The following is a 56,543-nucleotide window of genomic DNA, read 5'->3' on the forward strand; positions in this document are numbered from 1 at the left end:
CCCGCCCCCCCCCCCCCCCCGGCCCACAGGCCCGGCCGACGGAGGCACCACGCCCCCGCCCCCCCCCGGCGGGGGGGGGGGGGTGGGCCGGCCACGGCCGCGGACGTGCTCAGACGGCGGCGGGCAGGACGGCGGGGAGGTCGACGCCGGTGAGCTCGGCCGAGGCCGCCCACAGCCGGGCGGCGAGGTCGGGGTCGCTGGCCGCGCGGGTGCGCCCGACCAGCGTCGGCTCGCCGCGGACCTCGAAGGCGCCGTCCGGGCCGGCGTAGCTGCCGCCGGGGAGGTCCGCGGTGGCCACGAACAGCGTGGGCAGCGCGCCCCGCGCGGCCGACTGCGCGATCACGCGGTTGCCCAGCGCCATCACCGCGTGCTTGACCCGGTTCCCGGTCCGGCCCTGCAGGTTGGTCGCCGACCAGCCCGGGTGGGCCGCCATCGCGCGCACCGGTGAGCCGGCCGCGGTCAGCCGGCGCTGCAGCTCCAGGGTGAACAGCAGGTTGGCCAGCTTCGACTGGCCGTAGGCCCGCTCCGGGGAGTACCCGCGGCGCTCCCAGTTCAGGTCCGTGAGGTCGATCGAGCCGACCCGGTGGGCCGTCGAGGAGACCGTGACCACCCGGTCGGTGACGTGCGGGAGCAGCTGCACGGTGAGCGCGAAGTGCCCCAGGTGGTTGGTGCCGAACTGCAGCTCGAAGCCGTCGGCGGTCCGGCCCTCGGGGACCATCATGATCCCCGCGTTGTTGACCAGGAGGTCGAGCGGGCCGCGCCACCCGGCGGCGAACTCCCGCACCGAGGCGAGGTCGGCGAGGTCCAGCCGCCGCGCCTCCACCTCGCCGGGCAGGCCGGCGGCGGCCGCCTCGCCGCGGGCGACGTCGCGGACGGCGAGCACCACGCGGGCGCCGGCGCCGGCGAGTGCGCGGGCGGTGGCCAGGCCCAGCCCGCTGGTGGCGCCGGTGACCACGGCGGTGCGGCCGGCCTGGGAGGGGATCGGGAACGAGGGGATCGTCATGCCGAGTGAATGTAGTCGTCGTCAACAATGTGGTCAACGTCTACTCCGAGTACGCTCCCGCGACGTGCGCACCGCCGAGCAGCCCTACCACCACGGGGACCTGCGGGCCGCCCTGCTGGACCGGGCGGCCCAGCAGCTGCGCACCGGCACGGTGGCCGACCTGTCGCTGCGGGCGCTGGCCCGCGACCTCGGCGTCAGCCACGCGGCCCCGAACCGGCACTTCCCCGACCGGCAGGCCTTCCTCGCCGCGCTCGCCCGCGCCGGGTGGGAGCGGCTCGACACCGCCCTGGCCACCGCCGACCCCGGCGCCGGCGCGGGGCTGCGCCCCCGGCTGCTCGCCCTGGGGCGCGCGTACGTGCACTTCGCCACCGGGGAGCCGGCGCTGCTCGAGCTGATGTTCGCGGGCAAGGCCGCCGGCGAGTCGCACGAGGGCCCGGGGCTGTCCGGGCCGGACGCGGTGGTCGCCGACGCGCAGGCCCGGGGCGAGGTGCGCGCCGGCGACCCGGCCGCGCTGGCCACGGCGCTGTGGGCCGCGCTGCACGGGGTGGCCGCGCTGTCGGTCAGCGGCGTGCTGCGCGGCGGCGACGTCGACGCGCTGCTCGTGCAGACCGTCGACGCCCTCCTCGAGGGCCTGCGGCCCCGCTGAGCGCGGGTCAGTCCGGGACGGCGGAGCTCGCGTTGCCCGGCAGCGGCGCGAACCGCCGCAGCCGCAGGCTGTTGGTGACGACGAACACCGAGCTCAGCGCCATCGCGGCACCGGCGATCATCGGGTTGAGCAGCCCGGCCATCGCCAGCGGGATCGCCGCGACGTTGTAGGCGAACGCCCAGAAGAGGTTGCCCTTGATCACCGCGAGCGTGCGGCGGGCCAGCCGGACGGCGTCGGCCGCGGCGCGCAGGTCGCCGCGCACCAGGGTGAGGTCGCTGGCCTGGATCGCCACGTCGGTGCCGGTGCCCATGGCCAGCCCGAGGTCGGCCTGGGCCAGCGCGGCCGCGTCGTTGACGCCGTCGCCGACCATCGCCACGGTGCGGCCCTGCGCCTGCAGCCGCCGGACGGCCTCGACCTTGTCCTGCGGCAGCACCTCGGCCACCACGTCGTCGACGCCGACCTCCGCGGCCACCGCGGCGGCCGCGGCGGCGGAGTCGCCGGTGAGCAGCACCGGGCGCAGCCCCAGGTCGCGGAACTGCCGCACGGCCGCGGCCGAGGTCGGCTTGACGGTGTCGGCGACGACCAGCACGCCGCGCGCCGCGCCGTCCCAGCCGACGGCGACCGCGGTGCGGCCGGCCGCGTCCGCGGCGGCCACGGCCTCGGCCAGCTCGGGGGCCAGCGGGCCGACCAGCGCGGGGCGCCCGACGACCACGGGCACGCCGTCGACGGCGCCGCGCACGCCGCGCCCGGCCTCGTTGCCGAACCCGGTGACGGCGGGCAGTGCACCGAGCCGCGCGCGGGCGGCGGCGGCGACGGCGGCGGCGATCGGGTGCTCGGAGGCGTCCTCGAGCGCGCCCGCCCGGCGCAGCACCTCGTCGGGGTCCTCGCCGTCGGCGGCGACGACGCCGGTCAGGCTCATCCGGCCGGTGGTGACGGTGCCGGTCTTGTCGAGGACGACGGTGTCGACCCGGCGCGTGGACTCCAGCACCTCCGGGCCGCGCACCAGGATGCCCAGCTGCGCGCCGCGGCCGGTGCCGACCATGAGCGCGGTCGGCGTGGCCAGCCCGAGCGCGCACGGGCAGGCGATGATCAGCACGGCGACGGCGGCGGGGAACGCCCCGGTCATTCCCGCGCCGGTGCCCAGCCAGAACCCGAGCGTGGCGGCGGCCAGCGCCAGCACCACGGGCACGAAGACGCCGGAGACGCGGTCGGCCAGGCGCTGCACCTGGGCCTTGCCGTTCTGCGCCTCCTCGACCAGCCGGGCCATCTGCGCGAGCTGGGTGTCCGAGCCCACCCGGGTGGCCCGCACGACCAGCTGGCCGCCGGCGTTGACCGTCGCGCCCACCACGGGGTCGCCGGGGCCGACCTCCACCGGCACCGACTCGCCGGTGAGCATCGAGGCGTCGACCGCCGAGGAACCCTCGACGACCGCGCCGTCGGTGGCCACCCGCTCGCCCGGCCGGACGACGAACAGGTCGCCGGCGTGCAGCTGCTCGACCGGGACGCGGGTCTCGGCGCCGCCGCGCAGCACCGACACCTCGCGGGCGCCGAGTTCGAGCAGGGCGCGCAGCGCCGAGCCGGCGCGGCGCTTGGCGCGGGCCTCGGCGTACCGGCCGGCCAGCAGGAAGGTGGTCACCCCGGCGGCGGCCTCGAGGTAGACGTCGCCGCTGCCGTCGGTGCGGGTGACGGCGAGGGAGAAGCCGTGGGTCATGCCGGGCTCGCCGGCGGTGCCGAGGAACAGCGCGTACAGCGACCACAGGAACGCCGCGCCGGTGCCCAGCGAGACGAGGGTGTCCATGGTGGCCGCGCCGTGGCGCAGGTTGGTCCACGCGGCGCGGTGGAAGGGCAGCCCGCCCCAGACGACCACCGGCGCGGCCAGCGCGAGCGACAGCCACTGCCAGTACTCGAACTGCAGCGCCGGGACCATGCCCAGCAGCACCACCGGCAGGCTGAGCAGCGCCGAGACGACGAGCCGCTGCCGCAACGCGGCGTCGGGGTCGGCCTCCGGGACGTCCTCCCGCGGCGGCGCGGGCAGCGCGGCGGTGTAGCCGGCCTTCTCCACGGTGGCGACGAGGTCCTCGGGGACGACGCTGCCGCCGAAGGTGACGCGGGCCTTCTCGGTGGCGTAGTTGACCGTCGCGGTGACGCCGTCGAGCCGGTTGAGCTTCTTCTCGATGCGGGCCGCGCAGGACGCGCAGGTCATGCCGCCGATCGACAGCTCGATCTGCGTGGGGGTGGTCACGGGGCGCTCCGGGCGGTCACGGGGAACACGGCGGTGCGGACGACGTCGCCGTGCCGGAAGTCGAGGAAGAGCCGGTGCTCGCCGGCCGCGGGCACCTCGACGGCGAAGCGCACCGCACCGCCGGCACCGCCGGTCGGGTGGACGTGCAGGTAGCCGAGGTCCCCGGCCCGCAGTGCCACCAGGTGGCCGCGCGCGCCGAGGTACGGCTGCAGGTCGGTCACCGGCGCGCCGTCGCGGGTCACGGTGAGGACGACCTCCGACTCGCGCCCGGCCACCAGCTCGCCGTCGAGGGTGACGGTGTAGCCGTCGACCTCGGCGGTCGCCGACGGGTCGGGCGGTGGCACCGGCTCCCACGGGCCGCCGACGGCGAGGTCGGCGCCCAGCACCAGCCCCGTGCCGCGCGCGGTCGGTGTGGCGTCGGCCAGCACCCGCCACGGGCCGGGGCTGAGTGCGACCGTCGCCGTCCAGGTGCCGTCGGGGGCGAGGACCGGGTGCAGGTGCTGGTAGCCGGTCAGGTCGCGGCGGACGACGACGAGGTGCAGGTCCTGCTCGTGCACGGTCTCGTACGCGGTGACCGGGGCGCCGCCGGGGCCGAGCAGGCGGAACGACAGCGGGACGGCGTCCCCGGCGGGCAGCGCGTCGGCGGCGAGGTCGAGGGTGTGGCCCTCGGCGGAGACGGCCAGGCCGGCGGGCTGGTCGTGCGGCTCCTCCGGGACCGCCCCGGCGTGCCCGCCCTCGGCGTGAGGGGCCTCCCCGGCGTGCTCCGCGGCGGCCGGCGCGGCGGCCACCGGTCCCACGAGCGCGCCGACGCCCCACCCGGCGCCGAGGACCGCGGTCAGGCCCAGGGTCGTGGCGGCGAGCCGGACGGGGGTGCGCACGGGGGTGCTCCTCGGGGGGATCGGCTCAGCGGGCGGCGAGCTCGTACCCGGCCTCCTCGACGGCGGCGCGCACGGCGTCGTCGTCCACCGGGGTCTCGCTGGTGACGGTCAGCCCGCCGCTGGACAGGTCGACTTCCACGCCGGTCACGCCGGGCAGGTCGCCGACCTCCTCGGTGACGGCGGCGACGCAGTGCTGGCAGGTCATGCCGGTGACGGTGTAGCTGGCGGTGCTCACGGGGGTCCTCCGGGAGGGTCGGGTCAGGAGCGGACGAGCCGGGCGATCGCGGCGGAGGCCTCGCGGACCTTCGCGTCGGCCTCCGGGCCGCCGGTGGCGACGGCCTCGGCGACGCAGTGCGCCAGGTGCTCCTCGAGCAGGCTCAGCGCCACCGACTGCAGCGCCGAGGTCATGGCCGAGACCTGGGTGAGGATGTCGATGCAGTACTTCTCGTCCTCGACCATCCGCTGCAACCCGCGCGCCTGGCCCTCGATGCGGCGCAGCCGCTTGAGGTGGTCGTCCTTGCGGTGGAGATAGCCGTGGACGTGGCCGGGGGTGGTCTCCGCGTCGCTCACACCACCACTGTACCCCTACCCCCCAGGGGTGTGCAGATCCCCGTCCGGAGCTGGGCTCTCCGGGCTGTCCGAGCGCAGCCGGTCGACGGTGTCGCGCAGCCGGTCGTTGGAGGCCCGCGCGTCGGCGAGCTCGTCCTGCAGGCCGACGATCACCTCGGCCGAGGCGAGCGGGTGCCCCTCGTCGAGCAGGCCGCGAAGACGGGCGGCGAGCACCAGCTGGTGGCGGGAGTAGCGGCGGTGCCCGCCGGGGGAGCGGTGCGGGTGCAGCACCCCGGACCCGTCGAGGCTGCGCAGGAAGGCCGCCTGCACGCCCAGCAGCGCGGCGGCCTGGCTCATGGTGAGCGCGGGGAAGTCGGGGTCGTCGAGCCGGCGGACGGCGTCGGTCGCGGTGTCGGTCGCGGTGTCGGTCGCGGTGTCCTGTGGCCGGGGAGTCCCGGGCGCGCCGTCGTCGGCACCGGGCCGTGCGTCGCTGCTCACGGGGGGCTCCTCGTCGGCCGGGGGTGTCGGGTGGGGGTGGGTGCCGGGGGTGTCCCGGGAACGGCGCGGGGCCGGGCCGTGCCGGCCCGGCCCCGCGTGCGGGTCGCCCGATCAGCGCACCCGTCAGCTCTCGACGGCGCGCTGCTCGCTGTCGTGCTCGATGGTCCGGCCCTCGACCTGGGTCGGCACGTCGGCGCGGGTGACGGTGATCTTGCGGGCCCGCGCCTTCTCGGCGACCGGGATGCTCACGGTCAGGACACCGTCGTGGTAGCTGGCCTCGAGCCGGTCGGTGTCGAGGCTGCGGCCCAGCACCAGCTGGCGGGTGTAGGCACCGTAGGGGCGCTCGGCGACGGCCCACTCGGCGTTCTCCAGCTGCGGTACGGAGCGCTCGGCGCTGACGGTGAGCGTGGTGCCCTCGATCGACAGGTCGATCGAGCCGGGGTCGACGCCGGGCAGGTCGAAGTGGGCGACGAACTTGTCGCCGACCCGGTAGGCGTCCATGGGCATGCCCGACAGGGCACGGGCGGTGCCGGTACGGCCGGCGAGCTGGTCCAGTGCGCGGAAGGCGGCGGACGTGGCGGCGAACGGGTCGTACGCGGTCAGCATCTCGGGAACCTCCTGGGAGATCCGGTGTGTGTGCGCCGCTCGAAATGAACCTCAAGCGGTGACTGGAGATTACCTCCCTCGGACACCTATGTAAACATCCTCTCCTCCGTGGTGTTCCGCCTCCGGACCGGACCGGCCCCCCTCGCGGCCGCCGGTCCCCGGCCCGGCATCATGGCCCCGTCGCGGATCCGGAACGGGTCCGGTCGCAGAGCGGAGGGACCCCGTGACCGACAGCCTGCCGCCGGTGGTCGAGCGCATCCACGAGGAGGTGCTGCGCCGCAACCCCGCGGAGCCGGAGTTCCACCAGGCGGTCCGCGAGGTCCTCGAGTCGCTGGCCGTCGTGCTGCGCCGGCACAGCGAGTACACCGAGATGAAGACCGTGGAGCGGATCTGCGAGCCCGAGCGGCAGGTCATCTTCCGGGTGCCGTGGCAGGACGACTCCGGGGAGGTGCAGATCAACCGCGGCTTCCGCGTCGAGTTCAACTCGGCGCTGGGGCCCTACAAGGGCGGGCTGCGCTTCCACCCCTCGGTCAACCTCGGCATCGTCAAGTTCCTCGGGTTCGAGCAGGTGTTCAAGAACGCGCTGACCGGGATGCCCATCGGCGGCGGCAAGGGCGGTTCGGACTTCGACCCCAAGGGCCGCTCCGACGCCGAGGTCATGCGCTTCTGCCAGTCCTTCATGACCGAGCTCTACCGGCACCTCGGCGAGTACACCGACGTGCCCGCCGGTGACATCGGCGTGGGCGCCCGCGAGATCGGCTACCTGTTCGGCCAGTACAAGCGGATCACCAACCGCTACGAGTCGGGGGTCATCACCGGCAAGGGCCTGGGCTGGGGCGGGGCGCTGGTCCGCACCGAGGCCACCGGGTACGGCGCGGCCTTCTTCGCCGAGGCGATGATGGAGGCCGCCGGGGAGTCCTTCGACGGCAAGCGGGTCACCGTCAGCGGCTCGGGCAACGTCGCCGTCTACGGCATCGAGAAGGTGCACCAGCTCGGCGGCACCGTGGTCGCCTGCTCGGACTCGAGCGGCTACGTCGTCGACGAGAAGGGCATCGACCTCGAGGTCCTCAAGCAGGTCAAGGAGGTCGAGCGGGCCCGCATCGGCGCCTACGCCGAGCGCGTCCCGTCGGCGTCGTTCGTCGCCGGCGGCAGCATCTGGGACGTGCCCTGCGACGTCGCGATCCCCAGCGCGACGCAGAACGAGCTCGACGGGGACGCCGCGGTGGTGCTGGCCCGCAACGGCTGCCGCCACGTCGTCGAGGGCGCCAACATGCCGGCCACTCCCGACGCGGTGCGGGTCCTCCGCGAGAGCGGGGTGGCGTTCGCGCCGGGCAAGGCCGCCAACGCCGGGGGAGTGGCCACCTCCGCGCTGGAGATGCAGCAGAACGCCTCGCGGGACCGCTGGACCTTCGAGCACACCGAGGCGCGGCTGGAGGAGATCATGCGCGGCATCCACGAGCGGTGTGCCGCTACCGCCGAGGAGTACGGCTCCCCGGGCGACCTCGTCCTCGGCGCCAACGTCGCCGGCTTCCTGCAGGTCGCCGAGGCCGTGCACGCCCACGGGCTCGTGTGAGGCGCTCCGGGACGCGGGCCCGGGCATGGGATCCGCGGGCAGCGGGCAGTGCGCGTACATGAGCGAGTCCGTACCGCCCCAGGAGGAAGAGGCTGCCGAGCCGCCCGACGGGACCGCCCCGGAGGTCACCGCCGAGCTCGACGGCGACGTCAGCCGCGTGACGGTCACCGGGGAGCTCACCGAGGCCGCCCGGCGCCCCCTGGTCCGCGCGGTCACCGACCAGCTGCTGTCGGTGCCCACGCTGTCCCGGCTGGAGCTGCTGCTCGGCGGGGTGACGTTCATGAACTCCGCCGGCATGGCGGTGCTGGTGCAGCTGCAGCGCATGACGCAGCCGCGCGCGGTCACCGTCGCCCTGGTCTCCCCGCCGGCCGCGGTCGCCCGGCCGCTGCAGCTGACCGGCCTGTGGCGGCGCTTCGAGGTCGTCGACCCCGAGGCCGGGCCGGCCGACGCCGGCGGCTCCCCGCCGTCGGGCGCGCAGACCCGGCGGCCGGACGGGCCCGACGGGCGCAGCGCCTGACCCGGTGTCGGACCGGGTCCGCAGCGGCGCGGCTCCTAGCCTGACCGGGTGCCACCTCCCTCCCACGGTCACTCCCACGGTGCCGACCCCGACGCGCCGCCGCCGACCCCGGAGACGCTGACCCGCCGTCGCCGGGCGGTGTGGCTGATGCTGCTGCTCCTGGTCCCGGCGGGGCTGGCCACCGTCGTCGGCCTGGTCGTGCTCTGGCCCGCCGACGAGCCCACCCGCGCCCAGCAGGTGGCCGAGACCTTCCTGCCGCCGGGCACCACCTACCCCGACGGCCGGATCGTGTCGCTGCAGACCTTCCCCTGCGGGGACCCCGGCACCGCGCAGGCCACCTGCGCGACCGCCGTCGTCGAGGTGCTCGAGGGGCCCGGCGCCGGGGAGTACCAGCAGGTCGACCTCGCCGCCGACGTCGTCGCCAACGGGGTCGCCGAGGGCGACACGGTCGTGCTCACCCGCGATCCCGGTGCCGAGGGCGGCGCGAGCTACCAGTTCTACGACCTCGCGCGGGCGACGCCGATGCTGGTGCTCGCCGTCGCCTTCGCGCTCGTCACCGTCGCCGTCGCCCGGCTGCGCGGGCTGGCCGCGCTCGTGGGCCTGGCGTTCGCCTTCTTCGTGCTCCTGCAGTTCGTGCTGCCCGCCCTGCTGGCGGGGTCCTCGCCGACGCTGGTCAGCCTCGTCGGCTCCGCGGCGATCATGTTCGTCGTCCTCTACCTCGCCCACGGCTTCTCGGCCCGGACGACGACGGCGCTGGTGGGCACGCTGTTCGGGCTGGCGCTGGTGACCGTGCTAGGTTCGGTGTCGGTCGGCGTCGCGCGGCTGACCGGGCTGACCAACGAGGAGACCATCCAGCTGGCCACCTTCGACCCGACGCTCGACTTCTCCGGGCTGGTCATCGCCGGGGTCGTCGTCGCCGGGCTCGGGGTGCTCAACGACGTGACGATCACCCAGGCCTCGGCGCTGTGGCAGCTCAAGGAGGTCGACCCGGCGATGGGGTGGCGCGACCTCTACCGCCGCGGCATGGCGGTGGGCCGCGACCACATCGCCTCGACGGTCTACACGATCGTGTTCGCCTACGCCGGGGCCGCGCTGCCGTTGCTCCTGCTGTTCGAGCTCTACGCGCAGCCGGCCGGGGTCGTGCTGACCAGCTCGGCGCTGGCCGAGGAGGTCATCCGGACGCTGGTGGGCGCCATCGCGCTGGTGCTGGCGGTGCCGGTGACGACGGCGGCCGGCGCGTTCTTCGCCACCGCGGCCGGGACGGCGGCCGGCGCCGCCCCGGAGAAGCGGATGTCGGCGCTGCGTGCGAGGTTCGCCCGGTGAGCTCAGACCTGCTGGCCGCCGCCCGCGCCGCCCCCGGCTTCATGCCCGACGACGAGGGCCGCGCCCTGTACGAGGCCGCCCGCGCCGTCGCCGTCCCCGGGCCGCTGCTGGAGGTCGGCTCGTGGATGGGGAAGTCGGCGCTCTACCTCGCCGCCGCCGCGCGCGAGACCGGACGGCAGGTGGTCACCGTCGACCACCACCGCGGGTCCGAGGAGCACCAGCCCGGCTGGGAGTACCACGACCCGTCGCTGGTCGACCCCGCCGTCGGGCTCGTCGACACCCTGCCGCGGTTCCGCCGCACCGTCGCCGACGCCGGGGCCGAGGACGTCGTCGTCGCCGTCGTCACCCGGTCGGAGGTGCTCGCGCCGCTGTGGTCGACGCCGCTGGCGCTGCTGTTCCTCGACGGCAGCCACACCGAGGAGTCCGCCCGCCGCGACCAGGACGCCTGGGTGGCCAAGCTGGCCGTGGGCGGCACGCTGGCCATCCACGACGTCTTCCCCGACCCCGCCGACGGCGGCCGGGCGCCCTTCGGCGTCTACACGCGGGTGCTGGCCGGCGGCGACTTCACCGAGCTGCCCGGCACCGGGTCGCTGCGGCTGCTGCGCCGTGAGCGCTGACCGGCTCGGGGCGGAGCGCGCCGCCGCCCTGGCACAGATCGCGGCGCTGACCCGCGAGTTCGACGCCGTGGTCGCCGCCTCGCAGGCGTCCAACGCCGACGACGAGCACGACCCGGAGGGCGCGACCATCGCCTTCGAGCGCCAGCAGCTGGCGGCGCTGCTGGAGCAGGCGCGGCGGCGGCTGGCCGAGGTCGACGCCGCGGTCACCGCCGTCGAGGCGGGCACCTACGGGCGCTGCGAGACCTGCGGCGCGCCGATCGCGCCCGAGCGCCTCGAGGCCCGTCCCACGACCCGGACCTGCATCGCCTGCGCGACCTGACCCCCTGAGGCATAGGAAGCTCTCCCCACGTATCCGGGCCCCGGACGTGGGGAGAGCTTCCTATGCCTCGGCGGCGCACACGCTCCCCGGCGCGGGCGGACTCACTCCCCGGTGACGCCGTCGACCGCCTCGCGGAGGAGATCGGCGTGGCCGTTGTACCGCGCGTACTCCTCGACCAGGTGCACCAGGATCCAGCGCAGCGAGAACGCGTCGTCGCGCCCCCAGGGCCGCTCGGTGGTGTCGAGGGGCAGCTGCCGCGCCACCGAGCCCACCGCGTCGGCGACCGCCCGCCAGGTGGCCCAGGCCGCCTCGACGTCGTCCGCGGTCACCGTGGCGGGGTCCACGCGGAACTGCTCGTCGCGGTCGCGGACGACGTCGGGCCACATCGTGTACGGCAGCCCGCCGAAGCCGACCAGCCACCCGGTCTCGACGGCGGCGAGGTGACGCACCAGCCCCAGCAACGTGACCTCGGACGTCGGCACGGCCCGGGTGGCGAGCTGCTGCGGGGTCAGGCCGGCGCACTTCCACTCCAGCGTCTGCCGCTGGTACCGCAGGAAGGCCGTCAGGGTCGTAGCCTCGTCGCCTCGTCCGCGGTGGTCGGCGGCTGGTCGCGGCGGTCCGGTGGTGTCACGGGCGTCCCTCCCCGGGCTCAGCTGACGTAGCGGCGCGCCGAGCTGCGGCGCTGGACGGCGTCGAGGGCGGCGAAGCGCGCCTCCGCGGAGGCGGGCAGCACCCGCCGCTCGCGCAGCACCCACGGCACGCCGCGGGCGGCGGCCAGCAGCCCCTGCGCGGTGACCCGGTCGTGGGGCAGGGTGGCCAGCAGGTGCAGCGTGCGGCGCAGCGCCGGGCGCAGGGGACGGCGCAGCCACGTCGTCCACAGGGTGTTGCGGATGCCGTCGCGGCGACGGCGGTGGGAGTCGCGGGCCCGGGAGGCCTGGTGGTGCACGGTCAGGGCGGGCAGGTAGCACAGCTCCCAGCCGGCGGCGGCGAGGTCGCCGGCCATGAGCTCCTCCTCGCCGCCCAGCCACAGCCGCTCGCAGAAGCCGCCGACCTCGCCGAACGCCTCCCGGCGCACCACGCTGGCGCCCGCGAGGAACGAGCCCAGCGCCGGGCCGGGCAGCCAGGCGGCGCCGGGGACGGGGGAGTCGCGCAGCTCCGGCACGATCGGGTCCTCCCGGCCGCCGGGCTCGACGAGGATCCGCGCGGTCACCACGGCCAGCCGCGGGTGGGCGTCGAGGACGTCCGCCGCCGTCCGCAGCGACCCCGGCTCCCACCACGTGTCGTCGTCGCAGAAGGCGACGTAGGGCGTCGAGAGCCGCGCGACGCCGACGTTGCGGCCGACCGCCCCGAGGTTGACCGGGCTGGCGACCAGCTCCACCGCGGGGAACCGCGCGCGGACCGCCTCCGCCGTGCCGTCGGTGGAGCCGTTGTCGACGACCACCACGTGTGGCCGCTCCGGCAGCTCCACCAGCCGCGACAGCGCAACCAGCAGCTCCTCGCGCCGCTCGTGGGTGATGACGACGACGGCGACCCGCGCGTCAGGCCCCGCCTCCACGTCCACCGGCCGGCCGGCGGTCGCCGTCACGAGCCGGCCTCCAGCAGCCGCAGGTCGGCCAGCACGTGCGCCGGCACCCGGCGACGGCGGCGCAGCGCGGCCGGCAGGTCCGGCACCGCCCGCCACAGGCCGCGCCGCTCGGGGGCACCGGCCCGCGCCCCGGCGGCGAGGGTGCGCGCCACGTCGCGCCACGGCAGCCGCATCACCGCGGTGAGCAGCCGCGACCGCCAGATCGCCGTGCGGCGGGCCGCGGGGTCGTGCCGCCGGGTCGAGGGGTGGTGATGCACCGTCACCGCGTCGACGTAGGCGATGTCCCACCCGGCGGCGGCCAGGTCGAGGGCGAGCCGCTCCTCCTCGCCCGGGAAGCGCACCACGGGGTCGAACCCGCCGGCGGCGAGGAACGCCTCGGTGCGCACTATCGCCGCGCAGCCGATGAACCCGAGCAGCCGCGGGCCGGGCAGGTGCGGCGGCGCGCCGAGCGGGCTGGCCGCCAGCTCCGGGCACAGCGGGTCCAGCCGCTCCTCCGGGCCGACCAGCACCCGGGCGTTGAGCACCGCCAGCCGCGGGTGGGCGCGCATGAGCGCCGCGGCGCGGGCCAGGTCGCCCGGCGCCCACCACGAGTCGTCGTCGGCGAACGCGACGAACTCCGTGCCGGCGTGCCCGGCGCCGATGGTGCGCGCCCGGGCGCCGACGTTCTCCCGCAGCGCCAGCACGGTCACCCCCGGCAGCGCGGCGCGGACGGCGTCGACCGTGCCGTCGGTGGAGCCGTTGTCGACGAGCACCACCGGCGCCTCGTGCCGGGGGAGCGTCGCGAGCAGGTCCTCGCGGCGGTCGCGGCTCATGACGACGACGGTGACGCCGTCGGCGGTCGGGGACGGGGTCGCGCCGGGGTGCTCGGTGGTGCTGGTCACGGACGTCGACTGCCCGGCAACGGCGCCGCCGAACCGGGGGTGTCGACGGTGCCGGGCGCCGGCAGCGCGGCCGGGTCGGCGAACAGCCCCGACGCCGGCGTGGCCCCGGAGAGCGCGTCGACGGCGAGCACCACCGCCGCCGCCGTCCAGGTGGTGCGCTCCACCGGCCACCGGGCGTCGTCGGCGTAGACCAGCCCGGTCCAGTAGGAGCCGTCGCCGTGGCGCAGGTGCTGCATCGCGGCGACCTGCTCGCGCGCGGCCTCCGGCTGTCCGGCGACCACCAGCGCCAGCGCCAGCTCGCAGGTCTCCGCGCCGGTCACCCACGGGCGGTCGGCGACGCAGCGGGCGCCCAGGCCCGGGACGACGAAGCGGTCCCAGTCGGCGGCCAGCCGGGCGCGGGCGGCCTCGCCGGTGACCGCACCGGCGAGCACCGGGTAGTACCAGTCCATCGAGTACCGCGACCGGTCGGCGAAGGCGGCGGGGTCGCTGCGCAGCGCCGTCCCGAGGTCGGTGACGGCCAGCTCCCAGTCCGGCTGCGGCGACCCGACCAGCCCGGCCAGCGCGATGCCGCAGCGCAGCGCCTGGAACAGGCTGGCGTTGCCGGTCAGCAGCGCGGTGCCGTCGGGGGTGCCGTCGGGCCGCAGCGCCCAGCCGACCGCGCCGCTGGCCAGCTGCATGCGCACCACGAGGTCCAGGCCGCGGCGCACGACCGGCCACAGCTCGCCGACAAGCACCTCGTCGCGGGTGGCCAGCCAGGAGTGCCAGGCGCCGACGGCGAGGTAGCCGGCGTGGTTGCTCTCGACGGCGGGGGAGGTCTCGGCGCCGCCGCGGTACTCAGCGGCCCAGGAGCCGTCCGGGCGCTGCCGGCCGGCCAGCCAGCGGTAGGCGGCCACCGCGCGGGCGTGCTCGCCGCCCACGTCCAGGGCCATCGCCGCCTCGATCGAGTCCCACGGGTCCAGCTGCCCGCCGCGGAACCACGGCAGCGCGCCGTCGGCGGCCTGCTCCGCGGCGATCGCGGCCACCGTCTGCCGCACCGCGGCGCCGTCGAGGACGCCGGGCAGCTCGGGCAGCGCGGGGGGCTCAGCGGGCGGCAGCGGTCTTCTCCCGCTCCGGCAGGGCGCCGACGGGGACCACCGGCTTGTCCGCGTAGACGACCAGGCTCTTGCCGATCAGCGGGTCGAGCACCCGCTCGGCCAGCCGGGTGACCAGCGGCCGCTGGGTGAGGTCCCAGACCAGCAGCCGGTGGTAGGCCCGCACGACGGCGGCGTCGCGCTCCACGCCGACCGCGCACTTGAGCCACCAGTAGGGCGCGTGCAGCGCGTGCGCGTGGTGGCTGCGCCCGGGCACGAGGCCGGCGACCCGCAGCCGGGCCCGCAGCGCGTCGCCGCGATAGATGCGCACGTGCCCGCCCTCGTTGGCGTGGTAGGCGTCCGACAGCGCCCAGCAGACCCGCTCGGGGCCGTACCGGGGCACGGTGACGGCGACCCGCCCGCCGGGCTTGAGCACCCGCACGATCTCGGCCATGGCGCGGGCGTCGTCGGGGATGTGCTCGAGCACCTCCGAGGCGATGACCCGGTCGACGCTGGCGTCGGGGAAGGGCAGGTGCAGCAGGTCGCCGCGGACCACCTCGTAGCGGGCGCCCGCCGGCGCCTCGCCGGCCTCGGCGATCGCGCCCAGCCACTGTCTCGTCGTCGCCACCTCGGACGCGCCGTGGTCGACGGCGACCACGTGCGCGCCGCGGCGGTAGGCCTCGAAGGCGTGCCGGCCCTCGCCGCAGCCGAGGTCGAGGACGGTGGCGCCGGGCCGCAGGTCGAGCAGGTCGTAGTCGACCGTCAGCACGGGCGCCCCTTCTCCTCCAGCACGCGGGTGTACCAGTCGGCGGTGCGCTCGGCGGTCGACCGCCAGGTGTAGGAGGCCAGCACCCGGCGACGGCCGGCGCGGCCGAGCTGGTCCTGCAGCGAGGGCTGCTCGAGCACCATCCGCAGCGCGGCGGTGAGCTCGTCGACGTCGCCGGCCCGCACCCGGAGGCCCGCCTGGGTGCCCACGACCTCGGGCAGCGCGCCGGCGTCGGTGGTCACCAGCGGGGTGCCGCAGGCCATGGCCTCCACCGCCGGCAGCGAGAAGCCCTCGTAGAGGGAGGGGATGGCGGCCACGGCCGCCGACTGCAGCAGCCGCACGAGGTCGGCCTCGGGCAGCGGGCCGGTGAACCGGACGGCGTCGCGCAGGCCGAGGCGGTCCAGCGCCGACTGGGCCGGCCCGCCGGGACGGGCGGTGCCGACGACGGTCAGCCGCACCGGCCGCTCGGTGCGCAGCTTGGCCACCGCCTCGAGCAGGTGCACCAGGCCCTTGAGCGGCACGTCGGCGCTGGTGGTGACCACGATCGAGTCGGCCTCGCGCGGGCGGCCGGCCGGCGGCGGGGTGAACACGTCGGGGTCGATGCCGACCGGGACGACCTCGACGCCGGCGGCGGGCACCCGCAGGTGGGTCTCGATGTCGCGCCGCGAGCTCTCCGACACGGTGGTGACCGCGTCCAGGCGCGGGGCGACGCGGGCCTGCATCGCGGTGAACCCGTACCAGCGGTGCAGCGTCAGCCGGCGGCGCAGGGTGGGCGCGGCGGCGAGGTCGAGCTGCCGGTCGATGGCGACCGGGTGGTGCACGGTGGCCACGGTGGGGATCCCCGCGCGGACCAGCCGCAGCAGCCCGTAGCCCAGGCTCTGGTTGTCGTGCACGACGTCGAACTCCGCGGCGCGGGGCAGCAGCAGCCGGGCCGCGCGCAGCGTGAAGGTGAGCGGCTCGGGGAAGCCGGCGGTGCACATCGCGGCCCACTCCGCGACGTCGATCCAGTCGCGGAACTCCGCGGGCCGCGGCATGCGGAACGGGTCGGGCTCCCGGTACAGATCGAGGCTGGGCACCCGGGTGAGCGGGACGCCGTCGTCGAGCTCGGGGTAGGGCTGGCCGCTGAACACCTCGACGGCGTGGCCGAGGGCGGTCAGCTCCCGCGACAGCGCCCGCACGTAGACGCCCTGCCCGCCGCTGTGCGGCTTGCTCCGGTACGACAGCAGTGCGATCCGCAGCCGTCGTCCCATGCGCCGGACACTACCGACCCCCCGCGGTCCGCCCGCCTGACAGGGTGACCGGCGTGATCCGACACGTCGTGCACTTCACCTGGTCCGACGACGCCGACGAGGCCCGCCGGGCCGAGACCGTCGCCGCGCTGCGCCGGCTGCCCGAGCAGGTCCCGGGGACGCTGGCCTTCACCGTCGCCCCCGACGCCGGCCTCGTCGAGGGCAACGCGCACACGGTCCTGGTCGCCGACTTCGCCGACGCCGAGGCGTTCCGCCGCTACGCCACCGACCCGGTGCACCTCGCGGTGATCGCCGAGCACGTCCGCCCGTACCTCGCCGCGCGCAGCGCCGTGCAGTACGAGCCGTGACCCGATCGGGGTGACCGGCCCGCGCCGGCGTCGCGCCGCGGTTACCGTCCGGGCATGAGCGCCCGCCGTCGTCTGCGCACCGCCGCCGGCCTGGCGGCCGCCCTCCTGCTCGCCGGGTGCGGCGGTGGCGACGTCGAGGGCACGGCCTCGCCCGCGTCGTCGTCCTCGTCCTCGTCGTCGCCCGCCTCCGGCACCGACCTCGCGCCGGGGCTGCTGCCCGCCGACGCCTTCGGGGCGGGCGCGCAGGTCACCCCGCTGACCGAGGCCCAGCTGGCGCAGGGCGCGGCGGCCGCCGGCAGCGCCGCGGAGGGCGTCGAGGTGACCCCGCCGGAGTGCGGGCCCGCGGTGCAGGGGACCCAGCCGTCGTTCGACGAGTACGACGACGTCGCCGCCCAGGTCGCCGTCCTCGGGACGGTCACCACCGTGCAGGCGCTGGCCTCCGGCGGCCCCGCCGAGGACGCGCTGGCCGGTTTCGGGCAGCAGCTCGACGCGTGCCGCTCGGTGCAGGTGACCTCCCCGCAGGCCGGCACGGTGACCATCGCCTTCGACGAGCTCGCCGTGCCCGAGCTCGGCGACGGCTCGGCCGGCGTCACGTTCAGCACCACCGCGACCGGGCCCGACGGGCAGCAGGTGACCGTGCCGGCGCTGGTGGGGATGGTGCAGGACGGCGAGCGGGTCCTCGTGCTGCTCACCACCGACACCTCCGGCGGGCGGCTGGACCCCACGGCCTTCACCGACCTGCTCGCGCGGGCCCACGAGACCCAGGCCGCCGCCCTCGACTGAGCCGGTCGGGCGGGTCCGGCCACGATCAGGTGACCTGATCGTGGGGCGTCCTCCCCGACGGCCCACCGTGAGGGAGGACGCCCTGCGGTGAGGGAGGACGCGGTCCGGTGGTCGTCCGGTGGCCGACGCGCCCCGGTGACCGTCACCGGCCCGGGGAGCGGACCAGGGCTCATGACGGGCGCGACCCCCGGCGGGGGCGGGCACGCTCCGGGGCGCCAGGACCGGTGTCCGCTCCTCCCCGGAGGTCCCGATGACGACACGGACCACTGACCTCTTCCTCCTCGAGGACCTCGCCACCGACGGGCGGACCGGCGGCCTGACCGACCGCGACCGCGACGCGCTGCGCGCCGTCGCCGACTGGATCAGGACCTTCGTCGTCGAGCCGCACGAGGAGCTCGGCCGCCCCGGGCCCGTCTGCCCCTTCGTGCCCACGTCCGTGGCACGGCAGCGGCTGTGGCTCGCCGCCGAGCAGGTCGGCGACGGGGGCGCGCCGCGCGTCGTCGAGGTGGTGGAGGACCACAAGCGCCGGCTGCTCGAGGCCGCGGCGGACGACGACACGTACGACGTGGTGGTCGTCGTCTTCCCGGACCTGCCCGCGGAGCGTGCGGAGGGCGTCTTCGGTGAGGTCCTGCAGCAGATCGCCGTGCCGTCCTACGTCGAGGACGGGATCGTCTTCGGGCCGTTCTACGAGGGCAACCGTTCGACGGCGATCTACAACGACGGCTTCCGCCCGTTCCAGTCACCCGTGCCCTTCCTGTTCGTGCGGCACGGGGTGGTCGGCGACTGGAAGTTCTTCCTCGACCAGGAGGACTGGCTGACCCACTGGGCCCGTCGCTTCGGCGAGTCGGGGGTCCGCGCGCTCGCCGAGGAGCTCCGCCGGCTGCCGTGGAACGCGCGGCGCGACCGGGTGCCCCCGGCGGAGGCCGCGGCCCACTGACACTCCGCGACCCGGCCGTCCACAGGGGCGGCCCGGTCCACAGGCCGTCGCCGGGGAGCCTCCCGCACCGTGCGCGACCGCAGGGTCGACGGCGTGGACAGACCCCCGATCCCCGTCATCCGGCTCGGCGACACCGGCGAGGTCGCCGCCGCCCTGCCGCACCTGCTCGGCTTCCGGCCGGCCGAGTCGGTGGTGCTGGTCAGCCTGCGCGGACCCGGCGGCAGCCGGGTCGGCCTGACCGTGCGCGCCGACCTCCCGCCGCCGGGCTCGGCCGCCGCGCTGGCTCGCGCCCTCGCCGCCCGGGTCGTCACCGACGAGCCGGACGCCGTGCTCCTCGCGGTGGTCTCCGAGACCCCCGACCGCGAGCTCCCGCCGGTGCTCCCGGTCGGGTCCGGCGCCGTCGAGGCGTGGCCGGAGCTGCCGCACCGCGACGTCGTGCACGAGGTGGTGCTGGCCCTGGACGCGCACGACGTGCCCGTCCGCGAGGCGCTGCTGGTCCGCGGGGGCCGGTGGTGGGACTACGACTGCCCGTACGCCTGCTGCGAGCCCGGCGCCGGCACGCCCGTCCCCGAGGGGGCCAGCCCGCTGGCCGCGGCGGCGGCGGCCGGCGGTGCGGTGCTCGCGCCCGACCGCGCGGCGCTGGCCGCCCGCATCGCGCCGCCGGACGGGCCGGCCGCGGCGGCGATGGCCGAGGCGTGCCTGTCCGCCGGGCGGGTGCACGCCGGCCGGCTGCGCGCCCGCGGGCGGGCCGCCGTCGCCGCCGAGGCGACCACCCTGGTCGTCGACGCCGCGGCCGCCTGCCGGCCGGGACCGGCCACCGCCGGGGCGCGGCTGCCCGACACCCGGGTCGCCGAGGTGCTGTGGGCGCTGACCCTCTCCGAGGTGCGCGACCGGGCGCTGGGCCTGGCGCTCGGCGACGACGCCCCGGCCGCGGAGGTGCTGTGGACCGAGTGCACCCGCCGCGCGCCCGTACCGCTCGACGGGCCACCCGCGACGCTGCTGGCGGTCAGCGCGTGGCTGCGCGGGGACGGCGCCACGGCCAACGTCGCGCTCGACCGGGCGCTGGCCGCCGACCCCGACGCGCCGCTGCCGCAGCTGCTGGCCGACGGCCTGGCCGCCTGCCTGCCGCCCGCGCGGCTGCGCGCCCTGATCAGCGAGACCCTCGCGCCCGACCCGCGCTCGGCCGCCGGGTGAGGCAGGCGCCGGCGCCACGTGAGGTGCTGCAACGGCCTCCTCGCAGGGCCCCGCCGCGAGCTCGCGAGCGGTGGGGGCGAGGAGGTCCTTCCTCAGACCAGGGCGGGGCGCTGCCACTCCTGGCCGAGCACGTGCTCGGCCAGGAAGGCGAGCACCGTCTCGTACCAGACCGTCGAGTTGCCGGGGGTGAGCACCCAGTGGTTCTCGTCCGGGAAGTAGAGGAACCGCGAGGGCACGCCCCGCTTCTGCAGGTCGTAGAAGAGCCGCAGCCCCTCGCCGATCGGCACGCGGTAGTCCTTGTCGCCGTGGATGACCAGCACCGGCGTGCGGATGGCGTCGGCGAAGCGGTGCGGCGAGTTCTGCTCGTAGCGCTTCGGGGTGGCGAGCGGGTCGCCCCACTCCTTCTCCCAGTAGTAGGCCGCGTCCGTGGTGCCCACGAAGCTGTCGAGGTCCCACAGGCTGGCGTGGGTGACGATCGCCTTGAAGCGGTCGGTCTGGGTGGCCACCCAGTTTGCCATGTAGCCGCCGAACGAGCCGCCCATCGCGGCGGTGCGCTCCGGGTCGAGGTCGGGCCGCTCCAGGGCGGCGTCCACCGCGGCCATCAGGTCGGTGTAGGGCGCTCCGCCCCACTCGCCCCAGCCGCGCCGCACGAAGTCCTGGCCGAAGCCCTGCGACAGCGCCGGGTTGGGCAGGAGCACGGCGTACCCCCGGGCGGCCAGCACCCACGGGCACCAGCGCCACGACCAGGAGTTCCAGCTCATCAGGGGGCCGCCGTGGATCCACAGCACCAGCGGCGCCGGGTTCTCCGCGGAGGCGCCCTCGGGCAGCACCAGCCAGGACTGCACCTGCGCGCCGTCGGCGGCGGTGGCGCGGACCTCCGTCAACGTCCCGGGCAGCCGGCCGACCGCCCCCGGTGCGGGCAGCGGCTCGGGGTGCTGGCCGGTCGCCCGCGGGTCCAGCCGCACCGGGACGGGCGGCTCGTCGTAGGCCGAGCGCAGGGCGTAGAGGGCGCTGCCGTCGCGGGCCACCTGCAGGTCGCTGTGGGCGCCGTCGGCGGTCAGCCGCACCGGCTCGCCGCCGGCCACCTCCACCCGGAACAGCGCGTGCCGGCCGTCGTCGTCGGCGAGGAAGTACACCGCCGTGCCGTCCGCGGCGAACTGCGGGGCGCTGGGCCAGCGGTCGAAGCCGGCGGTCAGCTCCCGGGCCTCGGCGGAGTCGACGTCGACCAGCAGCAGCGTGTAGTCCGGCGGCTCGGCGTAGGTGGTCATGGTCTCGCGCACGCAGACGACCGCGGCGCCGTCGGGGGAGAAGGCGGCGGAGTGGACGTCGGCCAGCGGGTCGTCGACCAGCACCCGGCTGTCCCCGGTCGCCGTCTCCACCAGCAGCAGCCGGGTGCGCCGGCCGGCCGGCCCGTCGGGCACCTGCTCCTCCCGCAGCGCGAGGCGGCCGTCGGGGGAGAGGGTCACCGACTCGCCGGCCCCGATGGGGGGGCCGGCGTCGGGGGTCAGGTCACGCAGCTCGACCGGCTCGGGCACCCCGCCCGCCGCGTCCTCGGCCGGGAGGGCTCCGGCCCAGAACAGGTGCGGCACGGCGGGGCCGAGGTCGGCGTCCCAGTACCGCACCGGATAGGCCTCGTGCAGGATCGCCGACACCCCCGCGTCGCTGCGCGCCTTGCGCCGGGCCTCGTCGTCGGCGGCATCGCCTGCGCCGGGGTGGGTGGCGGCCACCACGACGACGTCGCCGCTGTCGGCGGCCACCGCGAAGCCGGCCACGCCGCCGGGGCGGGTGACGACCGGGCGCGCCTCCCCGCCGCCGGGGGGCAGTGCCCACAGCGCCGGTTTCGGGTCACCGGCGTCCTTGCCGGCCGCGGGGTCGGGGCGGGCGGAGACGAACAGCAGGGTCCCGTCGGGGCCGAAGGCCGGCGCGGACTCGCCGGGGGCGCTGCGGGTCAGCCGCCGCGGCGGTCGCTGCCCAGCGGGGTCGACCTCCCACAGCGCCGACTGCCACTTCGTGCCCTCGCCGTTCAGCGTCTGCACCGCGACCGCCAGCCGGGTGCCGTCTGCCGACAGGGCCAGACCGCTCACCCGCGGGATCGCGGCGACGTCGGCCGGCCGCTCGAACGGCGACGCCGGGGGAGCGTCCGCAGGGCTGTCGGTGGGGTGGTCGGGCTGGCTCACCGGGACTCCTCGCGGGTGGGCGCGGACGCTGGGTCGTGGCGCAGACGCCGCCCACCGTAACGAGCGGCGCCCGGCACCCGCGGGAGCGGGCACCGGGCGCCGGTGACGTGCGAGGAGGGCCTGCCGCAGGCCCCGCCGTCAGAGCTGGGCGGCGGCCTCCGCCGGGGTCAGCTCCTCGTCGACCGCGGCGACGAACAGGTGCTGGGCCACGCCGGCCGGCAGCGGGTGGTCGTCGACGGTCACGGTGCCGTTCGTCGACCGGGCCACCACGGTCGCGCCCGGGCGCACCCCCTGCTCGGCGAGCTGGCGCAGCAGCTCACCGTTCTCCTGCAGCTGCTCGCTGATCCGCCGGATCGTCACCCGGCGGCCCTCGGCGGTGGCCGTGGTGGACAGCAGGGTGAGGGAGTCGAGCACCGCCGAGGTCTCCCCGCCGAGGGCGTCCAGGCCGGGGATCGGGTTGCCGAACGGGGAGACCGTCGGGTTGCCGAGCAGCGTCAGCAGCTTGCGCTCCACCGCCTCGCTCATGACGTGTTCCCAGCGGCAGGCCTCCTCGTGGACGTCGGCGTACTCCAGGCCGATGACGTCGACGAGCAGGCACTCGGCGAGCCGGTGCTTGCGCATGACCGCGGTGGCCAGCGCACGGCCGGACTCCGACAGTTGCAGGTGCCGGTCGCCCTCGACGGTCAGCAGCCCGTCGCGCTCCATGCGGGCGACGGTCTGGCTGACGGTGGGACCGCTCTGGTGCAGCCGCTCGGCGATCCGGGCCCGGAGCGGGACGATGCCCTCCTCCTCCAGCTCGAAGATCGTGCGGAGGTACATCTCCGTGGTGTCGATGAGGTCGTTCACTGGCACTCCTCCGTGTCGCCCCCGATCCTACGGGCCACCAGCGACCGGGCCCGGCCGCCGCGGGGGACCGCGCGGGGTGGCGGCGCAGGTCCGGGCCGGGACCGGGAGCCGGGGGGAGGGCGCCCGCCGGGCACCGGCGGTAGCGTCCCGGCCAGGGACGACCCCGGGACGACGACGGCCCGGCGGGAGGGTCCCGACGCGGACAGGAGGGCCCCGTGAGCGACTCGGTGGCCGTCGTCTGGGACGACGCGCTGCTCGGCTACACGCTGGGCGGTGACCACCCGCTGCACCCCGTGCGGCTGGACCTGACCATGCGCCTGGCCGACGCCCTCGGCGTCCTGGCGTCGGACCGGGTCGACGTCGTGCGGCCCGCGCCCGCCGGCACCGACCTGCTGACGCTGGTGCACGACGAGGCCTACCTGGAGGCGGTGCGGCGCGCCCCCACCGACCCCGACGAGCGCTACGGCCTGGGCACCGCCGACAACCCGGTGTTCGAGGGCATGTACGAGGCCGCCGCGCTCATCACCGGCGGCAGCGTGCAGGCCGCCGAGCTGGTGCACTCCGGCCGCGCGCAGCACGCGGTGAACATCTCCGGCGGGCTGCACCACGCCATGCGCGACCGGGCGTCGGGCTTCTGCGTGTTCAACGACGCCGCGATCGCGATCGCCTGGCTGCTCGGTCAGGGCCTGGAGCGGATCGCCTACGTCGACCTCGACGTCCACCACGGCGACGGCGTGCAGGCCGCCTTCTACGACGACCCGCGGGTGCTCACCGTGAGCATCCACCAGACCCCGCTGACCCTCTTCCCCGGGACCGGCTACCCGGAGGAGACCGGCGACCCGGAGAAGGCGCACGGCAGCGCCGTCAACGTGGCCCTGCCCAACGGCACCGACGACCCCGGCTGGCTGCGCGCCTTCCACGCCGTCGTCCCCGGCGTGCTGCGGGCCTTCGCGCCGCAGGTGCTGGTCACCCAGTGCGGCTGCGACGCCCACCACGAGGACCCCCTCGCCGACCTCGCGCTCACCATCGACGGCCAGCGGGCCAGCTACCGCGCGGTGCACGAGCTGGCGCACGAGCTGTGCGACGGCCGATGGATCGCCCTCGGCGGCGGCGGCTACGGCCTGGTGCGCTGCGTGCCGCGGGCCTGGACGCACCTGCTGGCGGAGGCGGCGGGCGCGCCGCTGGACCCGGTGACGGCGATCCCGCAGTCCTGGCGCGACGACGTCGTCGCCCGCGGGCTGCGCGCCCGGCCGCCGACGCACATGACCGAGGGCGGCTACACCGGCTTCGCCGCGTGGGACCCGTTCACCGAGTCCCGCGTCGACCGGGCCGTCGCCCGCACCCGGCGGGCGTCCTACCCGCTGTTCGGCCTCGACCCGGACGACCCACGTGACTGAGCAGCGGACCGCGCCGCCTGCGCCCGAGGAGCAGGCGCCGCGGCCTCCCGCGCACTGGGAGGCCGACATCGTCGCCGCCGACGGCGGCACGGTGCACCTGCGCCCGATCTGCCCCGAGGACGCCGACGGGCTGGTCGGCCTGATGGAGCGCAGCTCCGACCAGACCCGCTACTACCGCTTCTTCGGGCCGATGAAGCGGCTCAGCGACAAGGACCTGCACCGCTTCACCCACGTCGACCACTCCGACCGAGTGGCCTTCGTGGTCCTGCTCGGCGACCAGCTCATCGCCGTCGGCCGCTACGACCGCCTGCCGGGCACCACCGACGCCGAGATCGCCTTCCTGGTCGAGGACGCCCACCAGGGCCGCGGCCTCGGGTCGGTGCTGCTCGAGCACCTGGCCGCCGCCGCCCGCGAGCGCGGCATCACCAACTTCGTCGCCGAGGTGCTGACGCAGAACGCCCGGATGGTCCGGGTCTTCCTCGACGCCGGGTACCAGGCCACGCGCACCTACGACGAGGGCGTCGTCCACCTGACCTTCCCGATCGCGCCCACCCAGACGTCCCTGGCGGTCGCCTACGAGCGCGAGCAGCGCAGCGAGTCCCGGTCCATCGCGCGGCTGCTCACGCCGTCGTCGGTCGCGGTCGTCGGCGCCAGCAACGACGAGGGCAAGATCGGCAACCTCGTCCTGCGCAACCTGCTCGACCACGGCTTCGAGGGCCCGGTGTACCCGGTCAACCCCGGCGCCCGGCACGTGCGCGGTGTGCCCGCCTACGCCTCGATCGAGGCCATCCCCGGCGACGTCGACCTCGCGGTGGTCGCCGTCCCGGCCGACGAGGTCGCCGGGGTGGTCGAGGCCTGCCGGCGCAAGCGGGTCCGCGGCCTGGTGGTCATCTCCGGTGGGTTCGGCGAGACCGGGCCGGAGGGGCGGGAGGCCGAGCGGCGGCTGGTCGCCGCGGCGCGGGCCTCGGGCATGCGGGTGGTCGGCCCCAACTGCCTGGGCGTGGTCAACACCGACCCGGCGATCCGGCTCGACGCCAGCCTCGCGCCGCACGTGCCCGGCCGCGGGCGGGTGGGCTTCTTCGCCCAGTCCGGCGCGCTGGGCGTGGCGCTGCTGGAGCGCGCCCGCTCGCGGGACATCGGGCTGTCGAGCTTCGTCTCGGCGGGCAACCGGGCCGACGTCAGCGGCAACGACCTGCTGCAGTACTGGGCCACCGACCCCGGCACCGAGGTCGTGCTGCTGCACCTGGAGAGCTTCGGCAACCCGCGCAAGTTCGCCCGGCTGGCCCGCACGGTCGGCCGCACCAAGCCGGTGGTGGCGGTCAAGAGCGGCCGGCACGGCGGGCTCACGCCGGGCCTGGCCGGCACGTCGGTGTCGGTGCCCGAGCAGTCGGTGGCCGCGCTGTTCGCCTCGGCGGGCGTGATCCGGGTGGAGACCGTCGCGCAGCTGTTCGAGGTCGGCATGCTGCTGGCCCACCAGCCGCTGCCGGCCGGCGACCGGGTCGCCGTCGTCGGCAACTCCACCGCGCTCGGTGTGCTCGTCGCCGACGCCGTCCTCGACCAGGGACTGGCGCTGGCCCACGAGGCCCCGGTCGACATCGGCACCACCGGCAGCCCGGAGGCCTTCCGCGCGGCGCTGCAGGAGGCCGTCGACGACGACGGTGCCGACGCCGTCGTCGCGGTGTTCCTCCCGCCGCTGGTGCACACGCCGCCCGACGAGTACGGCCGGGCGCTGGTGGAGGTGTCGCGCGGGTCGGCCAAGCCCGTGCTGGCCACCTTCCTCTCCGCCGAGGGCTTCCCGCCCGAGCTCACGGTGACCGACGCGAACGGCATGCCCGCCCGCGGCTCGGTGCCGTCGTACTCCTCGCCGGAGCGGGCGGTCATCGCGCTGGCCCGGGTGGCCGAGTACGCCCGCTGGCGGCGGCGGCCCGTGGGCACGGTGCCCGACCTGCCCGACGTCGACGCCGAGCGCGCCCGGTCGGTGGTGCGCGGGGCGCTGCTGGAGTCGCCCGGCGGCCGGCAGCTCACCGACGACGAGACGCTGGCGCTGCTGGCCGCCTACGGCGTGCCGCTGCTCGGCACCCGGCTGGCCACCACGGCCGAGGAGGCCGTCGCCGCCGCCGACGCCGTCGGCTACCCGGTGGTGCTCAAGTCCACCGCGCCGTGGCTGCGGCACCGCACCGACCTCGGCGGGGTGCGGCTGGACCTCCCCGACGCCGACGCCGTCCGCGCCGCCTTCGAGGCGATCCCCGCCGGTGACCCGGTGATCGTGCAGGAGATGGCGGCCCCTGGGGTGGCGACGGTCGTGGAGGTCGTCGACGACCCGTCGTTCGGCGCGCTGGTCAGCTTCGGCCTCGGGGGCGTGGCCACCGAGCTGCTCGGCGACCGCGCCTACCGCACGCTGCCGCTCACCGACCTCGACGCCGCCGAGCTGGTGCGCGAGCCGCGGGCGTGGCCGCTGCTCGACGGGTGGCGCGGGGCCGAGCGGGTCGACGTCGCCGCGCTGGAGGAGCTGCTGCTGCGGGTCGCCCGGCTGGCCGACGACCTGCCCGAGGTGCTCGGCCTGACGTTGTCCCCGGTCATCGCCGGCCCGCCCCATCCCTGGCACGGCGGCCGCTCGCTGGTGGTCGCGGGCGGGACGGTGCGGGTCGGGCCGCCCACCGCCCGCGTGGAGCCGGGCCCGCGCCGCATGCGCGATTGAGCCGGGCGGGTCACCTCCTCCAGTAGAGGTGGTGGGTGACGCCGCTCGGGCTCGGGACGACCTCGCGGGAGAAGCGGTCGAGCAGCTCGTCCGGCGACGTCCAGAGCCGGGAGCCGGCGCCGAGCTCGACCGGCGCGACGGCGACGTGCAGCGTGTCGACGAGGTCGGCCTCGAGGAACTGCCGGACCACCGAGGCGCCTCCCCCGAGCCGGAGGTCGAGACCGCCGGCCGCCGCGCGGGCCTGTTCCAGCACCGTGGCCGGGTCGGCGTCGACGAAGGCGAACGTGGTGTCCGACAGCGTGAACGACGGCCGCAGGTGGTGGGTCATGACGAACACCGGCGTGTGGAACGGCGGCTCCTCCCCCCACCACCCCCGCCACTCGTGGTCCTGCCAGGGGCCGCGCTGGGGCCCGAACTTGTTCCGGCCCATGATCTCGGCGCCGATGCCGTGCGCGAAGTCCCGGGTGAAGTAGTCGTCGAGGCCGCGGCTCCCGCCCGGCTCGCTGCGCCCGGGGAAGCTCGCGGTGGCGAGGGCCCAGGCCATCAGCTCCCGCGGGTCGGCGTGCCCGAACGGCCGCTCGAGGCTCTGCCCCTCACCCGCGCCGTACCCGTCGCTCGAGACGGTGAAGTTCTGGACCCTCAGCAACTGCGCCACGTCGTCCTCCTCGGTGTCGACGGGGAGACCGGCGCCGGCGCCGGAACTCATCGGCCCGGGAGGACCTGCTCAAGGCCGGCGGCCGGTGAAGGCCAGCAGCTTCGTCTGGGCGTCGGCGTCGTCGGGGACCGGGACGCGCGCGCCGTAGTGGCCGCTGCCGCGCAGCGCGGCGTCCCACGGCTCGATCCCGGCGAGGAACGCCGCCGCCTCCTCCGGGTCGAGCGACTCGTCCTGCCCGGTGGCGCGGGCGAGGTCCCAGGTGTGCACCAGGAGGTCCATCAGCCCGGTCATGGCGACCAGGTCCTCGAGCGGCACGTCCCCCGCGCGGGTGCTGGTCGGGCGTCGGGCGAGGTCGGGGTCGGCGAGCAGGGCCGAGATCGCGGCGTCGGTGGCCCGCCAGGCCGCTGCCGGGTCGTCGTCCACCGAGGGGAGCGCGGGCACGGGACGGCCCACGGCCGGGAGGTACAGCGCGGGCATCCACTCCACCAGGTGCCGGACGACGTCGCGCGCGACCCAGCCCTCGCACGGCGCCGGGTCGTCCCAGCGGCCGGCGGGGACGCCGTCGACCCGCCGCCCGAGGTCGTCGGCCAGGTGCCGCCAGCGTTCCCGTGTCGTCGCCACGACCAGCCTCCTCAACCGAACGGTTGACGACGAGCGTGGCCCGGCGACACGGGTCTGTCAACGCCGAGAGCCGGCTCCCCGTGGGGGAGCCGGCTCTCGGCGTCGCCGGGTGTCAGGCGAGGTAGTCGCGCAGGGCGTCGGCGCGCTGCGGGTCGCGCAGCTTGGCCATGGTCTCGCGCTCGATCTGGCGCACCCGCTCGCGGGAGAGACCGAACTGCTTGCCGATCTGCTCCAGCGTGCGCGGCTGGCCGCCGTCGAGACCGAAGCGCAGCACCACGACGTCGCGCTCGCGCTCCTCCAGGGTGGACAGGACGGTGCGCACGTCGCCCTTCATCATCTGGAAGGCGACCGCGTCCTCCGCCACCGCGGCGTCGGCGTCCTCGATGAAGTCACCGAGGCGGGACTCCTCGTCGGCGCCGACGGTCTGGTCGAGGCTGACCAGGTCGCGGCTGTACTCGAGCAGCTCGGTGACCCGCTCGGGGGTCATGTCCAGCTCGAGGCCGAGCTCCTCGGCGGTGGGCTCGCGCTCGAGCTCCTGGTGCACCCGCCGGCGGGTCCGCACGACCTTGTTGACCTGCTCGGCCAGGTGCACGGGCAGCCGGATGGTGCGGCCGGAGTCGGCCATCGCGCGGGTGATCGCCTGGCGGATCCACCACGTCGCGTAGGTCGAGAACTTGAAGCCCTTGGTGTAGTCGAACTTCTCGACGGCGCGGATGAGGCCGACGTTGCCCTCCTGGATGAGGTCCAGGAACGTCATGCCGTGCCCGGTGTAGCGCTTGGCCACCGAGACGACCAGCCGCAGGTTGGCCTCGAGCAGGTGCCGCTTGGCGGCCTTGCCGTCGACGGCCAGCGCCTTGTAGTCCCGCTGCAGGGCAGGGGTGAGCTGCCGCTCGGCGAGCAGCCGCTCGGCGTAGAGGCCGGCCTCGATGCGCTTGGCCAGCTCGACCTCCTGCTCGGCGGTCAGCAGGGCGGTCTTGCCGATGGTGTTGAGGTACACGCGCACCAGGTCGGTCGACACCAGGCCACTGGTGTCCGGCTCGCGTCGCGGCGAGCGGACCTCGAGGGCGTCACTGGGGGAGGACTGCAGGAGCGTCACGGGATGTCTTCGTCCTTGCCTGTGGTTCGGATGCACCGGCCGGCTGTCGGAGGCGGTGGTGCGTCCGCGTCTGGGGTGGGGCGCCGCTGTCCGGGCGGGACCCCGCTGTTGTCCGTTGTCGTCCGTTGTGTTACGCCCCGTGCAACGGTCCCGACGGGCCCTGGTGTTCCGCGCGGCCCGACTTCACAGGCAACGCACAGAGCGTGTCTTCTGTCACCACCCGTACCCGGTCCGTCGCCGGATCAGACCTCCAGCAGCAAGGTCATCGGGCCGTCGTTCACCGAGGCCACCGCCATGCGGGCGCCGAACACCCCCGTCGCCACCTCGCAGCCGCGCCGCCGCAGCTCTGCAACCACCTCGCCGACCAGCGGCTCGGCCACCTCGCCGGGCGCCGCGCCGTCCCACGACGGGCGGCGGCCCTTGCGCGTGTCGGCGTAGAGGGTGAACTGGCTGACGACCAGCACCGGCAGCCCGAGGTCGGCGACCGAGCGCGCGCCGTCGTCGGTGGGGAACACCCGCAGCTCGTGGACCTTCCGGGCCAGCGCGCGGGCGCGGCCGGCGTCGTCGTCCCGGCCGACGCCGACCAGCGCCAGCAGGCCCCGGCCGACCTCCCCGACGACGGCGCCGTCGACGGTCACCGACGCCGAGGCCACCCTGCTCACCACCGCGCGCACCGGCCCATCCTGCGCCGCGGACCGCGGCCGCCCTCAGCGGGGAGGCGCCTGCCCGCGCCCGGGCGGACGCTCCATCACCCACACGTGCGGTGCGCCGCCGGGCGGGTCGAGCTCGGCCCGGACGCCGAAGCCCAGCCGCCGGTAGAGGCGCACGTTGGCCGCGGACGACGTCTCGAGCACCGCGGCGGCACCCTCGGCGTCGAGCGCCCGGATCCCGGGGGCGAGCAGCTGCGAGGCGGTGCCCCGCCCGCGCTCCCGCGGGAGGGTGCCCACGCAGCCCAGCAACCAGTGCGGCCCCGGCGGCCGCGCCCTCGCCGCGGCGGTCTCGGCCTCCTCCAGCGCGGCGGCGCGGTCGCCGAGCAGCAGGGGGACCCGCTCGGCGAGGAGCCGCCGGGTCGCCTCCGACGGCGGCGGGTCGTCCGGCCGCGCCCAGCACGCGGCCGCCACGACGGCGCCGTCCCGCTCCGCGACCCACGTGCCGCCCGTCTCGGCACCGGCCAGCCCGGCCTGCAGCCGGTAGAGCTCCCGCAGCCGCTCGCGCCTGCGGTGCTCCCCGAACGCCCAGCGGGTCCACGGGTAGGCGTCGAACGCCTCGGCGAGGACGTCCCCCACGGCCGCCGCGTCCGCCGTCGTCGCGCGGCGGACCGTCGTGCCCGTCACGGCTCCCTCCCCGTCCCGGCCCGCCGCAGCGGGGACCTCCCGGCCGACCCTGCCAGGGCGCCGGCGAGCCGGGCGGCCGGCCACCGCAGCGCGACGACGACGACCAGGACGACCGCCGACCCGAGGACCAGCCCGTCGACGACGTCGTGCGGCAGGTGGACGCCCAGCGCCACCCGCGACGCGCCGACGAGCAGGGCCGGCGGGACGGCGACCCGCCACCACGCGGGTGCCAGCAGCACGACCGCGGTGGCCAGCGCGGCGGCCAGGGTGGCGTGGTTGCTCGGCAGCGACCAGTCGCCCGGCGGCGGGCACTCGACCAGCGCGGTCAGTCCCGGGACCGTGCGGCAGGGCCGGTCCTGCGCCACCGCCGCCTTGAGCGCCTCGCTGACGCCGAGCGCCGCGACCACCGCGACCCCGGCGAGCAGCGCCGTGGCCACCGGCTCGACCCGGGTCCGCCGGCGCCACGCCGCCGCGGCCAGCAGCAGGGCGAGGGCGACCAGGCCGCCCTCGCTGACCACCTCCACGCCCCGGTGGACCCAGCCGGGCCGGTCGGCCACCGCCCGCACCACCGAGCGGGCCAGGTCGGGACCCGGCACGTCGTTCACGACCAGCAGCACGGCGGCCGCGACCAGCAGGGCGGCGGGCACCAGGAACGGCCGCAACCGGGGAGCGGAGGAGGGCACGACCCCGATGCTCCGGCCGCGGGTGCGCCGGACGCCTCGGACCGCCGGACCGGCCGGGTCTCCTGCGCGAGGAGGAGCGGGGACCGGCCCTCCTCCTCGAGGACCCCTCCGGCGACCGTCCCGCAGGCCGATCCGCACCGGCGCGGGCTCCCCCAGGCTCGGGACGCCGCAGCAGGTGCGGCACCCGACCACCTCGAGGAGCCAGACCGTGACACCGGTCCAGCAGACGTCCCCGGCCGTCCCCGCCACGGCGGCCGGCACGCCCGCCGCCCGCGGCCGGGCCCTGACCCGGGTCTACGGCCGCGGCGACACCCGGGTCACGGCGCTCGACGCCGTCGACGTCGACTTCCACCACGGCGAGTTCACCGCGATCATGGGCCCGTCCGGCTCGGGCAAGTCCACGCTCATGCACTGCATGGCCGGCCTGGACTCCCTGACCTCCGGCTCCGCCTGGATCGGCGACACCGAGCTCTCGGCCCTGGACGACCGGGGCCTGACCCGCCTGCGCCGCGACCGCATCGGGTTCGTCTTCCAGGCGTTCAACCTGCTGCCGACGCTGACGGCGCTGGAGAACATCACGCTGCCCATGGACATCGCCGGGCGCACCCCCGACCAGGCCTGGCTGGACCACGTCGTCGACGCGGTCGGCCTGCGCCCCCGGCTCGGCCACCGGCCGGCCGAGCTGTCCGGCGGGCAGCAGCAGCGGGTGGCGTGCGCGCGCGCCCTGGCCGGCCGTCCCCAGGTGGTCTTCGCCGACGAGCCCACCGGCAACCTCGACTCCCGCAGCGGCGCGGCGGTGCTGTCCTTCCTGCGGACCTCGGTGCGCGAGATGGGCCAGACGGTCGTCATGGTGACCCACGACCCCGCGGCCGCCTCCTACGCCGACCGGGTCCTCTTCCTCGCCGACGGGCGCATCGTCGACGAGATGGCCGCCCCCACCGCGGAGCGCGTCCTCGACCGCATGAAGGCGTTCGACGCCGCAGGCCGCATCGTCGAGGTGGGCTGAGATGCGGCGGGCGACCCTGCGCAGCCTCCTGGCGCACAAGCTGCGCCTGGCTCTGTCGGCGGTGGCGATCGTGCTCGGCGTCGCCTTCGTCGCCGGCACGATGATCTTCACCGACACCCTCGACCGGACCTTCACCGACCTCTTCGAGAGCACCGCGTCCGACGTCGCCGTGACCCCGGAGGGCGGCACCGACGGCGTCGACGGCCCCGCGGGCACGCTGTCGGTGCCCGGGGCGCTGGTCGGGCAGGTGCGCGCCGTCGACGGCGTGGCCGCCGCCGAGGGCTACGTGCAGGCCCAGGGCGTCTACCTGCTGACCCCCGCCGGGGAGGTGCTCGACACCGGCGGCGCGCCCGGCATCGGGATCAGCTGGACCAGCGCGCCGGGGCTCGACACCGGCGAGCTGACCGCGGGCCGGGCCCCCGAGCGCGCCGGCGAGGTGGCGCTCGACAGCGGCAGCGCCGCGGAGGCCGGCTACGCGGTCGGCGACCGGGTGACGCTGCTGACCCCCGGTCCCCGGGTCGAGGCCACCGTCGTCGGCGTCTTCACCTTCGGGGAGGACGGCGGCCTGGCCGGCGCCTCGCTCACCGCCTTCGACGTGGCCACCGCCCAGCAGCTGACGGGCGTCGGCGACGGCTTCAGCGGTATCCAGGTGGCCGCCGCCGAGGACGTCTCCCACGACGAGCTCGCCGACCGGGTCGCCGCCGCGGTCGGCGACGGCTACACGGTCCAGACGGCGCAGCAGCAGGCCGACGAGCAGTCCGCGGCCCTCGAGGAGGGGCTGTCGTTCATCACCGTGCTGCTCACCGCCTTCGCCGTCATCGCCCTGTTCGTCGGCAGCTTCATCATCCTGAACACGTTCTCGATGCTGGTCGCACAGCGCACCCGGGAGCTCGCGCTGCTGCGGGCCCTCGGCGCCGGCCGGGGGCAGGTCACCCGCTCGGTGCTGCTGGAGGCCGTCGTCCTCGGTGTCGTCGGCGCCACGGCCGGCCTGGCCGGCGGGTTCGGCATCGCGACCGGGCTGCGGGCGCTGTTCGGCACGTTCGGGCTCACGCTCGACGGCGACCTGGTGCTGTCGGCGGGCACGGTGGTGTGGTCCTACGCCGTCGGCGTCGTCGTGACCGTGCTCGCGGCCTGGGTGCCCGCCCGGCGGGCGGCCCGCACCCCGCCGGTCGCCGCCATGCGCGACGACCACGTGGCGGTGGAGCGGTCGCTGCGCCGCCGGACCGGGGTCGGCGTCGCGCTGGTCGCCGTCGCCGCCGGTGCCCTGGCCGGCAGCGTGGCCACCGGCGACAGCGGTGACGCCCCGGCGTTCGTCGGGGTCGGCGGGCTGGCCCTGGTGCTGGGCGCGGTCGCGCTCAGCCCGGTCCTGGCCCGGCCCGTCGTCCGGGTGCTGGGTGCGCCGCTGCCGCGGCTGGCGGGCACGGCCGGCCGGCTGGCTCGCGACAACGCCCGGCGCAACCCGCGCCGGACCGCGGCGACGGCGTCCGCGCTGATGGTCGGGCTGACGCTGGTGACCGGTTTCGGCATCCTCGGCGCGTCGGCCAACGCCTCGGTCGAGGCCCTCGTCGACGACACGGTGCTCGCCGACTACGTCGTCTCCACCGCCGTGGGTCAGCCGTTCACCCCCGAGGTCGCCGACCGGCTGCGGCGGCTGCCGGAGGTCGACGCCGTCCTGCAGCAGCGGTTCACCCAGGTGCGACTGGACGGGGAGGAGACCTTCGCCGCCGCCGTCGACGCGGCCACCCTGGACCGCGGGCTCACCCTGGAGTACCTCACCGGCGGCAGCGACGGGCTGGCCGGGCGCGGCCTGCTGGTCGACGAGGCCACCGCTGCCGAGCACGGCTGGGAGGTCGGCGACACCGTCGCGGCCGAGTCGGCCGGCGGGCAGCGGACCGAGCTCACCGTCGGCGGGGTCTACGCCGCCAACCAGGCGGTCGGCTCGATGGTCCTGTCCCTGGACACCGACGCCGCCCTCGGCGGGCCGGCCCTGGACCGCTACGTCTACGTGGTCCTCGCCGACGGGACCGACGTGGCGGCGGCCCGCGCGGCGCTGGAGACGGTCGTCGAGGCCTACCCGGTCGTCGGCCTCAAGGACCGCGACGAGTTCGCCGGTGAGCAGAAGGCGCAGGTCGACCAGGTGCTGATGCTCATCAACGCGCTGCTGGTGCTGTCGGTCCTCATCGCCGTCCTCGGGATCGTCAACACCCTGGCGCTGTCGGTGCTGGAGCGGACGCGGGAGATCGGCCTGCTGCGCGCCGTCGGCATGGACCGCAGGCAGCTGCGCCGCACGGTGCGGCTGGAGGCGGTGCTCATCTCGGTGTACGGGGCGGTGCTGGGTCTGGGCCTGGGCCTGGTGCTCGGGGTGGGGCTGACCCGCGCGCTGGCCGACCAGGGCATCACCGAGCTGGTCGTCCCCGGTGCTCAGCTGGCCGGCTCCCTGGTCCTCGGGGCGCTCATCGGCGTGGTGGCCGCGGTCTGGCCGGCCCGGCGGGCGGCGCGGCTGCAGGTGCTCGACGCCATCGCCACGGCGTGAGCCGGTCCCGCTGAGGCGGTCCTGCTGAGGTGGGTCAGCCCGGGAGGGGCACGCGGACGACGAGCCGCGTGCCCCGCCCGGGCGCGCTGTCCACGTGCAGCCACCCGCCGCACAGCAGCGCCCGCTCCCGCATCGTCCGCTGCCCGTGCCCGCCGCCGCGCGGCGCCGCCGGGTGGAAGCCCCGGCCGTCGTCGGCGACGGTGAGCACGAGCTCCGAGCCCCGCACCTCCAGCGCCAGCTCGGCGCTGCCGGCCCGGGCGTGCTTGACGCAGTTGTGCAGCGCCTCGGCGGCGATGCGCACCAGGTGCTCGGTGGGCCCGGCGCCCACCGCCGGCAGGTCCGCGGCCACCCGCAGGCGCACGGGCAGGCCGTCGCGGGCGGTGCAGGTGCGGGCCAGGTCGCCCAGCGCGCCGGTCAGGTCCGGGGACCCCCCGCGGATGCCGGTGACGGTGGCCCGCAGCTCGGCGACCGCCTGGCGGGACAGCTCCTCCAGGTCCCGGGCCGCCGCCGCGACGAGCTCCGCGTCCCCGGCCGCCAGGCCGCGCCGCACGGCCTGGGCACGGGCGTGCAGGGAGAACAGCGAGGCGCTCAGCGAGTCGTGCAGGTCCCGGCCCAGGCGCCGGCGTTCCAGCTCGGCGGCCTGGGCGCGCAGCTGCTCGTCGGCCAGCGCGACCGAGGCGTGGGCGCCCAGCGCCGACCACGACGTCAGCTCCGACTTGGTCGGGGCGGTCACCGACGCCGGCATGAGCAGCAGCAGGCACCCCACGGTGCGCCCGCCGCGGTGCAGCGGCAGGGCGGCCGCGCCCTGCCAGCACAGCCCGGCCAGGTGCTCGGCCAGCCGGGGCGACGAGCGCTCCAGCCGCTGCCGCCCGTCGGAGAGCAGCAGCAGGCGGCCGGCGGTCAGCAGCTCCCCGCCCGGGAGGTCGCCCGTCCTCGGGCCGGCCTCGGCGACGGCGTCGGCGGTCCCCGGCGGGAGGCCGGCCGACGCGCGCAGCAGCAGCCGGCCCTCGTCGGACTCGTCGGCCTCGGCGAGCAGCAGGCAGCCCAGGGCGCGCGAGCGGTCGACGGCCTCCCGGGCCAGGCTGGCCAGCACCTCCTCGACCGGGGCGCCCTCGGCGATGCCGGCCGCGGCCGCGCCGGGCACGACGGCGTCGGCGTCGGACGGGCCCAGCCCGAAGGTCGGGTGGAACACCGCCGGGGCCAGCTCCCGGTCGCCGACGCGCAGCACCGAGCCCGACCAGGTGATCCCGACCTCGGTCCCGTCCGGCCGGACGACGGTGTTGGCGTAGAAGCCGGTGTCACCCGCCCGCTGGTCGTGCTCGAGCTCCAGCAGCGCGGCCCGCTCGTGCTCGGCGAAGGACTGCAGGTAGTCCTGACCGGCCAGCTCGGCGAACGGTCGGCCGATCACCGCGGCACCCGCCGGGTTCAGGTACACCCAGCTGTGGTCCTCCCCGGTGATGCAGACGCCGTAGTTCGCGGACTCGAGGAGGTCCACGAGCGCGTCGAGTCCCAGCGCGCGGAGCACGGCCCCGCCGTCGGTGCGGTCGGGAGCCGGCGACCCGGTGCGGGGCGCGGGGACGGCCGCCGCCGGCTGCTGCTGCTCGGGCGCGGCGGCGCCCCGGTGGTCCACGACCGCACAGGATAGCCAGCGGAACAGCACCGGACGGAAACCGCGACACGGCCGGCCTCCTCCTCGGGGACGAGGCCGGCGGGGGATCCGGTCCGCACGGAGGAGGCGCCGGCGCGCGGTCGCCGCCTAGCGTGGCCGCGTGCAGCCTCCCGGTGTCCGCCCCGGCACCCCGCGCTGGCACTGGGGCGCACGGGAGGACGTCGTCCTCGGCGCGCTGGTCGCCCTGTTCGCGACCCTGGCGCTGTGGTCGGCCCCGACGTTCGTCGACTACGACTTCCGGGAGCCCGACGCCCTCAGCGTCGGGCTGGCCGTGCTCTCCGGCGCGGCGGTGGCCGTCCGCACCCGCTGGCCGCTGGCGGCCCTGGCGGTGGCCTCGGTCGCCTCCCTGCTGCCCGTGCAGCAGGGCTACGCGCAGAGCGTGGCCACCCTCGCCCCGCTGCTGGTCACCTACACGGTCGCCGCCGGCCGCCCGCTGCGGCAGAGCGCCGTCGCCACCGCGGGCGCGGGCCTGCTGGCCGCCGTCGTCCTGGTCACCGGCCCCTTCGAGGCCTCCCTGGCGGACTGGTTCGGCAACGGGCTGCTGCTGGGCACCGGCTTCGGCGTGGGCCGCTCTGTGCGGCTGCGGCGGGAGCACACCGCCGGCCTGGAGGAGCGCAACCGCGCCCTGCTGGAGGCCCGCGAGGCCCGCAGCCGGGCCGGAGAGGTCGACGAGCGGGCCGCCGTCGCCCGCGAGATGCAGGACCTGGTCACCCACGGCCTGACGGCGCTGACCGTGCAGACCGCCGCCGCCCGGCGCCTGCTGCGCAGCGACCCGGACACCGCCGAGGACCTGCTGCGCACGGTGGAGCGGACGGGGCAGGACGCGATCGCCGACATGCGGCGCATCCTCGGCGTGCTGCGCCCGAGCGACGACGCCGCCGACCTGCGGCCGCAGCCGGGCCTGGCCGACATCGACGACCTGGTGGCCTCGGCCCGGGCCGCCGGCCTGCCGGTGGAGCTGGTGTCCGTCGGCACCGCGGCCGAGGTCGAGCCCGGCGTCGCCCTGACCGCCTACCGCCTCGTGCAGGAGGCGCTGCGCAACTGCCAGCAGCACGCCGGCCGGGCCGCGGCGACGGTCGTGCTGCACTGGCGCCCCGGGAGCCTGTCGCTGGCCGTGGAGGACGACGGCCGCGGCGCGCGGGACGGGGAGTCCGAGGGCCGGGGGCTGCGCTCGCTGGCCGAGCGCGTCGCGGCCTACGGCGGGCGGCTGTGCGCCGGACCGCGCGGCGGGGGCGGGTTCACCGTCACCGCCACCCTGCCGACGTCGAGGAGTGCCGCGTGACCATCCGGGTGCTGCTGGTCGACGACCAGCCGCTGCTGCGCACCGGCTTCCGGCTCATCCTGCAGTCCGAGCCGGACGTCGAGGTCGTCGGCGAGGCCGGCGACGGCGAGGTCGCGCTGTCCCAGGTGCGGGCGCTGCGCCCCGACGTCGTGCTCATGGACATCCGCATGCCCCGCATGGACGGCGTCGAGGCGACCCGGCGGCTGGCCGAGCTGGCCGAGCCACCCCGCGTGCTGGTGCTGACCACCTACGACCTCGACGAGTACGTCGTCGACTCCCTGCGGGCCGGCGCCTCGGGCTTCCTGCTCAAGGACGTGCCCGCGGAGGACCTCGTCGACGCCGTGCGCGTCGTCCACCGGGGCGAGGCCGTCGTCGCGCCGCGCGTCACCCGCCGCCTGCTCGACCGCTTCGCCCGGCTGCTGCCGGCCGCCGGGCAGGACCCGCCGTCCCTGGACGGGCTCACCGAGCGCGAGCACCAGGTCCTGCTGCTGGTGGCCAGGGGCATGTCCAACGCCGAGATCGCCGCGGAGCTCGTGCTGAGCGAGACCACCGTCAAGACCCACGTCAGCAACGTGCTCATGAAGCTCGGCCTGCGCGACCGCGTGCAGGCCGTGGTGCTGGCCTACGAGCGGGGGATCGTCCGGCCCTCCACCTCCTGAGCCGCCCGCGCGCAGGAGGCCGCGCCGCGCCGTCCTCCGCGGGGAGGAGGGGAGGACGGCACGCGCGGAGGACGACCGGCGCAGCGGGGCGCCGCACCCTGGGGGAGACCCGACCGGGCCCGCCGCACCGCCCCGCGGGGGCCGGCCCGCGCACGACCCACGTCCGGAGGACCACCGTGGACCCCCTCACCGAGCCCCAGATCCGGAGCTCGTTCGTCAACTGCTCCCGCGGCGAGGCCGCGGCGGCCACTCTGCCGGCCGGCCTGTCCGACCTGCCGTGGGAGGACCTGGACTTCCTGGGCTGGCGGGACGCCCGGGCCCCGCTGCGCGGCTACGCCGTCCTGTGGCGGGAGGGCCGCCCGCTCGGCATCGCCCTGCGCGCCGCCGACACGGCGATGTCCGCCCGCACGTCGGCGATGTGCCTGCTCTGCCAGACCACGCAGACCGGCGCGGACGTCTCGCTGTTCACCGCCCGCCGCGCCGGGGAGGCCGGCCGCAACGGCAACACGGTCGGCCAGTACGTCTGCGCCGACCTCGGCTGCTCCTCCCGCGTCCGGACCGAGATCCCGCCGTGGCTGCGCGAGCGCGACCCCGAGGAGGTCGTCCCCGAGCGGGTCGCCGAGCTGCGCCGGCGGCTGGACACCTTCGTCGGCCACGTGCTGCGCCCCTGACCGCCCGTCTCAGGCCGCGCCGAAGACCGCGCGGAAGCCCTCCCGCCAGCTCGGGTGGCGCAGCTGCATGCCGAGCTCGCGGCGGGCCCGCGCGTTGGACGCGCCGCGCAGCTGGGTGCCGTAGTAGACCGCCTGCGGGCCGATCTCCCGCTCGGCGACGTCGGCGGGCACGACCGACGGCTCCGGGCCACCGAGCAGCCGGGCGAGGTGGGGCACCCACTCGCGCATCGGCGCCGGGTCGTCGTCGACCACGTCGTAGACCCCCGGCGCCCCGCGCTCGACGGCGGTGACGGTGACGGCGGCGGCGGCGTCGACGAGGATGGGGGTGACCTCGGCGCGCAGCCGGTTGGTGTCGACCAGCCAGGAGCCGCAGTCCCGCGCCGGGGTGGCGAGCGCGGTGAGCTGGTGGACGACGACGTCCGGGCGGGCGGCGGTGACGGCGGCGCGCAGCGCCCCGGCCCGCTCGGGCGCGCGGGTGGTCGCGGTGACCTGGTGGCCGGCGGCGAGCAGCGGCAGCACCGGGCGGCCGACGGCGCCGGTGCCACCGGCGAGGAGGACCCGTGCCATGCCGACTCCTCGCGGGCGCCCGCGGGTGACCGGGCGGGCGCTGGACGCCTCCGCGGAGAGCAGGTTAGGCTTGCCTATCCCGATTCGTGGAGGCTCGATGGGACTGCGGCTGCCGCTCGGTCAGATGACCGTGCTCATGGGCTCCGAGAACGCCCGGCGACAGGTCATGACCGCTCTCGACGAGAGCACCGGCCGCTGCGCCTCCGGGCACGGCTCCGTCCCGGTCCAGCGGCTGTCGCCGACGTCGGGCGAGGGCGTCGGCCCGCGGCTGGCCGCGGTGGAGGAGGCCCGTCGCGGCGACGCCTCGATCGTGCTGGTCGACCGGCTCACCGACGGGCTGTCGTCGACCGACCGGCGCGCGGTGCTCAGCGCCGTCCGTTCGGTCGCCGCCCCCGGGCGCGCCGTCCTCGTGGACGACGCCGACCCGGTGGCCGCGCTGTCGTTCGCCGACGGGGCGCTGCGCTCCGCCGGGGGAGCGCTGTCTCTCGAGCCGGTGGGCGGGTTCGACTACCTGGCCTCGTAGGTCAGGCAGTCCGCGGCGTCGGCACCCGGGCCGACACGGACGCCCGGCGCGGTGCACTCGAGCTGCTGGTTGTGCCGGCAGTCGGAGCGGTGGCAGGCGCCCACCATGCCGGTGCGGTCGAGGCCGCCCCGGAAGGAGATCTCGACGAAGGTGCCGCAGTGGGCGTGGTCGCCGCTGACGGTGATGGCCCCGGCGTGACAGCTGGATCCCGCGTTGTAGGAACAGCTGGCCACGGAGCAGTCCTGGACCTGGGGGAGTTCCTGCATCGTCGTCATGGACCTCAGGGTGACAGCCCCCGGCGGACCCCGCCAGCAAACTGAGGCTGTCCTGACCTGGGGGTTCAGGAACTGTCCCGGGGCGGCCCGCGTGGGTCCCGGACCGGTCCGGTCAGCTGCCCAGGTACCGGGAGACCGCGACCTCGACCTCCTCGAGCTCGTCCCGGTGGAGGGAGAAGGCGGGCTCACCGTCGACGGACCGCACGTCGGTGCACGCCGGACACCGATCGGCGGCGGCCCCGCTCCGGACCCCGGAGGACTGCACCAGCCCCACCGTTCGCACGGCCTGCGTCGGGGATCCGGGTCGCCAGCCCGGGTCCCGGGCACCGGAGGGACGACCGCGGCGCAGCCGGTCGACGGCGGAGGCGTCGACGCAGTGGGAAGCACGCGGTGGATCCACCGGGCGGAGCACCAGGACTCCCCGCGCCCTCGTCAGCACCGGGCCGATCCGCGGCCGGGCGCTCCAGTCGGGCGTCAGGACCCGTCCGGGTCGTGGATCGCCACGACGATCTTGCCGCGGGTGTGGCCGTCCAGCAGGTACCGGATGGCCGCGGGGAGCTCGTCGAGCGGGTAGGCCCGGTCCACGGCCGGGGTGAGGGTGCCGGCGTCGATCATCTCCCGCAGGGTGTGGAGGTCCCGCGCGTTCTCCTTGTTGATGAACGTGCCCAGCTGCTGGCGGACGAACACCGACAGCAGCCGGGCCCGGATCTGCCGGTCGGTCCCGCCCAGCCACCGTCCGCCGTTCTCCCCACCGACGATGACCAGCCGTCCCCGGGAGGCAAGGACTCGGCGCAGCCGGGAGAGTCGCCGGTTGCCGCCGATGTCGAGGACGACGTCGTAGCGGCGGCGCCCGTCGGTGATGTCCTCGCGGGTGTAGTCGAGGACGTGGTCGGCGCCGAGGGCGCGTACCTCGTCGACCTTCCCGGTGCTGCTCACGCCGGTGACATCGGCACCTGCGGACTTGGCGAGTTGCACCGCGAAGCTGCCCACGCCGCCCGACGCCCCGATGACGAGGACCTGCTCGCCGGGTTGGACGCGGCCGTGGTCGCGGACGGCCTGCAGCGCGGTCAGCCCGGAGATGGGCACGGTGGCTGCCTGGGCGGAGGAGAGTGTCGCCGGCTTGGCGGCCAGCTTGCCGACCGGGGCGCGGGCGTACTCGGCGAAGGTGGCGTAGCCGATGCCGAAGACCTCGTCGCCCGGGGCGAAGTCGTCCACGCCGGCTCCGACGGCCTGGACCGTGCCGGCCAGCGCCCGGCCCGGGTTGGCGTACTTCGGCCGGCGCAGCCCGAAGCCGGCGAGGCGGATCGGGTAGGGCAGGCCGGCCATCACGTGCCAGGTGCCGCGGTCGACGCTGGCGGCGTGCACCCGGACGAGGACCTCGCCGTCGGCGACCGAGGGGACCGCGAGGCGGGCGATCCGCAGGACGTCTTCGGGGGCCGGCCCGTAGCGGTCCTGGACGATCGCGGTCATCGTGGCGCCGGCGTCGCCGCCGGAGGGCCGCGGGGCCCTGCTGAGTTGCTGGTCGGTCATGGCGACACTCCGTCCTGGTCGTTGGCGTCAGGCCGTGGGGAGAGCCGTGCCCGTCCGCACCCGGCGGCCGGACGGAGGCCCATCGCTGGGGCTGGTCGGTCATCCGGGTCGACAGCACGGCGAGCACCGCCCAGCCGGTGCACGTGGGAGCCGGCGACGATCCGGCGGGTGGGTCCGGTGTGCACCCCGTGGCCCACGGCGGGAGGGCCGTCGGGGGACGGGGGACGGCGGGCGGGACGTGCGGTGGTCGTCATGGCGGTCCTGCTCCTTCCGTGGTGCGGTGCTGCGGCGCCGTCGTGGCCGGGCGCGCGGGTCACCAGCCGATCCGGATGTCGGCGATGAGGGCGACGGCGATGAGGGCGGCCGCGACGAAGTCGACGGTGGCGCAGAACGGTGGCCACCAGCGGGTGTTCGCGACGAAGCCGGTGCGGTGCTGCCCGAGGTCCTTGAGGCCGTGGGCGGCCAGACCGGCCACGAGCAGCCAGGCCGATCCGGTCACCCCTGCCGCCGCGACGACGACGAAGGCAGCCGCCACGGCCGTCTCGACGACCAGGACGTGCCGATGCCCGTCGGCGACGGCGAAGCCGATGTAGACCGCGGCGATCAGCACGAGCCCCAGCGCGTAGACGGTCGCCGCGTCGAGCCAGGGAAGGCCCAGTGGGGATGCGGCCTGCAGGCCGCCCCAGACGACGCCCCAGGCCACCGGTGTACGCAGCCCGCGGCCGTGGACGGCGGGGCCGGCTCCCGGCCCCTGCACGTCCGAGGCGCGAGCGGACGCGGTCATCGCCGTCCGCCGCCGGTCCTGTCGGCGAGGGGACGCTCGACCGTGCCGCCGGGGGCGTCGGTCCACGGATCGTGGGCGGTGGACCCGGTCACCCGGACGGCGTGGTCCCCGGCGCTGATCATGGTGCGGGTCTCCCGTCGTCGAGCGAGCAGGGGTGGAGGCCGGTGTGGTCGCCGGTCCCGGGACACCAGGAGCCGGGAGCACGAGACGGCCACCGCGGCGTCGGGTGGCTCATCGCCGTCATCCGGTCACGGCACCTCGCTCAGCGAGGGGCTCCTCGCCGGTCCGCGGGGGAGGGACCGGGGAGGGATCGTCGAGGTCGGCGGTCGGCGCGGACCGCAGCGCGGTGACCGCGGCGGGCCGGAAGCCCCGGACGGTCAGGTACACGCCGAGGGAGAACTCCCAGACCGCGATCGGCAGCGCGGCGAGGACGGCGATCGGCGCCGCGCGGTCGTACACGCCGAAGAAGACCGCGACGTCGGACGCCATCAGCAGCGGCGCGCCGACCAGCCCGAGGACGGGCAGGACCCGCGGCACCAGCCGGGCGCGGTACAGCACGTAGCCCAGGCACAGCGCGTTGAACACCGGCATCAGGCTCTGCGAGAGCAGGAACGTCCAGTCGTAGACCGCGCTCAGGGCGTGGCCGGTCGTGACCAGCGCGGCCGGGTCGGCGCCGGCCGTGCCGGCGACGTCGGCGCGCAGGGTGAGCAGCGTCAGCACGCTGACGACGCCGACGACGATCAGCGCGCCCTCCACGACCCGGGAGGCCACGAAGCCGACGGCGGCCACCTCGCTGACCCGCCGCGCCACCGGGAACAGCACCACGGCGGTGCCGATGCCGGCGAGGGCGACGACGACCTCGGTGAAGGCCGCCAGGAGCACCCCGGTGTCGCTGCCGGCGCCCAGGACGAAGCCGGCCTCTCCCCGCACGTCCTGGTACAGCGCGAGGGTGGGCACGGACACGAACGTGACGAGGTAGAGGACGCCGGCGGCCAGGGAGGTCCGCCGCATCGCGTCCGTCGCGGGTGCCGCCGACGGCGGGATGGAGGCAGGGGCGCTCATGCCGTAACCCTTCGGTGTCGTCGTTCTCGAGGGGTGGGCGGCGGCCGCCGCCGGAGGGGGCGTCGCCCGGCGCCACCCGCAGGGTGCTAGGCGCGGATGCCGGCGGTGGGACCGGTCGCACCCGGGGTGGCCGCGGCCGGGGGGGCCGGGGTTCCGCCGGGTGCGGCCGGGGCTCCGGCCGGTGACGGCGGCGGGGGCGGCGCCGCGGGGACGGAGCCGGGATCCGGTCCGCCCAGGTCGAGGCGGAAGGGCGGGTACCGGTCGGTCATCAGCCCGACGTACGCCGCTACCCGCACCGCCCACCGGTCCATGCCGAGGACGAAGTCGTACAGCGGCCGCGGATAGCGACCGGTCAACAGCAGCACGACCGCGGCGATGAACACGAGCAGGCCGACCAGGCCGCCGCCGGCGCTCCAGTCGTCCCAGGCATCGTCCGTTCCGCCGCGGGTGGTCAACCACAGCCCGCCCCCGACGAAGACCGCCAGCACCAGGTAGTGCGGGACGGCGAGCAGCCACTTCACGAAGACCAGGCCCCGCGAGAGCCGTTGCGGGTAGGCGACGTCCAGGTGGGCGGGGTAGTCGGGCACGTCGGCGAGGGTGAACGGCGGATAGCGGTCGGTGCCGTTGGCTCCGTAGCCGTAGTAGTGCACCCGCCAGCTCCAGCGCATCACGCCGAGGTTGAAGTCGAACAGGCCACGCGGGTAGCGCGCGGTGATCAGGATGGCGAAGAAGGCGATCACGCTGACGACCGAGAAGGCCAACCACAGGAAGGCCAGCACGACGTAGTGCGGGATGAGCAGCAACCACTTGACCAGCCACAGCCCCCGGGAGGCGTCGGAGCCCTCGGACGCGTCCACGCGGACCGGGTACGGCGTTCGGTTCTCTGTCACGGCTCGTTCCTCTCTCAGCAGGTCCGGAACGAAGGCGTCGTCCGCGTCAGCCCAGCGCGGCGATGAGGTCGCGGCAGGCCTGCTCGCAGCGGCGGCACGCCTCGGCGCAGATGCGGCAGTGGTCGTGCATGGACGCGTGCCGCGAGCACTCGTCGCCGCAGGCGCGGCAGGCGGTCGCGCAGGCCGCGAGCACGGCGCGGGTCAGGTTGGCGTCGTAGCCGGTGTGACGGGACAGCACCCGGCCGGTGGTCCCGCAGACGTCGGCGCAGTCGGTGCAGGTGCGGATGCACGTGGTCAGCTCCGCCACCATGTCCTCGCTGAGGCAGGCGTCGGCGCACGCGGTACACGCCTCGGCGCACTCGAGACACGCGTCGATGCAGACCCGCATCCGTTCCCGGTCGACCCCGCCGAGGTCCTTCGGGTAGGTGTCGAGCATCCGGGCGGTGATGGTCGCGGTCATGGCGTCTCTCCTTCTCAGGGGTGGGGCTGACGGCTCCGGGCGTCCGCCGGCGCCGCGCGTCGGCTGGTGCCGGAGTGGCGGATGTGCTCGGCGAGGTGGGCGGCGTCCTCCTGCACGAAGCCGAGCAGCGCGGAGCCGCGGGTGTGCTGCCAGGGCAGGCCCAGGACGTACAGCCCCGGGACGTCGGTGACGCCGCGCCGGTGGACGATCCGTCCGTCGTGGAACACCCCCGGCACCTGGATCCAGGTGTGATCGCTGCGGTAGCCGGTCGCCCAGACGACGACGTCGACGTCGAGGGCGCTGCCGTCGGCGAACCGCACGGTGCGCCCGTCGGCGCCGGTCAGCCGGGGCCGGAACCGGACCCCGGCCTGCTGCAGCCGGTCGCGGTCGGTGCCGATGACGAACTCACCGCGCGCCTGCATCCGCCGGCCGAGCCGGGAGCCGGTGGTCACCCGCATCGCGCCGAGGCGGGTGAGCCACCAGAACAGGTCCCGGCCCAGGACCCGCTGGGGCAGCATCGGCAGGCTGGCGCCCACCGCGACGTCCACCGGGCGCACGGCGACGAACTCCTCGGCGATCTGCAGGCCGGAGTTGCCGCCGCCCACCAGCACCGCTCCATCCGGCAGCTGCGCCGGACGGTGGTAGTCCGCACTGTGGAGCTGGGTCACCGCGGCGTCCAGCCCTGCCGCCAGCGGAGGCACGGCGGGCACCTGGAACGGCCCGGTGGCGACCACGACCTGGCGGGCCCCCCACACCGCGTCGGCGGTCCGCAGCTCGAACCCCTCGGCGGTCCGGTCCAGGCGGAGGACGCGGCTGTCCGTGCGGACCGGGAGGCCGAAGGCGGCCGCGTAGGCCTGCAGGTAGTCGGCGACCGCGTCCTTGCCCGGGTAGGTGTCGGCCGGCGCGGGGAAGGCCATACCGGGCAGGGAGTCGAACCGTGCCGAGGTGAACAGGCGCAGCGAGTCCCACCGGTCGCGCCAGGACCGGCCCACCTCGTCGGCGCCCTCCAGGACGACGAACCGCAGACCCTGCCGGGCCAGGTGCCAGGCCATCGCCAGTCCGGCCTGGCCTCCGCCGACGACGATCACGTCCATCAGCTGGTCGGGGGAGGGGTCGTACCGGGGCCCGCCGGTCGGTCGTGTCATGCCGGCCCTCCGGAGGGCGAGTGGCCGCAGGCGGTCCTCGTGACCTGGGGTCCGCTCTGGTGTCCAGCAGCAGTCTGGAGCTGCGACCGTGGCCGGTCATCGGCGTGATGACCGGACCGGAGGGGGATCTTTGACGTAGTCCCGTGGACCCGTCCCTCACGCCGGGGGAGGGGATGACGGCTGTCCGGCCACCGCCCGGACCGCCTGGGCGAGCCGGTCGGGGAAGTCGACGTCCTCGTCCAGACAGGCCCGGGCACCGGCGGCCAGGACGTCGGGACACCGTGCCGACCCGCTGGACACGGCGATCACCGCGCGCCCCCGACGGGCGAGTTCCTCGACGACCTGCAGGTCCCGCGGGGCCTCGCGCGGGTCCAGCTCCAGGACCACCACGTCGGGGCCGACCCGGGCGTCCAGCTCCGGCAACGTGCGCAGCGCGTCGGTCGCGCCGACGATGTGGCCTCCACCCAGCTCCAGCAGCCTGGACAGGGCCCGCCGGACGCGGACGTCCCGAGCGGCGATCAGCACCCTCACACTGCCCCCTGGACCGGAGTGCCTGCCACGAGCCCACCACGCGCCAGGGCAGGCGACATCGGCGCAATGTCCTGCCAAGGCCGGGAGGAATGTCGGAGGCGGACTACGGGGACGCGGGTGCCAGGCCGTGCTGGATCGCGTACAGCGCCGCCTGCGTGCGCGACCGCAGCCCCAGCTTGTCCAGGATGTTGCTGACGTGGGTGCGGGCAGTGCGCTCGCTGATGGACAGCCGGCGGGCGATCTCCCGGTTCGACAGCCCCGTGGCGAGCAGGACGAGAACCTCGTGCTCGCGGGCGGTGAGGGTGTCGAGTGCCGTTCGGCCGGGTGCGCTGACGGCGCGGGCGAGCTGGCGGGCGACCGCCGGTCCCAGCGGCATCTCACCGCGGTGGGCCTGGCGGATGGCGTCGACGACCTGGTCGGCCTCGGCGTCCTTGAGCAGGTAGCCCGAGGCACCGGCCTCCAGGGCGCTGCGGATCCGGTCGACCTCGCTGTAGCTGGTCATGGCCACGACGGCGACCCCGTCGTACCGCTGGGTGAGCAGCCGCGTGGCGGTGACCCCGTCCGTGCCGGGCATCAGCAGGTCCATCAGCACCACGTGCGGAGCTCCTCCGCCGGCGACCAGTGCGGCCACCAGATCGAGGGCCGCGCGTCCGTCGGCGGCCTCGCCGACGATCTCCACGTCCTCGACGAGTTCGAGGTAGCCGCGCAGCCCCCGCCGCACCACCGCGTGGTCGTCGACGAGGCAGACCCGGATGGGGTCGCCGCACCCTGCAGGTCCGGTCATGGCCGTCCCTCCGCCGGTGGCGTCCCGGCCGTCACGGCCATCCGGGTCCCTCGGGGGACAGGGGGACCGTGGCGGAGATCCGTGTGCCCCGTCCGGGACGCGAGTCCACCAGGAGGGAGCCACCGAGCTGCTCCATGCGCTGCGCCATCGTGTGCAGGCCGAGATGGCCGGGCTGGGAGGAGGACGCGTCGAAGCCCACGCCGTCGTCGGTCACCTCCACCAGCAGCTCGTGCCCGCTGTGCCGGCAACGCAGCCGCACGACGGCACGGCGGGCCGCGGAGTGCTTGGCGACGTTGGCGAGGGCCTCCTGCACCAGCCGGTAGACCTGCTCCTCGACATCGCCCGGCAGGGGGATGGGCCTCGTCGGTAGGCGGACCTCGACGGTGATCTCGGTGCGCGCGCTGATCCCCTCCGCCTGCTTGCGGATGGCGGCGGTGAGACCCTCCTCCCGCAGCGCCTCCGGGCGCAGCTCGAAGATCAGCGCCCGCATCTCCGCGAGCGCCCCCTGCGTCAGTTGCCGCAGGTTGGCCAACCGCTCCCCGAGTGGCCCGTCGGCGGCCAGGCCGGCGCGCTCCAGCAGCAGCTGGGCACCCCGGGTCTCCAACGTCATGGAGAACAGCGCCTGGGACACCGAGTCGTGCAGTTCACGGGCGAGGCGGTGCCGGGCCTCGAGGGCGAGTCGCTGCTGCGCCTCGTCGAACAGGCGGACGTTCTCGATCGCGACACCGGCCTGCGCGGCGAGGGTGACCACCGCGCGCTCGTCGTCGTCGGTGAACTCCGACTCCCCGCGCTTCTCCGTGAGGTAGAGGTTGCCGTAGACCCGGCCGCGCACGGTGATCGGCACCCCCAGGAACGAGGTCATCGGCGGGTGGTGTGGCGGGAAGCCCACCGAGCGCGGGCCGTCCTGGATGCGGCCCAGCCGCATCGGGTGGGCGTCGGAGGTCAGGGCGCCGAGGATGCCCCGGCCGATGGGCAGGGGGCCGATGGCGGCACGCTGCTGCGCGGGGATGCCGTGGGTGATGAAGTCCTCGAGGCGACCGTCGGGTCCGAGCACCCCCACGGCGCCGTACCGGGCGTCGGCCACCTCGCAGGCGAGTTCGACGATCTTGGTCAGCACCGCGGGCAGGGACAACTCGGAGGCCAGCGCCAGCCCGGCGGCGATCAGGGCCTCGTCCCGGCGGGAGGACGCGGCGGTGTCGGCGACCAGCCGGGCGTTGTCCACGGCGGTGGCGGCCTGGTCGGCGACGGCGGCGAGGAAGCGGAGCTCGTCCCCGTCCGGAGGAGGGCCCGGCCAGAAGGTCTTGACGGCACCGACCGGATGGCCGCGGGCGATCATCGGGAAGGAGGCGATGCTGCGCCACGGCAGGTCGTCGTCCAGGTCCTCCAGCGTCCGGAGGACCGGTTCGTCGCGGGTCCGGTCCACCACTATTGTGCGGCGGCTCCGCCAGGCCGACACCGCGGGCAGGACGCCGATGCCGGACGCCAGCGCCCGCTGGAACCGTTCGGCGTAGTCCGGCGGCAGGCCCGCGGTCCCGGCGACCCGCAGACGGGTCGGCTCACCGTCGAAGACGATGGCGGCAGCACCGCTCATCCCGGTGGACTCCACCAGGCAGGCGGCGACGGTGTCGAGCGTGGCCTCCAGCGACTCGGCCGTCGCCACCCGGGCGGCGACGTGGCCGAGCGTGGCCCGCTCGCGTACGGCACGCCGTTCCGCGGTGGCGTCCCGGAACACGCGCACCACGAGGCGTCGCCCCTGGACGTCGACCGGGGTGTCGCAGGAGTCGACCACGCGTCGTCCGTCGCCGGGGTGGGATGGCCCTGTGGGGAGCGGCGGCGCCGTCCGTCCCACCAGCGGGTCGTGCCCTGCGCCGGCCAGAGCGCGACCCGCCGGGTTGACGTGCAGGACCCGTAGATCGCGGGTGAACAGGGCGACGCCGAACGGCAGGAGGTCGACCGTCCTGATCAGGTCGTCGAGTCCGAGCCCGCTCGCTCCAGCACCGTTCCTGGCAGCGGCGCGGGCGTCAGGAGCACGCACCACGGCCACCACCACCCCACGGTCGGCTGGGCCGACCGTACTCGCGCACGCCACGCCCGAGCGGTCCTCCGAGCGGCGGGACACGAGGACGAGGTGTCCTCCAGCCGGCACCGGCACCACCTCGACGAGCGGGTGCCGTCCGGGTCGGTGAGTGCTCCGGCGCCCCCCGGGGAGCGGTGGACCGGGGCCACGGCGGGTCAGCCGCGGAAGGGCGCGAGCCTGATCGCGAGGTCGAGGGCCCCGTACCTGCGCAGGAACGCCACCCGCCCCCGGGGCACGCGGGCCGCTTCGACGCGCAGCGCCGCGGCGAACTCGTCCTCGAACCCGAGCCGGGGATGCCGTTCCACCACTCCGGAGCGGAGGTCCGGCGGCAGCCGCCAGGCACGCACCCCGACGACGTCCACGCCGGCGCCGGCGGCCAGCAGGTGGGCCACCGGGCCGTGCGCGAGCGGGACGTCCGGGCCGAGGTGCAGCGTGATCGCGGTGCACAGCGTCTCGGTGGCGGCCGGGGACAGCCCCGCCTCCTCGGCGACGTCGCGGGCGATGCGGGCGCTGCTCCGGGTGAAGTCGACGCGCTCGACGCTGGTGGGCAGTCCGGTGTCGTGGAGCAGGGCGGCGGCGAACAGCAGCCCGGTGTCCACGGTGAGCCCCTCCAGCGCGCCCAGCGCGGCACCGAAGGCGAAGGTCCGGAAGGAGTGGTTGAGCAGCGCCGGGCTGAGCCTTCGGCGCGCCTCGGACACGGCGGCCCGCGTGAGCGCCGAGTCCGGTGGGACCAGCACGGAGGGAGCCACCGGGGCGGCCCGCCGTCCGGGGTCGAGACGGATCAGCATCGACAGGCGACCGGCCGCGTTGACGGCGTGGGTCCGGACGAGGGGACCCAGCAGCGAGCGGCGCTCGGCGCGGGTGAGTTGCCCACCGGTGCGCTCGACCCAGCTCAGGGTCCCCAGATCCGTGGCGGTGGTGTTCACGGGCGTCTCCCGGTGTCGGGCGGGCACAGGTCGCCTCCGGTCGAGCGGCTCGTCGCACACGGGGCGCTCCTGGGTGCCGACGAGCCGTGGGTCGTCCCGGCGCGACCTGGAGGGGGCCTCAGACCGGGGCCCGGTCCCGCGCGTGCTCCGGGCCGGCGGCCAGGTGGGCCAGGTAGCGGTGGATCGATCCGACGGTCACGGAACCCTCGCCGACGGCGCCGGCGACCCGCTTGACCGAGCCGTAGCGGATGTCGCCGGCGGCGAAGACGCCGGGGCGGCTCGTCTCGAACGGGTAGGGGTCGCGGGCCAGCGGCCAGTCGGCGGAGGGGACGTCGCGGCCGGTGAGGACGAAGCCGTGCTCGTCGAGGCGGAGGACGGGGGCCAGCCAGTCGGTGCGCGGTTCGGCGCCGATCAGGACGAAGACGGCCGCCGCGTCCACGTCCTCCGTCCTCCCCGTCCGCCGGTCCTGCAGGGTCAGGCCCGCCAGCCGGGCGTCCCCGCGGCCCCCGACCACCTGGGTGTGCAGCCGTACCTCGACGTTGCGCGTGACCTCGACCTGCCGGACCAGGTAGTCCGACATCCCGGCGGCCAGGGACCCGCCGCGCACCACGAGGGTGACCCGGGCCGCGTACCGGGCGAGGTGCAGGGCGGCCTGCCCGGCGGAGTTCGCCCCACCGACGACGTAGACCTCCTCGCCTGCGACCGCCGGCGCCATCACCCCGGCCGCTCCGTAGAAGACACCGGCGCCGGTGAGCCGGTCCAGGTCGGGGACTCCGAGCCGGCGGTAGCGGACCCCGGCGGCGAGGATCACGGCCCGGGCCGCCACGGAACCGCCGTCGGAGAAGCCGAGCACGTGCCGGCCGCCGTCGGTGGTCAAGGCACACACCTGGTGGGTGAAGACGAACTCGGCGCCGAGCAGCGTGGCCTGCTGCCAGGCACGGTGGGCCAGTTCGCCACCGCTGATGCCGCCGGGGAAGCCGAGGTAGTTGCGGATCATGGAACTGGTGCCGGCCTGTCCGCCGATGGCCCGCTCCTCGAGCAGCAGGGTGCCCAGCCCCTCGGACGCGCCGTAGACGGCGGCGGCCAGGCCGGCCGGCCCGGCCCCGAGGACCACCAGGTCGTAGTCGTCGGCGGCGGGCCGGACCCGGATGCCGTGGGAGAGGGCGAGCTCGACCATCGACGGCTGGTACAGCACGGACCCGTCGTGGCGGATCACCGCGGGCAGCCGCCCGACGTCGAGCCCGAGGTCGCGGATGAGCCGGCGACCGGCCTCGCTGTCCTGCGGGTGGAACGTGTGCGGTATGCCGTTGACCGTCAGGCCGTCCCGGAGGTCGTGGCAGCGCGGGTCCCACTGCTCACCCACGACCCGGTAGACCAGGTGGCCCGGGCGGTACGCCCTCGACCAGGCGCTGAGGGCCTCCTGCACCCGGGGGTAGAGCCACTCCTCGGGGTCGACCCAGCCCTTCACCATCCAGGCGTCCATCTGTCCGAGCGCGTTCGCTCGCTGCAGGGCGGGCAGTTCACCGAACGGGATCCGGGTGTGGTTCTCGTCCATGTCGAACAGCAGCAGGCGGGCAGCACCGCGGTGGAGGTCCGTGGCCTGTTGCAGGAGGGCGACGCCGTCGCCGTCGGGGAGGTGCAGGTCCGCAGCGACGAGGGCGACCGGGTCTCCGGCCTCCGACAGGCGACGGAGGGCGGCTCGTGCGGCCCTGGCCGAGCTGGCGGTGAGCACCCGGTAGTCCCGGGCGAACCGGTGCTCCAGCGCTCCCGCCGTGATCGCGAGGTCCTGTGCATCCCCGCCGACGACGAGGAGAACCGGCTGTCGTGATCCGAGGGGCGGGGTCCCCTCGTCGGGGCCGGTCACGACACCCGCTCGCTCCGGTCGGCCGCCGACTGGTCTGCGACCAGGGCGGGCGCAGCCGGAGTGCGATCGTCGTCGAGGCGGCGGAGGGCGGGGTTCAGCAGCATGCCGAGGGTGACGGCCAGGTAGAGGACGCCGAGGCCGACGATGGTGGGCACGAGGCCCGCCCCCTCGACGACGAAGCCGACGACGGCGATGACGAACGGGGCCGCTGCCGACGACAGGGACTGCAGCGCGCCGAAGACACGGCCGTAGAGCTCCGCCGGGGTGACGGTCTGCACCACCGTGAACAGCAGCGGCACGATCGGGCCGGCGACCACGCCACCGAGCAGGACGAGCACGATCATGAGCCCGAGGGGTGGGGTCAGCGCCAGGCCGCCGTACAGGAGCAACGCTCCAACGGCACCCCCGAGCAACATGGTCAGCCGCCGGGGCATGCGGTGCCCGATCACGCCGAAGAGCGCGGCACCGATCAGGGAGCCGGCCCCGATCGCGGAGGTGAGCGCGCCGAGGCTGGTGGGGCTGTCCCAGACGTCGCGGGCGTAGACGGGCAGGACGACGGTGACCAGGGACGCGTCCAGCGCGTTGGCGACCGAGACGACGAGGACGATCGACACCAGCAGGCTGTTGCGCCGGACGAACCGCAACCCGACGAGGAGCTCGGCCCAGTAGTGCCGGCCCGCCTGGACCGGCGCCGCCCCACCCTCCTCGTGACTGCCGGGACGGACCAGAGCCGCCACGAGCAGGGCGGAGACGACGAACGCCACCGCCTGGACGTAGAGCACGTTCGCGGGACCGACGATCGCGATCAGCACTCCGCCGACGATCGGGCCGACCAGCATCGCCCCGCGGGTGATCGCCCGGTCCACGGCGTTGGCCCGCTCGATCGTCAGCGCCGCGCGGCGCGCCAGGCCGGGCATGATCGAGTAGCGGGCGGTGTCGCCAGGGGCCTGCATCCCGGCGATGAGGAAGCCGAGGACGAGGATCTGCCAGAACTGCAGGGCGCCGGCCGCGTGCAGCAGTGGGATGGCCGCCACCCCGACCGCGGCGCCCACGTCGGTGATCACGCTGGACCGCTTGAACCCGAGCCGGTCGATCACCGGACCGCTGAACACCGCCGCCAGGACCCCGCCGAGGGTGATGGCCGTGGCCACCAGCCCGGTCCTGGCCGCACTGCCGGTGGTCTCCAGGATGAACCAGGGGATGGCCACGTTGGTCATCTGCCCGCCGAGCGTGGAGATCCCGTTGGCGCTCCACATGGCGAGGATCCCGGTCCGGTCGGCCCGGCCCAATCCCTGTGCGGTCGTGTCGCGCGTCGGCGTCATGTCCAGCCCTCCGCCCCTGGTGCGGTCGGTGCGGCACCGGGTCCGGGTCTCAGGCCCGATCCCGCGCGGCCCTCGTGCGGTTGCCCGCGAACGGGGTTGGCATCATGCCGACGCCGGAGGGTCGGCACCAGACCGTCCAGAACGCGGCGCACCGATGGCTCCGTTCGCTCACCCTGTGCCACGGACCGAGCACCGGAGCCCGGGCCCCGCGCAGGTGCGGCACGCTGCCGGGTGCCGTGGACCGCTCTCGCTCCCGCACGCGCTGTCGCGTCGACGGACCGGGAGGTGCCCGGCCGTCGCCGCACAGGGTCGGGTCGAGCGAGGTCTACGGGCGGTGGGGAGGTCGACCGCAGCCGCCCGCCCGGTGCGGTCGAGGGCGCCGGAGCGCAGAGCCACCCCGGCACCAGCCCGCCGAGAGAGACGATGATGTGTACAGCGCGCAGGTCACCGGTCTGCAGGGGCCTCAGCTCGCAGGTCCGTCGGTGACAGCCTCCGGTGCGCGGGGACCTCAGCGGGGTCCCCGGCGCTCGCTGCGCGACGTGGCGCTCCGGCGGGTCACCTGGTCGTAGAAGTCGTCCAGCAGCGGGAGGAACCGGTCCGGTGCCTGCAGCCACGGCAGGTGCCCGCAGCCGTCGAGGACCTCGTGCCGCGCCCCGGGCAGCCGGCGCCGGACCGCGTCGGTGCTCGGCCCGTAGACGTCGTCGGCCCCGTAGACGACGAGGACGGGGACGTCCGTGACGGTGCCGAGGTCGTCGAGCACCCCGGCCGGTGTGCGGGTGATCGACCGGACGGTGCCGCGGGCGGGGGCCCCGTGCGCGCCGCGCAGCCACGAGCGGTCGGCGGGCGGCGCGGCCGCCGGATCGGGGAAGTAGTTGGCCCACACGCGGGCCAGCACGCGGCGGCCGGCGATGTCACCGAGGCGTCCGGGGAGGCGGGCGGCCAGCGACCACGCGCCGAGGGCGGCGAAGCCGGCGGGGCCGCTCTTCCGGCGGTTGTGGGCCACCACCTCGCGCTGCATGCGCGTCCAGTCGGCGCCGACGCCGGCGGAGGAGTTGGCGAGGACGAGGCTCCGCAGCCGCTGCGGGTGCCGGCGGGCGTACAGCTGGGCGAGCAGACCGCCCCACGAGTGCCCGAACAGGTGCACCCGGTCGGCGCCCAGTGCCCCGCGGACGGCCTCGACGTCGGCGACGTGGTCGTCGAGGCGGTAGTGCCCGTCGGTGGTCGAGGCGCCGACACCGCGCTGGTCGAAGGTGACGGCGCGGAAGCGGGGTGCCAGGTGCCTCGCGACCGGCTCGAGGTAGTCCGGGCAGCCGGGTCCGCCGTGGAGCAGCAGGACGACGTCGCCCGACGACCCGAACCGCCGGGCGGCCAGCACGACCTCGCCGGAGTGCACCTGCAGGGAGGCGACCGGCAGGGGAGAGCGGGGGTCGCTCGACGTGGCCATGCCCGACCTCCGTGGGGCTCGCGGTACCCCGGACGGTGGCCGGTCCGGGCAGCGGCCAGGAGGGACCGAGGACCCGGGGGGCGCGGCCGAACGGCTCGACGTCGGGGACCGCGTCCGGTCCGTCCCCGCGGGACCCCGTCGCGGGGCAGCATGGTCGCCCGGTCGCGCGGCCGGGTCAGCGCCGGAGGACCGACCCGAGGAGCGAGGATGACACGCACGCACCGCCCCCGTCCGCCCGCACCCGGCGCCGCGCCTCCGGGCGGGTCCCCGCTCGTGGAGTCCCCTCTGGGCTTCGAGCGGCTCGTCTTCTTCAGCGACGCCGTCTACGCCATCGTCATCACCCTGCTCGTGCTGCCGCTCACGGCCGAGATCGAGCTGCCGGAGAACGAGGAGGGGCTGTTCCGCCAGGTGCTCGACCTGTGGCCGACCGTCCTGACCTTCGCCGTCAGCTTCCTGGTGATCGGCCAGTTCTGGATCGCCCACCACCGCACCTTCGGCCACGTCCGCCGTTCCGACCACGGCCTCCTGTGGTTCAACCTGGTGGCTCTCATGACCGTGGCCTTCATGCCGTTCCCGGCGGCGCTGCTGGGCTCCCACTCCACCGCCGACGACGCCTTCCCCGTGGTCTTCTACGCCGCCAGCCTGACCCTCGCGAGCGCGGCCCTGACCGCGACGTGGCTGTACGCCGCCCGCCGAGGACTCCTCGACCCCCGCCTGGACGACCGGTCGACCGCCGTCATCACCCGCCGGGCCTTCGCGACGACCGCGGTGTTCGCCGCCTCGGTGGGTGCGGCGTTCGTCGGTCTCGTGCCGGCCGTCTGCTGCTGGCTCGTGGTCCTCCCCGTCGTCCGGGTGCTCGTCGGGCGGGAGCAGCACGTCCCCTCCTGACCGGCGACGGCCCGGGGCACCACCGCCGCCGCAGGAGCCCGAGGTGGTCCCGGCCCCCGTGCGGCACACTCCCGTCGGCCGACCCTCCGCATCGCCCAGGACGACGCTGCCGACGACCTGCTCGGCCGCTATCCGCTCCCGCTCGTCCGGGGCATGGCGTCCGACCAGCCCGTGCGTCGACGACGCAGTGGCGACGACCGCTGGGACGTCGAGCCGGAGGCGTTCCAGGACCGGATGCGCTCCGGTCGCGGTGCGCAGCGCGGTGCTCGTCCTCGTGGGGTGACGCCGTGCGCGGAGGTCCGGCGCAGGCTGACGGTGACGGGCGGGGCGCGTCACGGGGCGCCGTCGTGCTCACACACGCGAGAGGAGCGACCGATGAACGGCTGGCTCATGTGGGGCCTGGTTCTTCCGCTGCTGCTGGTCGTGGCCGGGATCATCACCATCCGACGCCGCAACCACCGGCCCTGACCCGGACCTCCCGCCGCTCCTCGTGCCCCCGGTGGCTGGTCGTCGGGAACGTCGGCGGACACGTCGACCGGGATCCGCGACAGGGCTGCCCG

General features: G+C 76.0%; 57 protein-coding genes and 1 pseudogene. 20 read left to right on the forward strand and 38 right to left on the reverse strand.

The window, feature by feature from the left end; genetic code table 11:
• Window positions 1–109: 109 nt before the first annotated feature.
• Window positions 110–1,003, reverse strand: a complete 894-nt coding sequence (locus tag ACI8AD_RS10830) for an oxidoreductase (protein WP_456870527.1) — start codon at window positions 1,001–1,003, stop codon at window positions 110–112.
• A 64-nt stretch (window positions 1,004–1,067) separates the two neighbouring features.
• Between ACI8AD_RS10830 and ACI8AD_RS10835 the strand changes: the two genes are divergently transcribed.
• The gene (locus ACI8AD_RS10835) at window positions 1,068–1,649 is read left to right on the forward strand and encodes a TetR/AcrR family transcriptional regulator (RefSeq protein ID WP_456870528.1); all 582 of its coding nucleotides are present in this window, start codon (window positions 1,068–1,070) and stop codon (window positions 1,647–1,649) included.
• Window positions 1,650–1,656: 7 nt separating this feature from the next.
• Here ACI8AD_RS10835 and ACI8AD_RS10840 read toward each other — a convergent pair whose 3' ends face one another.
• The 6 genes from ACI8AD_RS10840 to ACI8AD_RS10865 form a co-directional block, all read right to left on the reverse strand.
• On the reverse strand, window positions 1,657–3,891 hold the full coding sequence (locus ACI8AD_RS10840; RefSeq protein ID WP_456870529.1) for a heavy metal translocating P-type ATPase: 2,235 nt from the start codon (window positions 3,889–3,891) through the stop codon (window positions 1,657–1,659).
• Window positions 3,888–4,769, reverse strand: a complete 882-nt coding sequence (locus ACI8AD_RS10845; protein ID WP_456870530.1) for a hypothetical protein — start codon at window positions 4,767–4,769, stop codon at window positions 3,888–3,890. Before ACI8AD_RS10845 ends, ACI8AD_RS10840 begins: the two co-directional genes overlap by 4 nt.
• A 25-nt stretch (window positions 4,770–4,794) precedes the next feature.
• Window positions 4,795–5,004, reverse strand: coding sequence for a heavy-metal-associated domain-containing protein (locus ACI8AD_RS10850; protein ID WP_456870531.1), 210 nt, complete (start codon window positions 5,002–5,004; stop codon window positions 4,795–4,797).
• Window positions 5,005–5,027: 23 nt separating this feature from the next.
• A complete protein-coding gene (locus ACI8AD_RS10855; protein ID WP_456870532.1) occupies window positions 5,028–5,339 on the reverse strand; it encodes a metal-sensitive transcriptional regulator in 312 nt (103 codons plus the stop codon).
• 15 nt (window positions 5,340–5,354) lie between these two features.
• Window positions 5,355–5,816, reverse strand: a complete 462-nt coding sequence (locus ACI8AD_RS10860) for a MerR family transcriptional regulator (protein ID WP_456870533.1) — start codon at window positions 5,814–5,816, stop codon at window positions 5,355–5,357.
• A gap of 123 nt (window positions 5,817–5,939) precedes the next feature.
• Window positions 5,940–6,422: an Hsp20/alpha crystallin family protein gene (locus ACI8AD_RS10865; protein WP_456870534.1), complete on the reverse strand. Its 483-nt coding sequence runs from the start codon at window positions 6,420–6,422 to the stop codon at window positions 5,940–5,942.
• 223 nt (window positions 6,423–6,645) lie between these two features.
• Here ACI8AD_RS10865 and gdhA point away from each other — a divergent pair, with 223 nt between their 5' ends.
• Genes gdhA through ACI8AD_RS10890 form a run of 5 tightly spaced genes read left to right on the forward strand, consistent with a single transcriptional unit; the run spans window position 6,646 to window position 10,771 of the window.
• Entirely contained in the window at window positions 6,646–7,995 is a 1,350-nt protein-coding gene (gene gdhA / locus ACI8AD_RS10870) for an NADP-specific glutamate dehydrogenase (protein ID WP_456870535.1), read from the forward strand.
• Window positions 7,996–8,053: 58 nt separating this feature from the next.
• A complete protein-coding gene (locus tag ACI8AD_RS10875; protein WP_456870536.1) occupies window positions 8,054–8,512 on the forward strand; it encodes an STAS domain-containing protein in 459 nt (152 codons plus the stop codon).
• A 48-nt stretch (window positions 8,513–8,560) separates the two neighbouring features.
• Complete coding sequence (locus ACI8AD_RS10880; RefSeq protein ID WP_456870537.1) at window positions 8,561–9,835, forward strand: YibE/F family protein; 1,275 nt, start codon at window positions 8,561–8,563, stop codon at window positions 9,833–9,835.
• A complete protein-coding gene (locus tag ACI8AD_RS10885; protein WP_456870538.1) occupies window positions 9,832–10,452 on the forward strand; it encodes a class I SAM-dependent methyltransferase in 621 nt (206 codons plus the stop codon). Before ACI8AD_RS10880 ends, ACI8AD_RS10885 begins: the two co-directional genes overlap by 4 nt.
• Window positions 10,442–10,771 (forward strand): TraR/DksA family transcriptional regulator, encoded by a 330-nt coding sequence (locus ACI8AD_RS10890; protein WP_456870539.1) that lies wholly within the window; start codon window positions 10,442–10,444, stop codon window positions 10,769–10,771. The genes ACI8AD_RS10885 and ACI8AD_RS10890 overlap by 11 nt, the downstream gene beginning before the upstream one ends.
• A 101-nt stretch (window positions 10,772–10,872) precedes the next feature.
• On the opposite strand, the gene ACI8AD_RS10895 is transcribed toward ACI8AD_RS10890, so the two are convergent.
• From ACI8AD_RS10895 to ACI8AD_RS10920, 6 genes are read right to left on the reverse strand one after another with little or no spacing between them, the layout of a single operon-like run.
• Window positions 10,873–11,526, reverse strand: coding sequence for a DinB family protein (locus ACI8AD_RS10895; protein WP_456870540.1), 654 nt, complete (start codon window positions 11,524–11,526; stop codon window positions 10,873–10,875).
• Window positions 11,421–12,356, reverse strand: a complete 936-nt coding sequence (locus ACI8AD_RS10900) for a glycosyltransferase family 2 protein (RefSeq protein ID WP_456870541.1) — start codon at window positions 12,354–12,356, stop codon at window positions 11,421–11,423. Before ACI8AD_RS10900 ends, ACI8AD_RS10895 begins: the two co-directional genes overlap by 106 nt.
• Entirely contained in the window at window positions 12,353–13,237 is an 885-nt protein-coding gene (locus ACI8AD_RS10905; RefSeq protein WP_456870542.1) for a glycosyltransferase family 2 protein, read from the reverse strand. Before ACI8AD_RS10905 ends, ACI8AD_RS10900 begins: the two co-directional genes overlap by 4 nt.
• Window positions 13,234–14,271, reverse strand: a complete 1,038-nt coding sequence (locus ACI8AD_RS10910; protein WP_456870543.1) for a prenyltransferase — start codon at window positions 14,269–14,271, stop codon at window positions 13,234–13,236. The genes ACI8AD_RS10905 and ACI8AD_RS10910 overlap by 4 nt, the downstream gene beginning before the upstream one ends.
• A 46-nt stretch (window positions 14,272–14,317) precedes the next feature.
• Window positions 14,318–15,076, reverse strand: a complete 759-nt coding sequence (locus ACI8AD_RS10915; RefSeq protein ID WP_456870544.1) for a methyltransferase domain-containing protein — start codon at window positions 15,074–15,076, stop codon at window positions 14,318–14,320.
• Window positions 15,070–16,323, reverse strand: coding sequence for a glycosyltransferase family 4 protein (locus tag ACI8AD_RS10920; protein ID WP_456870545.1), 1,254 nt, complete (start codon window positions 16,321–16,323; stop codon window positions 15,070–15,072). The genes ACI8AD_RS10915 and ACI8AD_RS10920 overlap by 7 nt, the downstream gene beginning before the upstream one ends.
• 53 nt (window positions 16,324–16,376) lie before the next feature.
• Here ACI8AD_RS10920 and ACI8AD_RS10925 point away from each other — a divergent pair, with 53 nt between their 5' ends.
• From ACI8AD_RS10925 to ACI8AD_RS10940, 4 genes are all read left to right on the forward strand, one after another.
• On the forward strand, window positions 16,377–16,670 hold the full coding sequence (locus tag ACI8AD_RS10925; protein WP_089404395.1) for a Dabb family protein: 294 nt from the start codon (window positions 16,377–16,379) through the stop codon (window positions 16,668–16,670).
• 54 nt (window positions 16,671–16,724) lie between these two features.
• Complete coding sequence (locus ACI8AD_RS10930) at window positions 16,725–17,453, forward strand: hypothetical protein (RefSeq protein WP_456870546.1); 729 nt, start codon at window positions 16,725–16,727, stop codon at window positions 17,451–17,453.
• 250 nt (window positions 17,454–17,703) lie between these two features.
• Window positions 17,704–18,390 (forward strand): DUF6875 domain-containing protein, encoded by a 687-nt coding sequence (locus tag ACI8AD_RS10935; protein WP_456870547.1) that lies wholly within the window; start codon window positions 17,704–17,706, stop codon window positions 18,388–18,390.
• 93 nt (window positions 18,391–18,483) lie between these two features.
• A complete protein-coding gene (locus ACI8AD_RS10940) occupies window positions 18,484–19,584 on the forward strand; it encodes a DUF4192 domain-containing protein (RefSeq protein WP_456870548.1) in 1,101 nt (366 codons plus the stop codon).
• Window positions 19,585–19,676: 92 nt separating this feature from the next.
• On the opposite strand, the gene ACI8AD_RS10945 is transcribed toward ACI8AD_RS10940, so the two are convergent.
• Complete coding sequence (locus ACI8AD_RS10945; protein ID WP_456870549.1) at window positions 19,677–21,761, reverse strand: S9 family peptidase; 2,085 nt, start codon at window positions 21,759–21,761, stop codon at window positions 19,677–19,679.
• Between the two features lie 138 nt (window positions 21,762–21,899).
• On the reverse strand, window positions 21,900–22,607 hold the full coding sequence (locus ACI8AD_RS10950; RefSeq protein ID WP_089404149.1) for a metal-dependent transcriptional regulator: 708 nt from the start codon (window positions 22,605–22,607) through the stop codon (window positions 21,900–21,902).
• Between the two features lie 215 nt (window positions 22,608–22,822).
• Between ACI8AD_RS10950 and ACI8AD_RS10955 the strand changes: the two genes are divergently transcribed.
• A complete protein-coding gene (locus ACI8AD_RS10955; RefSeq protein WP_456870550.1) occupies window positions 22,823–24,004 on the forward strand; it encodes an acetoin utilization protein AcuC in 1,182 nt (393 codons plus the stop codon).
• Window positions 23,997–26,702: a bifunctional acetate--CoA ligase family protein/GNAT family N-acetyltransferase gene (locus ACI8AD_RS10960; RefSeq protein WP_456870551.1), complete on the forward strand. Its 2,706-nt coding sequence runs from the start codon at window positions 23,997–23,999 to the stop codon at window positions 26,700–26,702. The genes ACI8AD_RS10955 and ACI8AD_RS10960 overlap by 8 nt, the downstream gene beginning before the upstream one ends.
• Before the next feature lie 10 nt (window positions 26,703–26,712).
• On the opposite strand, the gene ACI8AD_RS10965 is transcribed toward ACI8AD_RS10960, so the two are convergent.
• From ACI8AD_RS10965 to ACI8AD_RS10990, 6 genes are all read right to left on the reverse strand, one after another.
• Window positions 26,713–27,357 (reverse strand): dihydrofolate reductase family protein, encoded by a 645-nt coding sequence (locus tag ACI8AD_RS10965; RefSeq protein WP_456870552.1) that lies wholly within the window; start codon window positions 27,355–27,357, stop codon window positions 26,713–26,715.
• Between the two features lie 69 nt (window positions 27,358–27,426).
• Entirely contained in the window at window positions 27,427–27,978 is a 552-nt protein-coding gene (locus tag ACI8AD_RS10970) for a TIGR03086 family metal-binding protein (RefSeq protein WP_456870553.1), read from the reverse strand.
• Between the two features lie 112 nt (window positions 27,979–28,090).
• Window positions 28,091–29,074, reverse strand: coding sequence for an RNA polymerase sigma factor SigB (gene sigB / locus ACI8AD_RS10975; protein WP_089404146.1), 984 nt, complete (start codon window positions 29,072–29,074; stop codon window positions 28,091–28,093).
• Between the two features lie 242 nt (window positions 29,075–29,316).
• The gene (gene dtd / locus ACI8AD_RS10980; protein ID WP_456870554.1) at window positions 29,317–29,748 is read right to left on the reverse strand and encodes a D-aminoacyl-tRNA deacylase; all 432 of its coding nucleotides are present in this window, start codon (window positions 29,746–29,748) and stop codon (window positions 29,317–29,319) included.
• A gap of 33 nt (window positions 29,749–29,781) precedes the next feature.
• Window positions 29,782–30,408, reverse strand: a complete 627-nt coding sequence (locus tag ACI8AD_RS10985) for a GNAT family N-acetyltransferase (protein ID WP_456870555.1) — start codon at window positions 30,406–30,408, stop codon at window positions 29,782–29,784.
• On the reverse strand, window positions 30,405–31,091 hold the full coding sequence (locus ACI8AD_RS10990; protein ID WP_456870556.1) for a phosphatase PAP2 family protein: 687 nt from the start codon (window positions 31,089–31,091) through the stop codon (window positions 30,405–30,407). The genes ACI8AD_RS10985 and ACI8AD_RS10990 overlap by 4 nt, the downstream gene beginning before the upstream one ends.
• Window positions 31,092–31,299: 208 nt before the next feature.
• On the opposite strand from ACI8AD_RS10990, the gene ACI8AD_RS10995 reads away from it, so the two are divergent.
• Entirely contained in the window at window positions 31,300–32,097 is a 798-nt protein-coding gene (locus ACI8AD_RS10995) for an ABC transporter ATP-binding protein (RefSeq protein WP_456870557.1), read from the forward strand.
• A gap of 1 nt (window position 32,098) precedes the next feature.
• Complete coding sequence (locus tag ACI8AD_RS11000; protein WP_456870558.1) at window positions 32,099–34,630, forward strand: ABC transporter permease; 2,532 nt, start codon at window positions 32,099–32,101, stop codon at window positions 34,628–34,630.
• Between the two features lie 34 nt (window positions 34,631–34,664).
• Here ACI8AD_RS11000 and ACI8AD_RS11005 read toward each other — a convergent pair whose 3' ends face one another.
• Window positions 34,665–36,260: a sensor histidine kinase gene (locus ACI8AD_RS11005; protein ID WP_456870559.1), complete on the reverse strand. Its 1,596-nt coding sequence runs from the start codon at window positions 36,258–36,260 to the stop codon at window positions 34,665–34,667.
• A gap of 139 nt (window positions 36,261–36,399) precedes the next feature.
• Here ACI8AD_RS11005 and ACI8AD_RS11010 point away from each other — a divergent pair, with 139 nt between their 5' ends.
• From ACI8AD_RS11010 to ACI8AD_RS11020, 3 genes are all read left to right on the forward strand, one after another.
• Window positions 36,400–37,581 (forward strand): sensor histidine kinase, encoded by a 1,182-nt coding sequence (locus ACI8AD_RS11010; protein WP_456870560.1) that lies wholly within the window; start codon window positions 36,400–36,402, stop codon window positions 37,579–37,581.
• Window positions 37,578–38,240, forward strand: a complete 663-nt coding sequence (locus ACI8AD_RS11015) for a response regulator (protein ID WP_456870561.1) — start codon at window positions 37,578–37,580, stop codon at window positions 38,238–38,240. The genes ACI8AD_RS11010 and ACI8AD_RS11015 overlap by 4 nt, the downstream gene beginning before the upstream one ends.
• Window positions 38,241–38,416: 176 nt before the next feature.
• A complete protein-coding gene (locus tag ACI8AD_RS11020; protein ID WP_456870562.1) occupies window positions 38,417–38,911 on the forward strand; it encodes an FBP domain-containing protein in 495 nt (164 codons plus the stop codon).
• Window positions 38,912–38,920: 9 nt separating this feature from the next.
• Here ACI8AD_RS11020 and ACI8AD_RS11025 read toward each other — a convergent pair whose 3' ends face one another.
• A complete protein-coding gene (locus tag ACI8AD_RS11025; protein WP_456870563.1) occupies window positions 38,921–39,478 on the reverse strand; it encodes a hypothetical protein in 558 nt (185 codons plus the stop codon).
• Between the two features lie 97 nt (window positions 39,479–39,575).
• Here ACI8AD_RS11025 and ACI8AD_RS11030 point away from each other — a divergent pair, with 97 nt between their 5' ends.
• A complete protein-coding gene (locus tag ACI8AD_RS11030; RefSeq protein ID WP_456870564.1) occupies window positions 39,576–40,001 on the forward strand; it encodes a hypothetical protein in 426 nt (141 codons plus the stop codon).
• Here ACI8AD_RS11030 and ACI8AD_RS11035 read toward each other — a convergent pair.
• The 15 genes and pseudogenes from ACI8AD_RS11035 to ACI8AD_RS11105 all read right to left on the reverse strand — a co-directional run bounded on the left by ACI8AD_RS11035 (window position 39,986) and on the right by ACI8AD_RS11105 (window position 55,095).
• Window positions 39,986–40,276, reverse strand: coding sequence for a DUF1540 domain-containing protein (locus ACI8AD_RS11035; protein WP_456870565.1), 291 nt, complete (start codon window positions 40,274–40,276; stop codon window positions 39,986–39,988). The genes ACI8AD_RS11030 and ACI8AD_RS11035 overlap by 16 nt on opposite strands.
• Window positions 40,277–40,750: 474 nt before the next feature.
• Window positions 40,751–41,806 carry an NAD(P)-dependent alcohol dehydrogenase gene (locus tag ACI8AD_RS11040; protein WP_456870566.1) on the reverse strand — a complete coding sequence of 352 codons (1,056 nt, stop codon included), beginning with the start codon at window positions 41,804–41,806 and terminating at the stop codon, window positions 40,751–40,753.
• 313 nt (window positions 41,807–42,119) lie between these two features.
• Window positions 42,120–42,590: a hypothetical protein gene (locus ACI8AD_RS11045; RefSeq protein WP_456870567.1), complete on the reverse strand. Its 471-nt coding sequence runs from the start codon at window positions 42,588–42,590 to the stop codon at window positions 42,120–42,122.
• A gap of 240 nt (window positions 42,591–42,830) precedes the next feature.
• On the reverse strand, window positions 42,831–43,652 hold the full coding sequence (locus tag ACI8AD_RS11050) for a DUF4386 domain-containing protein (RefSeq protein ID WP_456870568.1): 822 nt from the start codon (window positions 43,650–43,652) through the stop codon (window positions 42,831–42,833).
• Between the two features lie 86 nt (window positions 43,653–43,738).
• Window positions 43,739–44,509 (reverse strand): DUF4389 domain-containing protein, encoded by a 771-nt coding sequence (locus ACI8AD_RS11055; RefSeq protein WP_456870569.1) that lies wholly within the window; start codon window positions 44,507–44,509, stop codon window positions 43,739–43,741.
• 79 nt (window positions 44,510–44,588) lie between these two features.
• On the reverse strand, window positions 44,589–45,002 hold the full coding sequence (locus ACI8AD_RS11060) for a four-helix bundle copper-binding protein (RefSeq protein ID WP_456870570.1): 414 nt from the start codon (window positions 45,000–45,002) through the stop codon (window positions 44,589–44,591).
• 14 nt (window positions 45,003–45,016) lie between these two features.
• Window positions 45,017–46,147: a flavin-containing monooxygenase gene (locus tag ACI8AD_RS11065; RefSeq protein ID WP_456870571.1), complete on the reverse strand. Its 1,131-nt coding sequence runs from the start codon at window positions 46,145–46,147 to the stop codon at window positions 45,017–45,019.
• 156 nt (window positions 46,148–46,303) lie between these two features.
• Window positions 46,304–46,672, reverse strand: a complete 369-nt coding sequence (locus tag ACI8AD_RS11070; protein ID WP_456870572.1) for a hypothetical protein — start codon at window positions 46,670–46,672, stop codon at window positions 46,304–46,306.
• A gap of 109 nt (window positions 46,673–46,781) precedes the next feature.
• Window positions 46,782–47,462: a response regulator gene (locus tag ACI8AD_RS11075; protein ID WP_456870573.1), complete on the reverse strand. Its 681-nt coding sequence runs from the start codon at window positions 47,460–47,462 to the stop codon at window positions 46,782–46,784.
• A 31-nt stretch (window positions 47,463–47,493) separates the two neighbouring features.
• Window positions 47,494–49,251, reverse strand: coding sequence for a GAF domain-containing protein (locus ACI8AD_RS11080; protein WP_456870635.1), 1,758 nt, complete (start codon window positions 49,249–49,251; stop codon window positions 47,494–47,496).
• Window positions 49,252–49,290: 39 nt separating this feature from the next.
• A pseudogene (locus ACI8AD_RS11085) lies at window positions 49,291–49,617 on the reverse strand (PAS domain-containing protein); the annotation flags it as partial.
• 77 nt (window positions 49,618–49,694) lie between these two features.
• Complete coding sequence (locus ACI8AD_RS11090) at window positions 49,695–50,465, reverse strand: HD domain-containing protein (RefSeq protein WP_456870574.1); 771 nt, start codon at window positions 50,463–50,465, stop codon at window positions 49,695–49,697.
• A gap of 118 nt (window positions 50,466–50,583) precedes the next feature.
• A complete protein-coding gene (locus tag ACI8AD_RS11095) occupies window positions 50,584–52,329 on the reverse strand; it encodes an FAD-dependent oxidoreductase (RefSeq protein WP_456870575.1) in 1,746 nt (581 codons plus the stop codon).
• Complete coding sequence (locus ACI8AD_RS11100; RefSeq protein WP_456870576.1) at window positions 52,326–53,651, reverse strand: MFS transporter; 1,326 nt, start codon at window positions 53,649–53,651, stop codon at window positions 52,326–52,328. Before ACI8AD_RS11100 ends, ACI8AD_RS11095 begins: the two co-directional genes overlap by 4 nt.
• Window positions 53,652–54,159: 508 nt before the next feature.
• Window positions 54,160–55,095, reverse strand: a complete 936-nt coding sequence (locus ACI8AD_RS11105; RefSeq protein ID WP_456870577.1) for an alpha/beta fold hydrolase — start codon at window positions 55,093–55,095, stop codon at window positions 54,160–54,162.
• Between the two features lie 273 nt (window positions 55,096–55,368).
• On the opposite strand from ACI8AD_RS11105, the gene ACI8AD_RS11110 reads away from it, so the two are divergent.
• The gene (locus ACI8AD_RS11110) at window positions 55,369–55,983 is read left to right on the forward strand and encodes a TMEM175 family protein (protein WP_456870578.1); all 615 of its coding nucleotides are present in this window, start codon (window positions 55,369–55,371) and stop codon (window positions 55,981–55,983) included.
• Window positions 55,984–56,358: 375 nt separating this feature from the next.
• Window positions 56,359–56,451 carry an LPXTG cell wall anchor domain-containing protein gene (locus tag ACI8AD_RS11115; RefSeq protein ID WP_456870579.1) on the forward strand — a complete coding sequence of 31 codons (93 nt, stop codon included), beginning with the start codon at window positions 56,359–56,361 and terminating at the stop codon, window positions 56,449–56,451.
• The last annotated feature ends 92 nt before the right edge of the window (window positions 56,452–56,543 follow it).

Source organism: Geodermatophilus sp. SYSU D00766 (genome assembly GCF_054049915.1).

What these genes read in the sequence shown, in the direction of transcription:
- ACI8AD_RS10830 (WP_456870527.1), bottom strand. Translation starts at nt 1,003, where the DNA reads ATGACGATCCCCTCGTTCCCGATCCCCTCCCAGGCCGGCCGCACCGCC.
- ACI8AD_RS10865 (WP_456870534.1), bottom strand. Translation starts at nt 6,422, where the DNA reads ATGCTGACCGCGTACGACCCGTTCGCCGCCACGTCCGCCGCCTTCCGC.
- ACI8AD_RS10875 (WP_456870536.1), top strand. Translation starts at nt 8,054, where the DNA reads ATGAGCGAGTCCGTACCGCCCCAGGAGGAAGAGGCTGCCGAGCCGCCC.
- ACI8AD_RS10920 (WP_456870545.1), bottom strand. Translation starts at nt 16,323, where the DNA reads ATGGGACGACGGCTGCGGATCGCACTGCTGTCGTACCGGAGCAAGCCG.
- ACI8AD_RS10930 (WP_456870546.1), top strand. Translation starts at nt 16,725, where the DNA reads ATGAGCGCCCGCCGTCGTCTGCGCACCGCCGCCGGCCTGGCGGCCGCC.
- ACI8AD_RS10935 (WP_456870547.1), top strand. Translation starts at nt 17,704, where the DNA reads ATGACGACACGGACCACTGACCTCTTCCTCCTCGAGGACCTCGCCACC.
- ACI8AD_RS11000 (WP_456870558.1), top strand. Translation starts at nt 32,099, where the DNA reads ATGCGGCGGGCGACCCTGCGCAGCCTCCTGGCGCACAAGCTGCGCCTG.
- ACI8AD_RS11025 (WP_456870563.1), bottom strand. Translation starts at nt 39,478, where the DNA reads ATGGCACGGGTCCTCCTCGCCGGTGGCACCGGCGCCGTCGGCCGCCCG.
- ACI8AD_RS11030 (WP_456870564.1), top strand. Translation starts at nt 39,576, where the DNA reads ATGGGACTGCGGCTGCCGCTCGGTCAGATGACCGTGCTCATGGGCTCC.
- ACI8AD_RS11035 (WP_456870565.1), bottom strand. Translation starts at nt 40,276, where the DNA reads ATGACGACGATGCAGGAACTCCCCCAGGTCCAGGACTGCTCCGTGGCC.
- ACI8AD_RS11040 (WP_456870566.1), bottom strand. Translation starts at nt 41,806, where the DNA reads ATGACCGACCAGCAACTCAGCAGGGCCCCGCGGCCCTCCGGCGGCGAC.
- ACI8AD_RS11045 (WP_456870567.1), bottom strand. Translation starts at nt 42,590, where the DNA reads ATGACCGCGTCCGCTCGCGCCTCGGACGTGCAGGGGCCGGGAGCCGGC.
- ACI8AD_RS11050 (WP_456870568.1), bottom strand. Translation starts at nt 43,652, where the DNA reads ATGAGCGCCCCTGCCTCCATCCCGCCGTCGGCGGCACCCGCGACGGAC.
- ACI8AD_RS11060 (WP_456870570.1), bottom strand. Translation starts at nt 45,002, where the DNA reads ATGACCGCGACCATCACCGCCCGGATGCTCGACACCTACCCGAAGGAC.
- ACI8AD_RS11065 (WP_456870571.1), bottom strand. Translation starts at nt 46,147, where the DNA reads ATGACACGACCGACCGGCGGGCCCCGGTACGACCCCTCCCCCGACCAG.
- ACI8AD_RS11075 (WP_456870573.1), bottom strand. Translation starts at nt 47,462, where the DNA reads ATGACCGGACCTGCAGGGTGCGGCGACCCCATCCGGGTCTGCCTCGTC.
- ACI8AD_RS11100 (WP_456870576.1), bottom strand. Translation starts at nt 53,651, where the DNA reads ATGACGCCGACGCGCGACACGACCGCACAGGGATTGGGCCGGGCCGAC.
- ACI8AD_RS11105 (WP_456870577.1), bottom strand. Translation starts at nt 55,095, where the DNA reads ATGGCCACGTCGAGCGACCCCCGCTCTCCCCTGCCGGTCGCCTCCCTG.
- ACI8AD_RS11115 (WP_456870579.1), top strand. Translation starts at nt 56,359, where the DNA reads ATGAACGGCTGGCTCATGTGGGGCCTGGTTCTTCCGCTGCTGCTGGTC.